We start from the raw sequence: 57671 nt of genomic DNA, 5'->3' as shown, positions 1-57671 counted from the left end.
GCGTCAAGTACGTCGGTGATGTCCTCCACATAGGAGTGACGTGCCATGGGGGTCCACACCTCATACCCAAGCACGAGGTCGGGTGGAGCGCATGGCGTCCCGGCCTCGGGAAAGAACCCGGAGCTCGCCATCCAGAGGGCGTCCATGGCCAGCTCGTGTACGAGCCGGTGTTCCCGGTCGGCCTCGCCGGCGTGCGGAAGGTAGACGATGTTGGGAGTGACCCGGCGGATCGCGGATGTCAGCGCCATCCGCCATCGCCGGGAGGGTGACAGGTCGCGTGAGGGTGCCCCCAGGTTGACGCACTCGAAGGCGCCCAGGCGTTCCCGCGCCACTTCGATCTCGGCCGCGTATTCCTCAGGCCCGATATCCGCGCCCAAGGTCGGCTCGCGTCCAACCACCTGAAGGAGCGAGACCTGACCTCCCGCTCCCGAGTGTTTGATGAGTGAGCCGCCGGCGCCTATCAACTCATCGTCGGGGTGTGGTGCGATGGCCAGGACCGTGGTCATCGGAGCAGCCCCGCCCAATGTGCCCACTCGGCTGTATGGGTCATGCCCTCGGCGAAACCGATGCGCGGGCGGAAGCCGAGGGAGGCGAGCCGGTCACAGTGAACCACCGCTTCGTCGGAATAAAGTCTCCTCTCCCAATCCGGCAATTCTCTGCCGTGATACCCCGTCGGCGGCGCCAAGTTCAGCATCTGCCGGTAGGCGTCGTAAAACTCACCCCACTTGACCGGCTCCGGCCCTGAAACGAGGAACCGCCGGCCGTCGACGTGCGGTGCCCGCGCGAGCGTCGTGACAGCCGCCGCCACGTCGTGAACGTGCACAGCGTTACAGAGTCCTGGCGTATCGCCGGTCGGCAGGTTCACCCGCCCCTCTACCAGCCGACGAATCGGACCGAGCGTCCAAGCCGGCGACCACGGCCCGTACACCACCGTCGGCTGGATCGAGACGACCTCCGGCTTCTTGGCGGCCGCCAGCACAAGCCGCTCGGCGGCGAGTTTCTGCTGGGCGTACTCGAGATCGTTGGCACGGGTGGGCAGCATCGGGGTGTCTTCGTTCAGGTCACGCACATCAGCTGTGTCGTAGGTCGCAACCGTACCGACATATACCAGTCGGCGGACTTTCGCGGCGGCCGCGGCGTCGAGCACGGCCTGGGTTCCCTCCACTGTCACGGACCATTGTTCCGTGGTGTCGCCGCTGCTGCCGTGCACCGTGTGGATCACTACGTCGCACCCCGTGAAAGCCTCGGTCAAGGCGGAGACATCCCGGATGTCCGTGCGTACGTGGGTCAGCTTGCGCGGATCAAGGTGGGAGAGCCGGGCCAGGCGAGCCAGATCACGGACGACGGCGACGCAGGACACGCCCTCGGCGACCAGCCGGTCCACCACATGCGCGCCGATGAAGCCGGTCGCACCCGTCACCGCTACGCGACCGGCGGGATCGGGATCGGGTCTTTGGCCGGGGCGGGCCTCCCATGGCCGGGACAGTTTTTCCGGGGAGGTGGTGCGGCACTCGTGAAGGAGGTTCACGGTGGTGACGGCGTCCTCGAAGGTGGCGTACTCGGTCGCGTCACCCTTCACGGCCCGGTGAAACTCCTCGAACTGACCGTGAAACAGGCCCTCCCATGAGTCTTTCGTGCGCGGCGACGTTGGGACCGGTCCCTGGCCGACCGCATGACCGGCCGCGTCGAGGTGGACGAAGGACGCGGAAAGGCCGGTTCCCACGGTCAATGAGCCCGCCGTGCCATGAATGACACATTCGTTGGGCAGCTCTCGCAGCCGGCTGATCTCGATTTCGGCCGTCACGGAGCCGAACCTCACGGTGGCGCGTGCCTCGCTGTCCGCCCCGCCGGCGCTGTTGTCCTCGAAACGGATGAGTTGTACGGGGCCCCCGAACCAGTGATAGAGCATGTCGAAGACATGCGGCCCGGTATCCGCCAGTACCCCTCCACCCGCCGACGGCGCGTCGAACATGAATCCGGTCAGTAATGGCCAGTCGTACGGCCGTCCCTCCCGCCAGGTCACGCGAACGACGTCACCCAGCTTGCCGGTGTCGAGCAGGTCCAGGACCCATTGGGCGGCGGGGAACAGACGACGGACATATGCCGGCACCACGGTCGCCGAACCCTGCTGCGCGGCGTAACGGATTCGCGTGCACTCGTCCGGGGTCAGCGCGAGCGGTTTCTCCACCAGTACGTGTTTTCCGGCTCGCAGCAGTTGCTCGGCCACGTCGGCATGAGTGGCGTGGGGAGTGGCGACCACGGCGGCGTCGATATACGGCAGGGCCGCCTCGACGGAGGTGAGGACCGCAACGGGGTGATCGGCGTCTCTCAACTCGCGATGGTGTTCAGCCGCCGTGACAGCGTGCGAGAGGACACGATCCACCAGCGCGGTCAGCAGAAACGGGCCGTCGTGGGTCAACCCCTGCAGATGGCAGAGCCGGGCTGCCGCGCCACAGCCCACGATGCCTATTTTCATGGGTTCTGACGGTGAAGTCACTGCCCCTCCTGTAGCTCGTATTCGGGTCTGTTCTCGTCCCGCTGTGGCTCGATGCGCCGCCCTTGCCGAAGATGGGCGGCGCGAAGCGCCTGACGATGCACGGAGTTGAGTTTCGTCGTGTGTCCGGGGACGCCGTGGTGTACTTTGACGCGGGCCGCGGTCGCGGGATAGCGAGTCCGGACCCGGTACGGGTCGGCCAGGGTGTGATAAAGGGTGCCGAGGTGATACGCGGTCAGCCACGCCACTCGATAAACGGCGGGTCCGATGCCTCGCCTGCGCGCTTTCTCCAGCACGGACCCGGCATCGTTGGCCAGTCGCCACCGCAGGGCCGGGGTTATGAACAGGCCCAGTTCCTGACCAATGCCCTCGCCGAGGCCGTAGCGGAAGCCACTGCGCAGGTCGCTGAAGCCCTGCTGCGGTGCGTGCCGGACGATCGCGTCGGGCAGGTAGGCCACCTGGATGCCCGCGAGCTGAAGCCGGAAGTCGAACTCGCGGTCTTCTTCCCAGTGGATGAGATCGGAGTAGTGATATCCGCCGATCCGGTGCACGATCTCACGGTCGTATATCAGCGGCGGCGAATAGGCATTCACATGGTCGGCGATTTGGAAGGATCGAGATTTCTCGATCCAGCGGCTGAGCCGACTTCCGGTGGAGGTGAACTGCACGCGCCCTTTGACCACGGGGTCTGTGAGCGCGCGGGTGGCGAGGGCCCGAATGGTGCCCGGCGCGAACACACAGTCGGAGTCCATGAAGAGGAGATATCGGCCGGTGGCCGCGTCGATCGCCGCGTTGTAGGCCGCGCCGAGATTTGCGTCCGGGATCTCGGTCACGACCGCTTTTCCCGGGAGCGCGCTTACGCTGTGGCGCACCTCCGGACTGGCGTCGTTGAGACAGATGACGATCTCCACGTCCTCGTCGACGCTCTCCACGCATGCGACGATGCGCGGGTCGTCGCGAACGGGGATGATCACGCTGGTGGCCGTGAGAGCATTCCGGACGGAACGGGAGTCGGCCTGCGCGCTCATGTCGTCTCCTTCAGGAGTGCGTCGGAGATCCAGGCGGCGACCCCGAGAGCGGCCGCGTCGTCGCCGTGCCCGCCGATTGTCTGGAGCCCCACCGGCATCGGCGGTTCGTCGCCGCAGTCGATCAGGCCGGCGGGCACGGTCACACAGGGCAATCCGGCCCACGACCAGAAGATGGTCATCTCCACGTCGCCCGTGTGCGACAGTCCGCGTGGCGCCGGCCCCAGCGCGGACGGACATATCCAGGCGTCCACATCGGCCGCAGCCGAGGCGATCAGAGAACGAAGATCTTCGATACGGCGGCGGGCCGCTGCCACGCGAGCCGCCGGTATGGACTGCCCGGCCCGGATCGCCGATGCCGTACGAGGGCGATATCGGTCGGCGTGCGTGCTGAACCACCGCTCGTGCACCGAGGCGAGTTCGGAGAGCAGCACCGCGTCGAAGTCTTCCAGCCACGGTCGGGGATCACCCCACGGGACGTCCCGCTCCTGGATGACGGCTCCGGCCGATCGCAGGGCCGCCACCTGGACGGCGAAGGCCCGGCGAGCGGGTTCAAGGAGCGTTCCGAGGAAGGCGCCTGCCGGGATGGCCAGTCGTGGTGGGCCGACGGGACGAGAGGCGGTGACGTCGAACAAGGCCGCCGCGGCCCACACCATGTCAGGCATGTTCGCGGTGAACAGTCCGGCCGTATCGATGCTGGGTGCCATCGGGACTCCGTCGAAGGGGACCAGGCCAGGTGTCGGCTTGTACCCGGCCACACCGCAGTAGGCGGCCGGAACGATCACGGACCGCTGCGTTTGCGATCCCAGCGCGACCGGGCACACACCGGCGGCCACGGCGGCGGCGGACCCGGCGCTGGACCCGCCCGGTGTACGGGCTCGGTCGTGGGGATTTCGCGTCGGACCGGGCTCACAGCAGGCGAACTCGTCCATGTGCGTCTTACCGAGCACCACGCCCCCGGCCATCCGGATCCGGCGCACCAGAGCCGACTCCGCGCCTGTGAGCAACGCGGGATCGACGGAACTGCCCGCGCGCGTCGGCAGGCCCGTCACGTGGAACACGTCCTTGACCGCCACGGGCACGCCCTGAAGCGGGGGCGGAGCACTCGCGCTTCGGCGGGCGACCGACGAACTCCGGCTCTCCGCGAGCACGCGGCTGCGGCGCCCAGGCTCCGGAACGAACGCGTGCAACTCGCCGTCCACCGCGTCCAGGCGGTCCAGGGCGGCGAGAACGGCGTCATGCTCGGCCCTCATAACCGAGGGCGTATCGTGACGCCGAAGCGCTGGGTGAGCGAGATCTTGCGGACGTCACCCTCGTTCAGTTCACGCGGACCACCCGCCCGTTGCAGTGCGTCCACCACTTCCTCGGAGTTGCCGATCAGCAGGGTGACCGGCTCTGACACCGCGATCGGGAAATCGTGCCAGGTCCCCAGATGGAGAAGCAGTGCGCTGGCGGCGGGGAAGCGCAGCGCGACGGTCTCGTTCAGGTCGGGCACCCCGTCGGGGTCCGCATCGTCGTTGGGCGGGGCGAGCACCATCACGTAAGGACCGCTTAGGCCGACGAAAAGCTGCGTCAGGTGCAGATGGCGCTCCAGCCAGTGCACCTCGGACGTCTGACCCGGGAGAACCTGGGCGGTGCGTAGCGCCGCTCGTCCGCGGTATCTGAACCCGATGTCACCGCCTTCGATGACACGGCCTCGGTAATACGGTATGTCGATGGCCTGCGTGACCGTGTCCGCCACCAGCTCGCCGAAGGGCGCCACGGTTCGCGCCGTGGCTTCGGTGACAGGCAGGTCGAGCAGAGTCTCGGGTGATGAGCCGGTCATACGACGTCCTCCTTCTTTATGAGCTCGCATATCTCCTCGCCCGTGACGAACCAGACCTCGTCAAGGGCGGCCAGGCGTTCCAGACAGGCACGCAGGAACCCGATGCGACTCGGCTGTCCGACCAGAAAGGGGTGCAGGCCGAGCGCCACCACGCGACCGCGGCTGGGTTCGCGGCACAATTGCCGAACGTGCTCCACCACCACATCGGCGTATTGCGCCGGTGTGTAATGCATTTTGAGGAACAGCGAGATGTCATTCGTCTCCAGGCTGTAGGGGATGGCCAGTAGCCGGTCTCCCGGTGTGTCCAGCCAGTAGGGCACGTCGTCGTCACAGAAATCCGCGGTGTATCCGAGGCCCAGTTCGGCGAGAATGCGATGGGTGTCGGCACTGACCGCGAAGCCGGGAGTGAGCCATCCGAGCACCTGTCGTCCCGTTTCCCGCCTCAGCGTGCTCAGCGCGTCGGCGATGTGCTCTTTCTCGGCCTCGGGCGTCAGGTCGTAATACCGGGTGCTGTTCTCCATGCCATGGCCGAGCACCTCCGCGCCGCGCACGACCACGGCTTCCACGACATCCGGATGGTGGCGGGACATCTCGGCGTTGAGCGCGGCGCTGAAGGGGATGCCCAGGTCGTCGAGGAGCCCGAGGACCCGCCATATTCCCACTCGGTTGCCGTACTCCCGCCACCCGGAGTTCGCGATGTCGTGTCCATGCGCGAGGTGTGGCTGAATAGCCGGCCCGGGGCGGCCGGGGAGATAGTGTTCGATATTGACGACCGGCCATACCGCTACTTTCCCACGCCTATTCCAAGAGGCCGGCGGCTTCGACGCCGGAGAACCTGAGTATCCGTTCATATGGATTTCCGATCACATCGACAAGTGTTCTCAAAGGAAAGTCCATGCGCTCTTGTTCTGGAATAACCGATCGGTGGCAGCGGATCCGGTGCTTTCGGGAAAAGTTCTCGCCGGTTCGCCCGGAGATGCTCTCTTCAGACACGCGTCTGACTGTTGGAGAACCAGTCGATGGTCTTCCTTATGCCATCTTCGAGGCGTACCCGGGGTGCCCAACCCAATATTGAGCCGGCCAGGGTGAGATCCGGACATCGCACTTGCGGGTCATCTTGCATGCGCGGTATGAATTTGATGGGAGAGGAAGAGTTCGCGAATCTCTTGATGGTCTCCGCAGTCTCCAGGACATTCATTTCGCGCCGTCCGCCGATGTTGACGGGAGAAAGGACTCGCTCTGGATGATCCAGAAGTCTCATGATGCCCTCGACGGTGTCGCTCACGTAACAGAGCGTCCGGGTCTGTTTACCGTCGCCGGCCACAGTCATGGGTTGCTGCGTGATGGCTTGATTGATAAAAGTGGGAATCATCCGACCGTCGTCACGGCGCATTCTCGGGCCGAAGGTGTTGAATATCCTCGCGATCCGGCAGTCTATTCCACGAGAATCCCGGTATGCGACCGTCAGTGCTTCGCTGAAGCGTTTCGACTCGTCATAGGACGATCGCGGTCCTATTGGGTTGACGTTGCCCCAGTACGTCTCCGGTTGTGGATGGACCAGTGGGTCTCCATAGACCTCGCTCGATGAGGTGAACAAAAATCTGGCCCCTTTCTCGTACGCGAGGTCAAGAGCCATCTGTGTGCCGACGGAACCCACGCGCAGGGTTTCCAGTGGCCATTTCATGTAGTCCATCGGGGAGGCGGGGCACGCTAGGTGAAGAACGGCGTCCACTGGTTCTTCGACCCGCAACGGGGCTGTGATGTCCTTTTCTAACAGTGTGAATCCCTCGAAAGAGCGGGAGGGCTCGAGGTTGGCCGGGCTGCCGGTCAGCATGTTGTCCACGCAGATCACCTCGTCGCCTCTGCGGAGAAAGCTTTCACACAGATGCGACCCAAGAAACCCGCTGCCACCTGTGATCACGACACGACTACGTCCAGGCATTCCTCGATCCACCTCTCGATACAGGCGATTCGTGCCTCATTGCAGAATATGTGCGGTAGAAAACCGGCTGCGGGCTGTAAAACCTGCCGTTTCCGCCCAGAGGTTCGCGAGGCTTTATCGCGCGGGCTCTTCGAGGCCCTCTTCTTTCTGCCGTTCTTTCTGTCGTGTCGACCGTTTGTGCTTGGCCTCCTCCATCACGCCGTAAGCCGTGATCGCCAGAAGAAGGACTATCGTCACGTGCGTGACCACGCTCGTTGTGATCAATGGCAGGGTCTCAAGGGTGAGTGGGTCGTACCCCGGTTGATCGGGAAGGACCCATTCGTTGACCCGCAGGGCGATGACTGTTATCGGGATGACGGCGCAGGCCCAGAGCAGCGTGCTCTTTCTGCGCCGGGCGGCATCGACCAGCAGAATCGTCGCCGGAATGCTCCACACCCAGTAGTGATGCCACGCGACAACGGACAACAGCAGGGCCGTCATCGACACGACCACTATTCCGAGATTTTCCTCACCGATTTTGTAGGCCGCGCGAATCGCGGCCGAGGCGACGATCAGGGTGAGCAGGCAGCCGACGAGCCATACCGGTCTGGACGCCGCATCGGAATGTAAGGTCCTGGCCAGCATCCCGCGAAGCGACTCGTTGGGAACCCAGCCCGCGGGCATATATCTGGCGGTGTTGAACATCTGGTGCAACCAGTAATCCGCGGAATAGCCGGGGAAGACGACCCAGGTGAACGCGACCGTTCCCACTGCGGTGCCTATCGTTGTTCCCGTGGCCCGAATCCTGCCCGTCAGCAGGTAGAAGAGGGCGAACACGCCAGGGAAGATCTTGAAGCCGGCCGCCAGGCCGATCAGAACCCCTTTGAATCTGGACGAGTCCGGCAGACAGAGGTCCACCAGCACAAGTGCCATGAGGACCAGGCTCACCTGTCCCCACTGCAGGTTCTGGTCGACGGGATTCAGCAGGAGACAGGCGACCGTGATGGGGATCGCCAGCCGCCAGACGTTGGCGACCCCTACGCGCTTGAGGCAGAGATATACGCTGAGCTGCAGCGCGGCAATGCTGATGGCGGTCCATATCAGCCCGGCGACGTCCAGGCTCAGAATTCCGAACGGGAAGAGGAAGAAGAGCGCGAACGGTGGATAGTTGAAAAGCAGCAGATCGGCGCCTTCAACGATGTCCTTCGAACCGACGACGTACGGGCTGACACCATCGAGAACCGCGTTGACAGCGGAACGGTACACCTTCATGTCGAGCATCCACGACCCGGGATGGTGATAGTACTGCTGCGTCGCCCACATTACGACCGCCAGTGCCGCGGGGACGAGAATCCACACGGTCGCCATCGCGATCAGCCGCTTGCTCGTCGTTCTCTCTGTCGAGGTTTCCTGAAATGCAGCGTTCATCGTGTTCCTTTTCGGACGCGATCGGTTCCCGCCGCTCTTCATCTGCCAGGCGAAACCGGTTGTGTGTATAAGGTAGCAAACTTAATTGAAGGCGTCACTACCATGACGTGTTCAATTGTATTTGCGATAGCGCCGACCATGCTTGACTCTATTATTCGCTTTCTCCTGTTGAGTCGAGTGTTCAATCGATCAGCGATAATTGACCTCCTGTAGTTGGTACAGCTCCGCGTAGAGGCCTCTGGCGGCGATCAGTTCCTCATGGCTCCCCGCCTCGGTGATACGTCCTCGCTCCAGGACGATGATCAGGTCGGCCATGCGAACCGTGGAGAAGCGATGGGAAACCAGTACGGTGATCGTCCCGGCGTCCGCCGCCGAGCGCCGGGCGGCGCGTGTCCACTGTTCGAAGAGCGTGTGCTCGGTTTCGGCATCCAGGGCGGCGGTGGGTTCGTCCAATATCAACAGCAGTGGTCGGCGACGCATCATCGCCCGGCCGATGGCCAGCTTCTGCCATTCACCGCCGGACAGATCCACTCCGTTGGGCCAGTTGGTGCCGAGCTGTGTGTTCAACTTCGAGGGCAGCCTGGCCGGAAGGTCCGAGGCACCCGCCCGCTCAAGCGCGGCCCGTACCGCTTCCCGATCTCCCTTCAGACTCAGGTCGCCGATGCCCACGGCCTCGTGGAGCAGGAGTTCGAATCGCGCGTGATCCTGGAAGGCGGCCGCGATCTGGAGCCGCCAGTGCTCAAGTTCGAGCTGTGACAGTTCGGCGCCGTCGATGAGGATGCGACCGCCCGTCGGTCGGCACATTCCGGTGAGAAGTTTGACGAACGTGCTCTTCCCGGCGCCGTTGTCCCCGACGATCGCGACGGTCTTTCCCGCGGGAAGGAGAATGTCGAGATTGTGCAGGACATCACGATCGCCCTGCTCCGTATAGCGGTAGGAGACACCGTCGAGCCGGATCCCCGCGCGCAGCCGGTCCGGCACGGAGAGCGGGGCGGCCGGGGTTCGCCGGTCGTCCCGCGCCACGTCCAGGAGATAGACGTAACGACTCGCGGAAGTAAGCGTGCGAAGGGCCCATTGCACCACTTCGGTGGTGCCGACGACCAGGCCGAGGATCTGGCCGGCCAGAATCGCGGTCACCAGCACGTCGCCGACACTCGCCGTGCCGCTGACCGCACGTGTCGCCATCATCGCGATGGCGCCCGCGTAGCCGAGCACGAAGACCAAGCGCGCGGCAAGGCTGATCGCCTGGCCGTACATGAGATGCCTGAGTTCGATGACTCGCCTCTCGCGGTACGCGGAGCGGAAGCGTCCGACGAACTCGTCCTGTAGGCGGGATACCCGGATCTCCTTGGCGGGGCCCGGCTTCATCACCATTTCGTACAGGTCTCTCGACTGCCGGTTCAGATCGGCGGCGGCCTCCACGCCCCGTTCGTAGAGACGGTTGACGCGGCCGCCAAGCGCCAGACTCGGCACGCCGAACAGCGGCACGAGGAGCAGGATCGGGTCGACCGACGCCAGTAGCGCGGCCGTCATCGCGATGCGCATGCCGATGTTGACGATGTTGAGTATCGCCGGGATCGTCTCCCCGAACTCCCAGGACTCTGAATCCAGGAGCTCCAGCTGAGTGAGATGCTGCGGGTTCTCGTGGATCTCGAGCGTGGGTGATCTTCCAACGACATCGAGAAGGCGACACTCCATGACGTGGTGCGCCTTCTCGTTCAGAGTCTGCCGCGTCCGCGCACCGGAGTAGTCGAGGGCCGCACTGCCCACGATCGCCAACGCCAAGCCCAGGGCGGGCCATGTGGCGGCCCACCTTTCCCCTTCGCCGACACCGTCGATGACCAGCTTCAGCCACAGGGCGAACGATGACACCAGGAGTGCCTGCGTCACGCTCACGCCCAGGGCGGCGATGGTCCGTACACGGTCGGTTTCCCAGGCGACCCTGAGGATGACCTTCGTCGCACGCACCCGGTCGGGGCGGAACGGGCGGAAGTGCACCTTGTCAGCCACCGAAGGAACCTCCCGCGGGGGTGCCCTTGGACGTGTAGCGAGCGGCCTGCCGGGCGAAGAGGCGCGCGTAGGTGCCGTCGAGTCTCATGAGTTCGTCGTGGGTGCCGTCCTCGACGAGCCGTCCCGCCTGCAGCACGACGATGCGATCGGCACGGCGTACCGCCGAGAAACGGTGGCTGATGATAACCGTGGTCAGCCCGCGGGTGAGGTCGAGGAACCGGTTGTACAGATCCGCCTCGGCGCGGACGTCGAGGTGCGCCGTGGGCTCGTCCATGACGATCAACTGGGCGCCGTTGTCCACCGCCAGCATGGCGCGGGCGAGAGCCAGCCGTTGCCACTGTCCGCCGGAGATGTCGACGCCGTCGGTGTAGCGACGAGAAAGCAGGGTGTCGAGGCCGAAGGGCATGTCGTCGATGATCTCGTCTGCGCCGGCCAGGCGAGCGGCGGCGCGGACGCGAGAATCGAAATCGTCCGCTCCGAGGCTCCGTAGCCGCTCGATCGCGCCGAAACCGATGTTCTCGCGAACGGGCATCGGATAGTGAACGAAGTCCTGGAAGACCACCGCGATACGTTTACGCCACTCGGTCGGATCGACGTCGTTCAGGTCGGTATCGCTTACCCTGATGACGCCCTTCTGAGGCCGGGCGAGCCTGGTGAGCAGTTTTATCAGGGTGGTCTTCCCCGCACCGTTGAGTCCTACGATGGCCAATGACTGGCCGGCTGGGATAGTGAGGTCGAAACCTTCGAGAACAGAGTGCTGTTGTCCTGGGTACGCGAAGTGCACGTTCTCAAAGCGAATGTCTCCCGTCGCGGAGGGAAGAATCGCGCGACGGCTTTCCAACGCGTCTCTCTCGCGACCTGCTACTTCCCGCTCCAGGGTGAGGACGTCGGGGATGGGGACGGCGCCGTTCTCGATCCAGATGTCGCCGTGCTGGCTGGCGAGCGCGGCCATCCCGATCAATCCCTGCAGCACCACGACCATGGAGTCCGCGCCGATGCCGGGTACGCCCTCCGCTGCGGGGACCAGAGAGAACAGGATGACCACGTGGCTCGCCAGCAACACGAGCGCGAGGAGGGCCAGCCGAGGTTGCCCGATACGGCGTGCCTTCAGGAGCTCGGCCATGACGGAGGCCCACTCCTTGCCGAACCGATCCGCCAGCCAGCCGGACAGGCCGTAGATTCGCAGCTCTTTCGCCCACTCCGGCATGAGGGAGATGTTCTTGAAGTAGGCGGAGCGCCGCAGCGGATCGGTCCAGAAGGGATTGGCCCGGTAGTAGCTGGCCCTGATGCCCCATCCGGCGATGATCCACAGTACGGCGAGAAGCACGCCGGCGAGCGGCCAATACCAGGCGACCAGCAGCGCGGAGGTCAGACCGCCCGCCTGTTTCGTCCACTTCGCGCTGATGCCGCTGACCAGCTCTCCCGGTCCGAAGCGTGCCGCCCGTGCGGCACGGTCCCGTTGGGCGGCCATGAGCGGGTCGTCGAACAGGTCCAGCTGGGACAGTGAGGTCGAGGCGCGTATCACCCGGGCGAGGAGGTGCTCGTCGAAGCGGCGATAGAGATCGGCGACCAGGAGCTCCTGCGCGCCGGCACACACTTCCTGGAGCAGCAGGCAAACGCCCATCCAGATGACGACGACCGTCACACGGCCGGGATCTGCCGCGGCGCCGTCCGACAGCGTGCTCACGAGCCGCCCCACCAGAACCGCGAAGACGCCGGGCAGCGCGCCGGCGATCACCACCAGGCCGACCAGGGCGCCGAATCGCCCGGGGAAAGCCCTGGCGAGCACCACGAGGGAGGTGCGGCGTGCCGCCCCGTGCCGCGCCGCGCGGCGTACGAGGGACACGCACCGTCGAATCACCCCCCCTCCGAGATGAATTCGACGAGTGTTCTCGTCGTCGGCTCTCATGTCTTCCTTCCCCGTGGCGATCGTGGCCTCGCTGTTTTCGTCGGGGCGTGCGATCTCCATTGCGTGCGGTCCGGTGGTACCGGGATCGGATGCCGTCCGCCTGATGTCTCTTTCATCCAACGCCGTAGTGGCTTTCCCGGGTCCAATGAAATACGGTGCTCACTCCATTCGCTCGGTTACGGGGCCTCCGGGAGCGGACGAACGTATGCGGCTTCCTCTCACCCGCACAATCCGAATAGGGGCGATCCGGGCGATGACTCGCGCGCTGCGCATCATCGCCGGGTCATAGTCGTGCCCTCTGTACTTCCGGCTCAATCGGTCGATGTGGTTTCGTGCGGCCGGCTCATGGTCGAAACCGACGACCCGGCCGCGAATCTCCGCGAAGTGGTGGGGGTCGTCTCGGTCGATCAGGGTGACGGTCACTTTGGGATTTATCCTCATGTTGAGGTACTTCTGGCGATGTATCTCGCTGTTCACGAGCAAATGCCGGCCGTCGTAATCGATCCAGACCACGTGCGTCTGTGGCTGATCGTCGGGCATCAAGGTGGTGAGGACGGCGAGGTTCTCATCCGACAGCAGGGCTGTGATCTCCTCGTCGCCAAGGTCGTGAGACATCGGCTCGTCGCCCCCGCGGTCTGCCGCGGAAGTGAAGAGCCGGGCATAGCGATCGAATCGGTGCTCGCCGAGAAGGGCGATCGTGGTGTCCGCGTCGACGCCCACCGGCAGCCGGAACGGGGGGCGTGGTGCCGTGATCAACCGATGCACGGCATCGGCGGTCATCCGCGGAGAAGGGACGTAGTCCGGGGGTTCGAGGGCCGCGAGGGCATCACGCATGGTCAGGGCATGCGAGTCGTAGGGATCACCGCAGCGGTCCCAGTCGGCGGCGTCCCGCCCGTTGAGAGAGAGCCGGCTGGGGAAGCGGCCTGGCTCGACCAGGCTGACGGTCACCCTGAAGGGTGACATCTCCAGGTAAAGCGCTTCGGCAAGTCCCTCCAGCGCGAACTTGCTCGCGCAGTAGGCACCGAGCAGAGGTCGAGCGGCCCTGCCCACGATGGAGGAGACGATGATGACATGCCCTCGTCGACGCGTCCGCATCGCGGGCAGGGCGGCCCTGACGACGCGGTGGGTTCCCACCACGTTGGTCTCCAGCTGCCAGGCGAGCTCATCCGCGCTCACGGCCTCCAGCGGACCACGAAGCTCCACCCCGGCGTTGGCCACGACGACGTCCACACCGCCGGCGAGATCGTCGATGGCCGCGTAGGCGGCTGCCACGGAGGAGTCGCTGCCCATGTCGAGCGACAGCACATGAACGAGTTCGTCGTCGCAGAAGAGATCTCCGGCCGCGGACACGTCCCGCATCGCGGCGAAGACCGTCATCCCCTGGGCGGCGAGATACTCCGCCGTCGCCCGCCCGAGTCCACTTGAGCAGCCGGTCACCAGCACGCGCACGGGGGGTTGTCCCGCCTCGTGGTCGCGGGGCATCAGAAAACCTCGCCGTGGGGTGGGAGTCCCATGAGGACCCGGCCCGACAGCGCGTAGTTCGGCTCTTGCAGCAATGTGTGCTGAGCGATGGCCGTCAGGTCGCGAAGCCGCCGCTGCAGGGGGTGGTGATCGAAGATCACGCTTCCGCCGCACGCGTCGAAGAGGGCCTGTATGGCCGAGCGGCAGGTCACCCCCGTGTGTACGATCATCAATCGGAATCGCGCCCGGAGGTCCAGGTCTGGTGGTTCACCCCGGAGCAGCCCCTCCCACAGCTCGCCGATCACGGCCTCCGCGTAGGACCGGGCAGCGGCCACCGCGGCTTCCGCCTTACCCAGTGCCAGCTGCACGTGCGTCGACTCCTTGCGCGCCGCGCCGGTGAGCGGGTCCCGGCGGTCGGCGATCCACTCCATGAATTCCCCCAGGGCCCCACGTGCCGCGCCCAGCGCGGCACCTGGCACGTTCGCCCGGTACATCAACGGGAACCGGTACAGCGGCTCGTCGCGTCGCGCCCCGGCGAGAAAACTGAAGGTGGTCTCGCTGGTCACGTAGTGGTCCCGGGTGCTGTAGTCGAAGCTTCCACTGGCGCGGAGGCCGATCGTGTGCCACGTGTCGTGAAGTTCGCAGGCGATCCGGGGGAGCATCGCCACGATCCACCGGCCGTCGGCCGGGTCGTCGCCGTTGTCGCTCTGCACACGGCAACCGCTGGCGATCCAGGTACTGTGATATGACGCGCTGCCGAAAGGCCAGCGGCCGGAGACAAGGTAACCGCCCTCGACAGGCCGGGCGACACCTGCGGGCTCGACGAAACCGGCGGTCACGACATTCGGATCCGCTCCGTACAGTCGTTTCGCCACCGAGGGATCCAGAAAAGAACAGTAGAAGCCGCCGTCGGAGCCGACCATGGCGTACCACCCCACGGACGCGTCCACTTCGGCGAGCCTTTCCACGGCACGTAACTGCAGCAGCGGGTCGGCTTCCCAGCCGCCCAGGTCCGCGGGTACGGCCATGCGAAAGACACCACTGCGCCGCAGACATTCCACGGCCGCGTCGGAAAGACAGCGCTGATCCCCCTCCTCTGCCATCAGGCGCTTCAAGGCGGGAATCTCACGATCGATGGCCGCGAGCAGGGGGTGAGACATCTCTCGCATCAGGTCGGCTCCTCGGGACAGGCCTTCAGGAATACCTGCCGGCATCGCGTCCTCGCCGGGGACGAACGGAAGTACTCCGCAGGACGATCTTTCCGTCCTGTCGCGATGATCCGGCGATGGCGAAGTGCCGGACGCGGGGTACGTATCGACATGCATGGCACGGGCACTACTCCGACCACATCGGTCGCAGCGTCACCGAAAGACGCCTTAGGTGATCGTCCGCCCATTTTTGAATGGTGTGGCGGTGATGGAGCGCTCGTGAATACGTCCACTCCATGACGAGACGGCGATTCACCAGCCGCGCCTGCACCTCGATGAGGTGGGGACGTTGCCAGGTGTCGTGGACATACGGGCCGAGGGGGGCGTCCAGCTCGCCGACCATCAGTTCTCCCGGGTAGAACAGGCCGGCGTCACCGCCGTAGTCGAAGGACACGTCGGCAGGCGGCAGGTCCAGCGGTGACGAGTGGGCGGGTGCTCCCAGGTAACGCAGCGCTCCGTAGGAGATCGCCCTGGCCTGCGTCCATCGGTTCGCGCGGACCGTGGCGGCCAACCGCTCCCGTGCCGTCCCGTTCGGGGGGAGGGGGACCGCGAGCGGTGTGACCGTGGTGAACCATCCTGTCGTACGCGACAGATCCACCTGGGAGGAGATGGACTCCGCACGTCCGTGTCCCAGTACGTCCAGCCGTACCGGGGCGGTCTCGGAGACGTCCGCCAGCACCTCCACCAGGGCGTGGAGAACCAGCTCGTCAGGTCGGTACGTGAGCTCGCGCGGCGCGCGGCGCAGCAGGACATCGGTCGCCTCCCGCCCGAGCTCCGCGTGTACGGTCGCCGCGGTCGCCGCAGTATTGGCGGCGGGGGGGTCGGCTACGGGGTGGTCGAGGGGAATCCGGGTGATCGCGTTCGCGTGTTCGCGCCAGCGGGACAGATCACCGATGGTGGCCGGATCGGCCGCATGACGGCGCAGTGCCTCCGTCCAAGAGAGATACGACGTCGTTTCTCCCAGCCGCGGAGCCCGGCCGGTCTCCCGCAGGCTCCGGTAGCAGTATTGAAGATCGTCCGTCAGAACGGGCCAGGACATCATGTCGATGGCCATCTGATGAGCCATCAGCAGCAAATGGCCGGCCGCGCCATCGGCACCGGGTACGTGAACGGCGCTCACCAGACGACCGGCCTCAAGATCGAGCGCGGCGTGCGCCGTCCGAAGCGCCCACGGCAACCATGCCAGAGGCGCACCGTCCGCCGTCCGTTCGGGGGCGGCCGACCACAACGGGGCAGGTGGGTCCGCCAGGACTTTCTGGCGCGGCCCCGACGGCGTCGGGACGACGGCGGTCCGAAGCGATGGATGCGCGTGGATGACAGCGGTCAAGGCGGCGCGCAAGGCTCCCACATCCACATCACCGGTGGTCTGGAAGCATCCGGCCTGGTACCAGTGGTTCCGGTCGTCGGTGGCCAGCCGCCACGCATACGCCTGACTCGGGGACAGCGGCCCGTCGTCGGGCTCACCTGAAGCGATCACGGTTCGGCCGGAGCCGTCCTCCGCGAGCCCGGCCATCCGCGCGGGGGTACGGAGGGTGAGCACATCGCCTGCTCGCAGAAAGATGCCATGCCGTCTGCAGAGGAGTGCCAGCGACATCGCCCGCAGGGAGTCGCCGCCCGCATCGTGGAAGTCGTCGTCCACCGACGGGAAGGTGCTGAGCACCGCGGCCCAGGCCCGTCGTATGACCTCCAGCGGAGAGCCGCCCGCGTCGTCGGGCGGAGCGGAGTGCTTCGCGGGACGCGGTGCCTCCCCTGCGGCGCTCGCCGACAACCGGGCGAAGTCGACCTTGCCGTTGGAGGTGAGGGGGAGCTTCTCCACCATGAAGATCCGAGCCGGGATCATGAAGGGTGGAAGGCGATGGGCCAACTCCCGCCGAAGGCTCGCCGCGGTTGTTTCCGGTGCGACGACGAACGCCGACAGCGCCTTGCCGTTCTCGGCGTCCACCGCGGCGACGGCGGCTTCTCGAACGTGCGTCAGAAGGGTGAGCTCGTGCTCCACCTCCGCCGGCTCGACGCGCTGGCCCCGGATCTTGACCTGGCCGTCCATCCGCCCGAGAAACTGAAGGTTCGCGTCAGCGTTCCATCGCACCAGGTCACCGGTCCGATAGAAACGGTTCTCAGGCCCCGGTAACGGGCCCTGGACGAATCTCCGCTCCGTGGTGTCCGGATCGCCCAGATAGCCGTGAGCCAGGCCGGCCCCCCCGATGTAGAGCTCTCCCGTTTCCCCGACGGCCACCGGCCGCCGCGTGTCGTCAAGCACAAGTAGCCTGGTGGCGCCACAGGGCCTTCCGACAGGCGGAAGGTCGTCCGCCTGGGACGGCCTGGCGGCGTACGCCGTCACCAGCTGTGTTTCGGTGGGGCCATAGTGGTTCTGCAGGATCGCGCCGGGAATTCTCCCGAACCAGTCACGGAGGGCGGGCGTGAGAACGAGCTGCTCGCCTCCGCTGGTCACATCGAGTAACCCGGATGGGACGAGCCCTCTGCGCAGGCTTCGCTCGGCGATCCGGGTGAGGGTATGCGGTGGGAGGATCACCCGCTGGACGTCCTGGTCACACAACGCCTTCAAGAGGACGTCCGGATCGTGGCGCGCCGCCGTGGAGGCGACGACCACCGTCCCGCCCGAGCACAGCACGGGGAATATCTCGGCCGTCGAAGTGTCCCATGCCAGGTCGGAGAAGTGCAGGCAGCGTCCTCGCAGAAACGCCTCCGAGTCGTTGAGATACCACCACACATGGTGGTTCAGCGAACGGCGGGGCATCGCGACGGCTTTCGCGGGCCCGGTGGAGCCCGAGGTGAACAGCACATAGGCCAGGGCTTCAGGAGGGACGACGTCCGGCAGGGTCCCGGTAGCGGTTTCGTCGATGTCGCGCCCGATCGTCGCCACGGAAATGCCGTCCGCCGAGAAGACGTCACGATTCGCCTCACCTGTGATCGCCATTCTGGCGCCCGAGACGGCGAGGTACCGACGGCGTCGCTCAGCCGGCACGTCCGGGCCGACGGGCAGATAGGCGGCACCTGCCCGCAGCACGGCGAGCAGCGCCACGATCGAGGTGAGTCCCCGGTCGGGCAGGCCGAGGGCGACCACGTCGCCAGGGCCCACTCCCGACGCGATCAGCCGAAGCGCCAAATGGCGCGTCCGCGTCTCAAGGGTCGCGTAGTCCAGTTCGCCGTCATCGGCCCGCACCGCGATCGAGTCGGGTACGGCGTCGACCTGGCCGAGAAAGAGGTCGCAGATGTCCGGCCAGTCTCGCGATGAGCCGGACCCCGTCCAGGGGGATGAAAGGAGGAGACGTGTTTCCCGGGCTCCGGGCGGCGGCCGGCCGTCACCGCCTTCGACCATGTCGAGAAGCCTCGCCGTGGCGAGTGCGGTATCAGGCACGATCCCGCCATCGGATCGCGCGATCAACGCACTCCGCCCGCACGTGCTGTCGGTCTCAAGCCGGCAGCGGGAAAGCACTGTGCGCGGTACCGGTCGCGAGCCGGTCCGGCCGGGGGAGTCCAGCTCGGCGGTCCAGCGGCCGTCGATCGCGGGGGTTCCTCCGGCCCATTGCACGGCGCGGCCGGTCCCGGTGCGCGCGGTCGCGACGCGTACGGTGCCGCTCCGGGACAACCGCACATCGATCTCCGGGACGCCCATCTCCCACAGGCACACCGCCGCATAAGCATCGAGTACGTCCGCCGGCGGCAAGGAGCCGGGCAGCCGGCCCTTGGACAGAGGGTGATCCGACAGCGGTGATGTGCTCATGTCTCTCTCGTCATCGAAAGTCAGGACAGATCGCGCCCCTGCGGCCGGTTCGCGGAATCCGGCGGCGGTGTACGGGACGGCGCTCGACACCCGCGGGCCTCCTGCCCGCGGAGAAGCCGCGTGTGCACGGAGGTGTGCCTGTCCGGATCTGCGGTGCCTTTCGCCCTCGCCAATGAGAGGCGGGCGAACTCTCCTCCGTCATGTCCGTTTCCGTATGACGAAAGGGCCCAGGACCAGGGCATCGAGGCCAAGTCTGGTGAACGTTCTCATCGCGTCGGCCGGTGTCCACACAATGGGCTCCTGCGGCCCGTTGAACGAGGTGTTGAGCACTGCCGCGAGGCCGGTCTCCCTCTCCACGTCCAGCAGCAACCGGTGATAAAGCGGTTCGTCCGCGCTGTTGACCGTCTGCGCCCGGGTGGTGCCGTCCACGTGGTTCACGGCCAGGAGCAGTTCCGTCTTCTCGGGGCGGAGTGGAGTGGTCACTATCATGTACGGCAGGGCCGAGGGCGAATCGATGATCTCGGCGTGGTGTTCAAGGCTGATGCTCGGAGCCAGCGGACGCCACCACTCCCGCTGTTTGATCCTCAGGTTGATCCGGTCGCGCGTCGCGACGTCGGCCGGGCAGGCGAGGATGCTGCGGTGCCCGAGGGCGCGCGGCCCCACCTCGCCGGCTCCCTGGAACCAACCGATCACCTCGTCGTTCGCGATGAACTCGGCGGCGGCGCCGGTCACGTCCGGTGGCTCCGCGTATCGGACGCCCGCGTCGTCGAGAAGCCTGCGGATCGTCTGCGCGGAGAACTCCGGACCCCACCCCAGCGAATCGGTCATGGGACGAATCACGTCACCGTGCTCAGCGGCGACATGGAGCGCGGCGCCCAGCGCCACCCCCGCGTCTCCGGCCAACGGTTGGACGAACAGGCGGTCGAGGTCGTGCCGCTTGATCAGGACTCCGTTGAGAGTGGCATTGAAACCCACGCCCCCCGCGACGTGCAGTGTCCGCGAATCCGTGATGGCGAACAGGCGGTCCACCAGTTTCGACACCGCCTGCTCCAGCAGAAACTGTGCCGTGGCCGCCAGGTCCCGGTAGTCGAACGGATCGCGTTCGGTAAGAGACAGGAATCGAGCGGTTTCAGGGTCGTATACGCGCCGCTGCCTGTTGGGTGGTTGAGGCCAAGTGGACTCCAAATAGGACAGCCAGGCCTCGGTTGATTCTTTGCTTTCGTCTATGTTCTCGGTAGAGCGCAGGCCGGGGCTGATGTGATCAACATGGTAACCGGAATCGTCCAGCCGAAAAGTGTTGAGGACGCCTTCGCGGACAGTGCCGTACGCGGCCAGTCCCATCAGCTTGCCGGCCTGGTCGGGCCCTAATCCGATATACCGTCCGACTGCGTCATAGAAATATCCGAGAGACCACGAGATCGGGAGCGTCTCCAGGAGTGTTATCTTTCCGGACCGGGCGAGTCCTAGGCTTGTGCTCTCGTTCTCTCCTTGGCCGTCGATCACCAGTAGCGCGGCATCCGCGTCGCCACTGGCGTGGTACGCGCTGGCCGCGTGCGACAGGTGGTGGGGGACGAACACGAGTTCAGGATCACGCCGCCGAGGAAAGAGGGTCGAGGGGAGCAGGCTCTCCAGTGCCTCGGCCGGGCTGAACGTCCAGCGGACATCGCGGTCACGGTGCAGCGTCGGAACGTCCCAGCCGAACGCCACGACGTCGATGTCGTCGAGTGTGATCTTCTCCCTGGCCAGAACGAACGCGGCCGCGTGAAGCGGAGCGAGGCCATAGGCATGTTTCCTGCGCACGAAACGCTCTTCCTCGGCGAACGCGGCGATCCGGCCGTCGGACACAACGCATGCCGCACCGTCGTGACCACGCCCCGGCCACCCGTTCAGGCCCAGTACTTTCACGCTGCTCCCTTCGACAAGTCGCCCATTTTCGCCGGACCCGAACAGAGGACAAAAGAGAATTCAGGCATCGTCAATGCCTGCCGATGTCAAGCGATCCCCGCGCGACTTCCGCACTGTGAGCATGCGCATGCGTGCGGGGAATTAGCGAGTCCACGGCAGGCGTGCGTTTGTATGAGAAGTCGGTGGGCCGAATGAGGTTTTTCGTGCGACTTGGGGACTCGTCAAGATCAGTCATAACTCTGTATGGTTCGGATGTCAACCCGTGATCGGCATCGCCGATCCTCTGCGGGAATGGGTTTTGTGTGGCGGGACGTGGGGGTATTCGGTTCACAAGAATGCGGCGCAAGAGGTTAAATTGACGGGGCCGAATAAGATGGTTTCGGTCGCCTTCAAGGTGATATCGATTGTCCTGGTTTAATCCCCGCGTGGCCGGAGACAAAGGGGCGTAACGGTCTCCTTTTGATCGCTCGGGGGATACTCGCGACGGCTTGACCGCCTGCCCGGAGGCCGCCGTGGTCCTCTGTTCCTCGCCGTCCGGCGGGACGATCACCTGCAGGGCGGGGCCGGCCGTGCCGTGAACCGTCGCGACGTCCGTGAGAGAGCCGAAGTCGGCTTTCGCCGTGCCCGCACGGCGTATTGGCACGAAGGCCGCGACCGCCCTCACGGTCACGGCCGGCTCGCCGGACAGTTATCGGACGGGACGGAAGACGCAGACCACTCGGGAGCACTTTGATGAGTGACACGAAGAAGGTCGCCGTCATCGGCGCGGGACCGGCGGGCGCGACCGCCGCATACGTGCTGGCGAAGAACGGGGTAGAGGTCGATCTCTATGAGGCCTCGGCGCACATGGGGGGGATGGCCCGATCCATGGAGCTGTGGGGTCAGGTCGTGGACATCGGTCCGCACCGTTTCTTCAGCACGGATCCACGCGTGAACGCTCTGTGGCTCGAGGTCGTCGGCGACGACTACGTCATGGTCGACAGATTGACCCGCATCCTCTTCCGGAACAAGTTCTTTCGCTACCCCATCAAAGCAGATGACGCTTTGCGGAATCTCGGTGTCACGGAGGGAGCGCTTTGTCTGGGTAGTTACCTGTGGCACCGGCTGCCGGCCCGCGGCGGCGACGGCGACGGCGACGGCGAGACATTCGAGTCATGGGTCGTGTCCCGTTTCGGGGGGCGGCTGTACCGCCATTTCTTCAAAACGTACACGGAGAAGTTGTGGGGCATCGCCGCAGCCGACCTTGATTCCGAGTTCGCGGCTCAGCGCATAAGAGGGCTGTCTCTCTGGGAAGTCGCGAAAGGAGCGCTTTCCGGCGGTTCCCGGCAGCGGCACAGAACCCTTGTCGACCAGTTCGCGTATCCGAACGAGGGAACCGGTCAGGTATACCAGCTGATGAGGTCTCGTATCGAGGATGAGGGTGGCAAGGTACACCTCAACTCTCCGGTGCACTCGGTGACCGTGTCGGGCGATGTCGTAACGGGCCTGCGACTGGCGGAGCAGGATGTGGCGTACGACCATGTGGTGAGCTCGATGCCGCTCACGACACTAATGAACAGGCTGAGCGGTGTGCCGGAGGATGTGGCGGCGGCTGTGAGGTCATTGAGATTCCGCAACACCGTGATCGTTTACCTGCTCGTCAACGCGGATGACGTGTTCCCCGACAACTGGATCTACGTGCACAGTGACGAACTGCGTATGGGCCGCATCACGAACTTTCGGAACTGGACTCCCACACTGACGCGCGGAAGGAAGGAGACCATCCTCGCGCTGGAGTACTGGTGCTTCGACGACGACGATTTCTGGAACTGGGAGGAGACGCTGCAGACGGAGCTGGCCGGAAAAGAGATCGTCATGACAGGGCTGGTAAGCCCGGAGCAGATCGTCGACGCGAAGGTCGTCCGAATCCCGAAATGCTATCCGGTCTACCGGAGAGGATACCGGGATGATCTGCAGAAGGTCGTGGACTTCTTATGTCGATACAGAGGCCTGCAGGTGATCGGGCGGTATGGGGCGTTCAAGTACAACAATCAGGATCACAGTATTCTTATGGGGATGCTGGCTGCCGAGAACATCATGGAAGGATTCGACAAGAATGACCTGTGGAGTATCAACAGCGACTACGAGTATCAGGAGTCGTCGCTCATAACGGAGACGGGACTCGTCTTGAAGTCAGACTGAATCATTTTCCGCTGATGACGTCGACCGTGAACGACGTGTACTGAAAAAGGCCGAACGCGCGCGAATGGGAGGTCCAGGCATGTCGGGCGGCAGAGGGAAGAGAGTGCTCGTCACGGGCGGCGCCGGGTATGTAGGGTCGGTCACAAGCGCGATCCTCCTGGAGCGGGGGTACCGGGTCACCGTGCTCGACGACCTTTCCACCGGCTTCGGCGCCGCCGTTCCCGAGGGCGTGACATTCGTCAAGGCGTCCCTGCTCGACAGCGGCAAGGTGCTCGACCCCTCCTACGAGGCCGTTCTGCACTTCGCCGCCAGCGCCGAAGTCGGGGAATCGTCCAGGGTTCCCGAGAAATACTGGCGGAACAATGTGATCGAAACTTTCGCCCTCCTTGAGGCGATGCGCGCAACGGGTGTCCGGCGTCTGATCTTCTCCTCGACGTGCGCCGTCTATGGGGAGGCCGCGCAGATTCCCATAGCCGAGGATTGTCACGTCAGGCCTATCAACGCCTACGGTGCTTCCAAGCTGGCGGTGGATCACATGATCAGGAGCGAATGTGAGGCGCACGGCCTGGCAGCCGTCTCCCTGCGGTACTTCAACGTCGCGGGTGCGTACACACGGTTCGGGGAGCGCCACGATCCAGAGTCCCACCTCATTCCTTTGGCACTGCAGGTCGCACAGGGCCGACGAAAAGCGCTGTCCGTACACGGAACCGATTACGCCACTCCTGACGGCACCTGTGTCCGTGATTACGTTCATGTCGCGGACCTGGCCGAAGCCCACCTCCTGGCGATGGGCAAGGCCATGCCGGGGGTGCACCAGGTCGTCAACCTGGGTGGCGGCAGGGGGCATTCCGTTCTGGACGTGATCGGGGCGGTTGAACAGGTCACCGGCAGATCGGTACCCGTCGTCCACGGCGAGCGACGCGGTGGTGATCCGGCCGTCCTCGTCGCCTCCAACGCCAGAGCCGCTGAGGAGTTGGGATGGCGTCCACGACGCACCTCGCTCCTGGAGATGATCTCAGACGCCTGGATGTTCACGGGCCGACTGTCCGCGCGTACTCCCCAGAGAGAGCTGTGACCGGAAAGGTTCGGCGGGTTGCTGCTCGTGGGGGGGCCGGGCCGGTTGGAGGTGATCAGTCAGATCCGGTCCGGCGCGTGGTGGCGTGGCGGCAGAAACCTGTCAGGGGCCGAAGGCTCACCGACCAAGAAGGGCAGAGGCTCCAGCAGATCGTGCGCCGGGGCAGTACCAACTCGGTGCGTTACCGGCGAGCGATGACGCTGCCTGCCTCGGCGTGGCCGGGCTGCCGCCGGAGTTCGAGGCGGATCTCGCGGCGGCGTGCTTCGCGGGCCGACTCGTCCTGGGCGGTGACCTGGCTCCCCTGTTGGCACGGTACGACCTCGCCGCGTCCGAGCTGCGCGACACGTGGACCGTCTGCTATCCGCGGCTGGTCTCGGACGGCACGCTCTTCGACGCGATGCGGGTCGCCACCGCACTCGGCACGGGCCCGGAAAGCCTTAGAGCTCTCCCCATGTGCCTATCGGACGGTGTTCCCGCCCAGGTAGGTCCGCAGGTGCCGGGCGGTGAGGGAGTCTCCTGTCGAGACGAGGTCGGCGGGGGTGCCGGTGAAGACGATCCGGCCGCCGTCGTGTCCGGCTCCGGGGCCGAGGTCGATGATCCAGTCGGCGTGGGCCATCACGGCCTGGTGGTGCTCGATGACGACGACCGTGTTGCCGTCGTCGACGAGCCGGTCCAGCAGGGCGAGGAGCTGGTCCACGTCCGCCAGGTGCAGGCCGGTGGTCGGCTCGTCCAGCACGTACGTGGTGGCCTTCTCCGCCATCCGGATGGCGAGCTTGAGCCGCTGTCGTTCGCCGCCGGACAGGGTGGTGAGCGGCTGGCCCAGGCCGAGGTAGCCCAGGCCCACGTCGGAGAGCCGGTCGAGGACGGCCCGCGCCGCGCCGAAGCTCGCCTTCGAGGCCGCAGGGGAAGAGGCTGCGGCGGAGGAGGTCGTGCCGGGAGCGAAGAAGTCGCGGGCCTCGGCCACCGACATGGCGAGCACCTCGCTGATGTCCTTGCCGCGCAGCTTGTGGGTGAGCACCTCGGGGGTGAACCGCTTGCCCTCGCACTGCTCGCACACCGACGCCACCCCGGCCATCATCGCCAGGTCGGTGTAGACCAGGCCGATGCCCTTGCAGTTGGGGCAGGCTCCCTCGGAGTTCGCGCTGAACAGGGCGGCCTTGACGCCGTTCGCCTTGGCGAAGGCGGTGCGGATCGCGTCGAGCAGCCCGCTGTAGGTGGCCGGGTTGCTGCGGCGCGAGCCTCGGATCGGGGTCTGGTCGACCACCGCGACGTCTTCCCTGCGGGGGAGCGAGCCGTGAATCAGCGAGCTCTTGCCCGAGCCGGCGACGCCGGTGACCACGGTGAGCACGCCCAGCGGGATGTCGACGTTCACATCTTTGAGGTTGTGCAGGCGGGCGCCGGTGATCGACAGTTGCCCGCTGGGCTGCCGTACCTTCTCGCGCAGGCGGGCCCGGTGGTCCAGGTGGCGGCCGGTGAGGGAGTCCGACGCGCGCAGCCCGGCCACGTCGCCGGTGAAGCAGATCCGCCCGCCGGAGGAGCCGGCCCCGGGGCCGAGGTCGACCACGTGGTCGGCGATCTCGATCGTCTCCGGCTTGTGCTCGACGACCAGGACCGTGTTGCCCTTGTCACGCAGGCGCAGCAGCAGGTTGTTCATCCGCTCGATGTCGTGCGGGTGCAGCCCGACCGTGGGCTCGTCGAAGACGTAGGTGACGTCGGTCAGGCTGGAGCCGAGGTGGCGGACCATCTTCACCCGCTGGGCCTCGCCCCCGGACAGGGTGGACGACTCGCGGTCCAGGCTCAGGTAGCCCAGGCCGATCTCGACGAGTGACTCCAGCGTGTTGCGCAGGGTGGCGACGAGCGGCCCCACCGACGGGTCCTCGATGCCCCGGACGAAGTCGGCCAGGTCGCTGATCTGCATCGCCGCGCAGTCGGCGATGTTGCGGCCGTCGATCTTCGAGGCGAGCGCGGCGGAGTTGAGCCTGCTGCCGCCGCACGCGCGGCAGCTCGTGAACGTCACGGCCCGGTCCACGAACGCCCGGATGTGGGGCTGCATCGACTCCCGGTCCTTGGCGAGATAGAGCCGCCGTACCTTGACCAGGAGCCCTTCGTAGGTGGTGTTCATCGTGCCGATTTTGATTTTGGTGGCGGGTTTGTGGAGGAAGTCCTCCCACTGGGCCGGGGTGTAGTCCCTCAGCTTGACGTCGGGGTCGAAGAACCCCGAGTGGGCCAGGCCCTGCCAGTACCACGAGTCCACGGTGAAGTTGGGGGCGGTGATCGCCCCCTCGTTGAGCGAGCGGTCGACGTCGACGAGCTGGGAGACGTCGACGTCGGAGACCCGGCCGAGTCCTTCGCACTCGGGGCACATGCCCTCGGCGCTGTTGAAGCTGAACGCGCTCGAGGTGCCGACGTGAGGGGTGCCGATCCGGCTGAAGACGATCCGCAGCATCGTCTGCGCGTCGGTCGCGGTGCCGACCGTGGAGCGGGAGTTGGCGCCCATCCGCTCCTGGTCGACGACGATCGCCGCGCTCAGGTTGCGCAGGCCGTCGACGTCGGGACGGCCGAGGCTCGGCATGAACGACTGGACGAAGGCCGTGTAGGTCTCGTTGATCAGGCGCTGCGACTCCGCCGCGATGGTGCCGAAGACGAGGGAGGACTTCCCGGAGCCGGAGACCCCGGTGAAGACGGTGAGCCGCCGCTTGGGAATGTCCAGCGAGACGTCGGCCAGGTTGTTCTCCCTGGCGCCGCGAACCTCGATCACGTCGTGGCTGTCCGCGGTGGCCGGGCGGCGCCGCGGGCCGACTGAGCCGACCGGTGTGGCGGGTGGGAACACGAACCTTCTCACGCGATATCCTTAGGGTGTAAAGAGTTAGCCCGGCAAAGTTAGTTTATGCCGTAAGGAGTTGCAAGTGGTCGTCTTCGCCGGACAGGGCGACGCGCGCCGTTCGATGGCGCTGCTGTGGCGTACCACCAGGTCGGACCAGGCGCGTCCCGGGCCCAAGCCCGCGCTGAGCGTGGACCTCATCGTGGACACGGCCGTCGCCGTCGCCGACTCCGAGGGGATGGCCGCGCTCTCCATGCGCGCGGTGGGCGAGCGGCTCGGACGCACGGCGATGGCCCTCTACACCTACGTCCCCAGCAAGAGCGAACTGGTCGACCTGATGTACGACCGGGCCCTCGCCGAACTGTCCACCCACCACGACCTGGAGGCGGGCTGGCGGGCGGCTGTGACCTCCTGGGCGCGGGAGGCGTGGGAGTTCTACATACGGCATCCGTGGATGCTGCAGGTGTCGCAGGCGCGTCCCGTGCTGGGCCCCAACGAGTACGTCATGATCGAGGGGGTGATGCGGATCCTCCGGGAGACCGGGCTGGACGCCGGGACGCTGCGGCGCGTCGCGGGGACGCTCTCCTGCTTCGTACGCGGGGCGGCGCAGACGGTCGCGGAGGCGCGTCAGGCCCCGGCGGCGACCGGGCTGTCCGACGAGGAGTGGTGGTACGCCCGCTCGGCCCTGCTGACGGAGGTCGCCCCCGATTTCGCCGAGCGGTTCCCCACGCTGACCTGGCTGGACGGCGAGGGCGCCTACCAGGCTCAGGACGAGACCGTCCCCTACCTGGAACAGGAGGGGAGAGACACCTTCGCCGCCGGGCTCGTCATCCTCCTGGACGGGATCGAGGCGGCCATGGGCGAAGCCGGAGGCTGAAGGCCCTGGCGGCAAGCCGCCGTCACGAGCTCGTAAGAAATCGCGGGGACGTCCGCTCCTACGCTGGACGCATGATCAAAATGCGAGCGGCGGTTGCCGTGGTCTCGGTGGCCTTGCTGGCCTGCGCGTGCGGCACCGAGGGGGGCGTGACCGCCGATCCAGCGCCGCCGGCCGCCGTGCCGTCCGGTCCGGCGTCCACCTCGGCATCCGCATCACCGGCGCCGACGGCCTCGCCCGACGCCGACGCCGACGCCGGCACCGACGCCCCGGCGGCGACGCCGGCCGCGCTGGCCTTCTCCGCCAAGACGCTGGACGGCGAGCCGTTCCAGGGCGCCAATCTGGCCGGCAAGCCGGTGGTCTTCTGGTTCTGGGCACCCTGGTGCCCCAAGTGCCGTTCCGAGGCGCCCGCCGTCAAGGCGGCCGCCGCCGCGTTCGGCGACGTCGAGTTCGTCGGTGTGGCGGGCCTGGACACCGAGGCGGCGATGAAGGAGTTCGTCCAGGGGACCGGCACCGGCGACATCGTGCAGCTCGCGGACACCAAGGGCGCGGTGTGGACCAAACTGGGCGTCAGCCAGCAGTCGACGTTCGTGTTCATGAAACCGGACGGCTCCACCACGAAGGCCTCGGGCCCGCTCGACAAGGACACGCTGGACGGCCACGTCCGGCGACTGCTCGGCCGGTAGCCGTCCCTCGTAGCCCTCGACAACCTGGAGAGACGAGCGTGAACGTCGCCGAGGTGCCGCTCGCCCTGGCGCTGGCCGCGGGCACGGTGGCCGCCTTCAACCCGTGCGGCTTCGCGATGCTGCCCGCCTACCTCACCCTGCTGATCGCCGACGGCGGGCCGGGCCGCGGTGGGCCGGTCGCCAGGGCGCTGATGCTGTCGGTCGCGATGACCGCGGGTTTCGTCACGGTCTTCGGCCTGTTCGGGGTGGCCGTCACCGCCCTGGCCGTCTCGGTCGGCCGCTACCTTCCGTGGGTGACGATCGTCATCGGCGTGCTGCTCGCGGGGCTCGGCGTGTGGCTGCTGACGGGTCGCGAGCTGCTGCTCCGGCTTCCCGGGCCGGCCGCGGGCCGTCCCGCCACCTCGGCGCTCTCGCTGTACGGCTACGGGGTGTCGTATGCGGTTGCCTCGCTGTCGTGCACGGTGGGACCGTTCCTCGCCGTCACCTCGGCCTCGCTGTCCGGCGCGGGCCTGCTCGGCGGCGCGGCGGCGTTCGTCGCCTACGCGCTCGGCATGGGCCTGGTCGTCGCCGTACTGTCCACGGCGGTGGTGCTCGCCCGGGGCGCCGCGGTGGCCAGACTGCGGCGGCTGTTGCCGTATGTTTCCAGAACCAGCGGTGCGTTGCTCCTGCCGGCCGGGCTGTATGTCATGTACTACGGCTGGTACGAGCTGCGGGTCTTCTCCGGAGGAACCGCCGACGACCCGATCGTGGGCGCCGCGACGGCCGTGCAGGGCGTTCTGGCGGGGTGGCTGGAGTCTCTCGGCGCGGGCTGGGTCGCCCTCGCGCTCGCCCTGCTCGTCCTCGGCGCGCTCGCGCTGCGTGTGGTCCGGCGGCGGCACGCTCGCTGAGGATCTTTCGCAGGGCGACGTTCCCGCACCGGACGTCGGGAAGGCCCTTACCCGAAGCCGGATGCGCCGCGCTCGTCTAATCGGGCCGCTGGGGGGCAGGGGACCCCTATGAAAAAGTTCTTCAAGGTCGTAGTGGCACGAAGGTTGTCTCGTACACCGATAGGTCTGGCGATCCTGGGGGCGGGCTGGTTCCTGGGACGGCGGCGCAGGCAGCGTGAGCAGGAGCAGGCGGGGCGAGGGCGGGAGTACGCGACGCGGGGTGGCGGGCGTCCGGCCCGCTCCGGCCGCCGCTGAAAACCGCCGACGCCGACGCCGACGCCCCGGCCCTCGCCCACGAGTACTGGCCGTCCCGGCAGGCGCCGGTCGGACGGGGCTCGGCAGGGCGTCGACCGGCTGCCGCGCCTTCCCGTCAAGACACCGGCAAGAAACCGTCAAGACATCGGCAGGACCGAGCGGACGCTCGATGCGGCGAGCGGCGAGAGGACAGCGGGGCGAGAGGACAGCGGGGAACGACGAGACGGCCCGGTCGATCATCGACCGGGCCGTCTCGTCGTTCCCGTGTTCCCCGTGCCGCTTCCGGATCTCCCAGGTGTCCCGGAGCCGCCGGAGCCGGGAGGCTCTAGTTGAACATCGCCTCCATGGTCTCGTGCGACTTCTCCTTCTTGGCGTCGGACTCGCTGCCCCAGCAGGTGTTGAGGATGATCCGGGTGCGGTCCTCCGAGAGCGGGACCGTGCGGTGCAGCGTCGTGTCGGAGCGCAGGAAGTAGATGTCGCCGGTCTCGTGGGCGTAGGTGCTGATCTGCTGCTTGATGAGGTGGTCGTGGACCCGGGGGTCCTCCTTCACCCAGTTGGTGTGGGGGACGCACTGGAGCATGCCGCCGTACTCGCTGCTCGGCGCCTCCATGATCCAGATGAGGGTGAAGCTGAAGTCGCCCCAGTGCCAGCCGTGGGTGTCGCCCTGCTTCTCCTGGCGGATGATGACGTACTTCTCCTCGTCCCAGGGGCAGCCGACGACCGGCTCGTTGGCCAGCCGGCCGAGGAAGTCCTTGAGGGTGGCGGAGTCGTAGAGCTCCGGGATCAGGGTGCTGTCCTGTGCGATGGACTGCTGGCTGACCGTGCTCATCTTCCTCGGCGAGTTGCTGGTCTCCTTGAGGTTGATGTCGATCCGGCGCGCGTGCAGGTCGAGCAGCCGGTCCACCTCGTCCGAGACAAGGTCCTTGATCTCGCCGGAGACCACGTTCCGTAGCTTCACATAGCCGTTCCTGCGGAAATCATGGGAAAGTTTGCGGATTTCCCAGGGGTCCTGAAAGGTCTTTTCGAGATGCTCCGCGATCCGATCGTCGAGTGAGAGCTTCCGGTGGCCGGTCTCGTAGTTGGGAGTCGGCATGCGTTTTCTCCTCCGTGGTTATCGAGTCCGTGGTCATCGAGGTTTTCAGAACCGTAACACGCGATTGGCGGACGCAAATGGTGCGCGTTGTTCGTCCACTCCCGCTGTGAAACCATAAGCGGATTCCAGCCGATCGGCTTCAGCGATTACTCAGACTACGCAGGGACGAGCGTCATGAACACCAAAGTCACATTCGTCGAGCTGTCTGCATTCGAGGCCATCCTGCCCCTCGCCTCCGGTTACATGCAGGCCTACGCACAGCATGACCCCGAGGTGGGGCCGCGATGTGAGTTCGAGATCTTCTCCGCACCCGTGTCCGCGAACCGGGAGGAAGTGATCGACGAACTCCTTGGCAGGCGCAGCGACGTGTACGCCATCAGCTGTTACATCTGGAACATCGGATTCGCGCGTGCCGTGCTGGCCGCGCTGCACGAGCGGCTCCCGAAGGCCCAGTTCATCCTCGGCGGCCCGCAGGTCATGCAGCACGCCCACGAGTACGTCCCCCCGGAGCAGGAGAACGTCGTCGTCTGCAACGGCGAGGGCGAGAAGACGATGGTGCAGTACCTACGGCAGGTCCTCAGCGAAGAACCCGACTTCGCCGCCGTCCACGGGATCAGCTTCTGGCGGTCGGGGGAGCTCGTCACCACCGAGGCCGCCGAGCGGGTGCGCGACCTCATGGAGGTGCCCTCGCCCTTCACCTCCGGCGTCTTCGAGGAGGGCAAGTACACCACCGCCATTCTGGAGACCAACCGCGGATGCCCGTTCAGCTGCGGTTTCTGCTTCTGGGGCGCGGCGACCAACGACAAGGTGCACAAGTTCGAGGACCAGCGGGTCCGCGACGACATCACCTGGATCAGCAAGAACAACTTCGTGTCGATCTTCATCGCCGACGCCAACTGGGGCATGGCCCCGCGCGACGTGGAGCTCACCCGCCACCTGGTGGAGTGCAGCGAGGAGAACGGCTACCCGGTGATGGTCTCGATGGCCGCGGCCAAGAACAAGCCGGACCGCATGGCCGAGATCACCGAGATCCTCGTGCAGGGCGGCCTGCTGACCAGTCAGCCCATCTCCCTGCAGTCGATGAGCTCCAAGACCCTCGAACTGGTCGACCGCTCGAACATCAAGCCCGCGACCTACACCGAGCTGCAGAGGACGCTCAGGGAGAAGCGCATCAGCTCCTACATCGAGCTGATCTGGCCGCTTCCCGGGGAAACCCTCGGCTCCTACAAGGAAGGGGTCGCGGAATTGTGCCGGCTGCGTGCCGACACTTTGATCGTCTATCCGCAGCTCCTTCTTCACAACACCTCGATCCACGCGAAGCGCGACCTTCTCGGAGTGCAGGTCGAACGCGTTCCCAGTGATGTCACGGAAGCCGATGTCGTGGTCGGCACCAACTGGGTCAGCCGCGAGGAGTGCGAGCGCGGCACGTGGTTCTACTACGCGGTCCACTCGCTCTACAACCTGCGCGGCCTGTATTATCTCGCCAATTATCTGGAGAGGTCGGGAACGAGAAGGTTCGAGGACTTCTTCACCGACGCCGCGACATATTTCGAGAGCCGTACGGACACCGAGGTCGCGACTTTCTTCCGCGATTCCGTGGAGAAACTCTGGAACTACGACTTCCACAATTTCGGGATGGTCGCGCATCTCGTCCTGCATTCGCACCGCGAGGAGTTCGACGCACTGCTCGTCGACTTCGCCCGCGGTCAGTCCTGGTGGCGGGACGCCGGGGCGCGGGCGGCGTTCGAGCTCGACCTGCTGGCTCGGCCCTACATCTACCTGGCCAAGCCGAAGCCGCCCCGCTACGACTTCACCGAGCTGGGCGTCGAGTCGCGCGCCGGGGCGCGTGGGAAGACGACCTCGGTCGTGGACATGCCCGCCGACCTGGCCGCCCTGCTCATCGACCTCGACGTGACCGGCCTGGAGGCGGGCCAGGAGCTTCTGACCCGCTTCGAGCTCGACCACCCGCGCGGGCGCAAGCTGCCGTTCATGCCGGAACGCAGCCTGGAGCACAACGCCTCCTACTGCCAGGGCATGGTGCTGCGGCTGCGGGAGTATCTCCCCACCTGGCGGCCCGAGTCCGAGACCGCCGCGCTTCCCGGCCGGCGCTGAGCACCTCCCGTCGCGTCGCCCGGCAGGGGCGCTGAACCGCCTGCCGGGCCGCCCGCGAGGGCACGGGGTCGCCGGGGCCGCCAAGGTCGCCGGGGTCACCGGACCGTACGCGATGAGGGGCGTGGCCGCAGGTGACGAAGAACCGAGGCCGCGCATGACGAGGGCCCGTGAGGATGATCCTCACGGGCCCTCGTCATGCGCGGGTCAGGGGGCCGGGCATCCCGCCGGGCGGGATGTCCCGCCGCCCGAGGCCCGGGCTCGGAGCCCGGGCCTCACGGCTCAGACCTTCGCCCCCGCCTTGGCTTCGGCCTTGGCGAGAGCGCCGTCCACCGCCTCGGCGAAGTCGGCGAGCACCGGGTTCTCGAACAGCACCCGGATCGGCACGTTCACCGCGAACCTCTCCCGCACCTGGGTGATCACCTGCGCGGCCACCAGGGAGTGACCGCCGATCTCCAGGAAGTCGTCCTCGCGGGCGATCCGCCTGAGCTTCAGCACCTCGGCCCAGATCTCGGCGATCGTCTGCTCCGTCGCGGTCTGCGGCGCGTCGAAGTCGTCGTCACCGCAGTCACCGCCGTCGCCGCCGGGCTCTGGCAGCGCCTGGCGGTCCACCTTGCCCGAGGAGGTCAGCGGCATCGCGTCCAGCGTCACGTACGAGGAGGGCAGCATGTACGCGGGCAGCGAGCCCTGCAGGAACCGGTGCAGCTCGCCGGTGAGGCCGCTGCGGTCGGCGATGATCCTGGAGGCGTCGTCGAGCACGACGTAGCCGACGAGCCGGTCGTCGCGCACGCTGACCACGGCCTCGCGCACCCCCGGATAACGGGTGATCGCGGCCTCGATCTCGGCGGGCTCCACCCGGAAACCACGGATTTTCACCTGGTGGTCCACCCGGCCCACGTACTGCAGCCGGCCGTCGGGCAGGTAGCGGACCAGATCGCCGGTCCGGTAGAGCCGGGCACCGGGAGGGCCGTACGGGTCGGGCATGAACGACTGCGCGGTCAGGCCGGGCTTGCCCCGGTAGCCGTGCGCCAGGCCGGTGCCGCCGACGTACAGCTCGCCGGGCACGCCCGCGGGGAGCGGATTGAGCCAGCGGTCCATCACGTAGGCCCTGAAGTTGGCGAGCGGCCGGCCGATCGGCGGTGCGTACGCGGCGGCGGGGTCGCACGTCCCCATCGTGGCGCACACGGTCGTCTCCGTCGGCCCGTAGGCGTTGACGAAGACACGGCCGGGGGCCCAGGTCCGCACCAGCCCGGTCGGGCAGTGCTCGCCCGCGACGACCATGAGCCGCACCGTGTCCAGCTCGTCGCCCTTGAGCGTGCTGAGGAACGTCGGCGGGAACGTGGCCGCGGTCACCCCCTGCTCGCAGATGGCCTTCGCCGTCTCCTGCGGGGTCATGGCCGACGGGTCCAGCACGCACAGTGCCGACCCGTTCAGCAGCGCCATCGTGATCTCCCAGATCGAGGCGTCGAAGCTGAGCGAGGCGAACAGCGCCACCCGGTCGTCGGACGTCAGGGAGAACTCCCGGGACAGGGCCGAGGCGAGGTTGCCGACGCCGCGGTGCGGCACCTCCACGCCCTTGGGCCGTCCGGTCGAGCCCGAGGTGTAGATGAGGTAGGCGGGGGCGTCGGGCGCGGGCGTCAGGCCGGGGCTCGTGCCCGGCTCCTCCGCCTCGATCGTGCGCCACTCGGCGTCCAGTTCGATCGTGCGCACCCGGTCGTCGCGCACCCGGCCCGCGTGCTCGGCACCGGTGAGGACGAGCCGTGCCCCGCTGTCGTCGAGGATGTAGCCCAGCCTGTCGGGCGGCAGCGCCGGATCCAGCGGCAGGTAGACCCCGCCGGACTTGACGATGCCGAGGAAGGCGACGAGCGCCTCGGCCGAGCGGCCGGTCATCGAGCCGACGATGTGGCCTGGCCGCACCCCGTCGCGGATCAGCCGGTGGGCGACCCGGTTGGCGCGCTCGTCCAGCTCCCCGTAGGTCAGCCGCCGCTCACCGGCGAGCACCGCGAGCGCGTCGGGGGCGGCGGCGGCGCGCGCCTCGAACAGGGCGCCGATGCCGGCCTCCTCGTCGAAGGGGGTCTCGGTGCGGTTCCACTCCTCGACCACCAGCCGCAGCTGCTCGGCGTCCAGCAGCGAGAGCGAGGAGATGGGCCGCGCGGGGTCGCGCACGGCGTCGGACAGCAGGGTGACGTACTGCTCGGCCCTGGTTCGGGCGCCCGGCGCGTCGAACAGGTCGAGCCCGTAGCGCATCTCCCCGTCGAGCGAGCCGGGCACCAGGACCAGCGCGAGGTCCGAGGCGAGCGGGAAACGGCCCGCCACCAGGGGCGAGACCTGGACACCGGGCAGCCGCAGCGTGCTCCAGGCAGGGGGTGCCTGGTCGAACTCCGCCTGGTAGAGCGGCTGCACGCCACTGGAGGCGTCCAGCTCCAGCTCCTCGGCCAGCCGGTGCGCGGGGTAGGAGCCGTGCGCGGCCGCCTCGTCCAATGCGTCGCGCACCTGGGCGACGACGGCGGTGAACGAGGGGTCGCCCCCGCAGCCGATCCGGATCGGGAACACCGGGGCGCGCCCTCCGGCGGGCACGGGTACGCCGACCACGACCTCGTCCTGGCCCGACCAGCGGCACAGCGCGACCGCCCACGCGGCCAGCGTGACGGCCCGGGTGTCGGTACCGCCGGCCGGGAGGGTCTCCGCCTGCCCCGACCAGCGGGACAGCGTCATCGCCCGCGCGGCCCGGGTGGCGCTCTCCGTATCGGCCTCGCGCGCCATGGTCTCGACCAGCGCGGCCGTCTCCGGCGGGACGGTGAAGGTCACCCTGGCACCCGTGAAACCGGGTACGGCGGGACGGCTCCTGTCGGAGGGCAGGTCCAGGGCGGGGGGCGTTCCGTCGAGCCGCTCACGCCAGTAGGCGAGGTCTGCGGCCTCCCGGCCGGCGCCGTCGACGGAGGGGTGGCCGTCGGCCGGGTCGGCGGGGGACGCGGCGGCGGTGAACGGGTCGGCGGGGGAGCGGCGGTCACCGGGGACGTGCCCGCCTGCGGACGCGTGGTCGGCGGGGGAGCCGTTCGAGGAGCCGCCGGGGGAGGCGTGGCCGGCGGGAGAACCGTTGGAGGAGGCATCGAAGGCGGCGGAGCCGTTGGAGGAGCCATGGAGCGTGGCGCCCGAGGCGTCCTCGTACGCCAGGGAGATCTCCCGCGCGAGGTCCGCCAGAACGCGTTCGTCGGCCACGAGCCGGTGCGCCGTCACGACGAGCGCGTGGTCGTCGTCGGCCATCCGTGCCAGGGCGATCCGCACCGGCGGGCCGTTCTCCAGGTCGAGGCCCCGGTTGGCCTGCTCGGAGACGAGCCGCGCGAGCGCCTCCTCGCGGCGGCTCGCGTCGTGCCTGCCCAGTTCCACCGGCGAAGGGACGGTGACGCGCCGGGGCGCGGCCCCGGAGTCGCCGGGCAACGCCGGCCGCAGGTCCTCGCGCGCCTCCAGCACGTGTTCCAGCGCGGTGATGAGGGCCTTCTCGTCCACGGGGCCGCGCAACCGCGCCGCGAGCGTGACCTGGTCGGTGTGGTCACCTGAGGGTTTGGCCCGGTAGGACCTCCACCCGCTCTCCTGGATCGGCGACAGCGAAGTCTTACTGTCCGGCATGGGGTGCTCCAATCAGTGCCCGGCGTGGTCGAGTTCGAGATGGACGGGGACGCGGTCGACGCCCCACATGAGGTTCGAGCGCAGTCGCTTCACCGGCCCGGTGAGCTCCATGCGGGCCACCCGGCGGGTCAGCTCCTCCAGCAGCACGCGCAGTTCGAACCTGGCGAGCGCCGCGCCGATGCACAGGTGCTTGCCGAGGCCGAACGTGAGGTGCCTGTTGGGGGTGCGCCCGACGTCGAAGCGGCGCGCGTCGGGGAAGGCGTCCTCGTCGCGGTTGACGGCCGGGTGCCACACGCTGACCCGCTCACCGGCCCGGATGGTCTGATCTCCGATCTTCGTGTCGCGCAGTGCGGTGCGCATGACGTTGAGGCTGGGGGCGGTCCAGCGCAGCACCTCCTCCACGGCGGTCGGGATGAGCGAGGGGTCCTCGCGCAGCCGCCGCCACTCGTCGGGGTTCTCCACCAGGGCGATGACGGCCCCCGCCGAGGCGTGCCTGGTCGTCTCGTTGCCTCCGGTGATGAGGCCGTTGATGTTGAGCAGGATCTCTTCGTCGGTGAGGGGAGTCCCGTCGATCCGGCCGCGGATCAGCACGCTGATCACGTCGTCGCCGAGGTCGTCGCGCCGTTCGGCCAGCAGGTCGGCGTAGTAGGCGAAGATGTTGGCGTTGGCCTCGGCCTTCTCGGCGTCGGAGATGACGTCGTCGGAGGAGGCGGAGCCGAACGCGGTGCGCGTCCACTGGATCATCAGGTCCCAGTCGGCGCGGGGCACGCCCAGCAGCTCGCAGATGACCGAGAGCGGGAGCCTGCCCGCCACCGTGTCGACGAAGTCGAAGGAGTCCTTCTGGGCGTTCTCCTGGAGCATCCCGCCCACCGTCTCGCGCATCGCGCCCTCCAGGCGGCGTACCACCCGGGGGGTGAGCGCGGGGTTCATCACGTCGCGCAGCTGGCTGTGGCGGCCGTCGGTGACGATGAGCATCTTGCCGGCGGCGGCGCGGGCGGCGGACTCGGTCTGCCCCACCTGCATGCCCCGCTCGGAGGTGAAATTCGTCTTGTCGAGATAGACGGCGACGCCGTCCGCGTATTTGGTGAAAGCCCAGAAACTCGGCCCGTCCGACCTTGAGTTCCAGAACATCGGCCGGTGCTCCTGCAGGTAGTGCAGGACGCCGAGGCCGGAGTCGGGGGCCGTGTAGATGTCCGGATCCGCCAGATCCAGATTGTTCAGATTAACGGTCGTGTCCACTGTCATAGGGAATTCCTCCGTGCGTACACGTCGAAGATGTCCGTGTCCTTCAGCAGGGGATCCTGGCCGATGTCGACCTGGAATCCACGACCGGTGAGATCGTCGCGCACGGACGCGAGCCTGCCGTCGATGTCGTGGACCTGCATGACGATTTGGTCGACCGCCTCCCAGTCACCGGGAGCGATTCCGTCCAGGACATCGCATTCGGCTTTCTCGACGTTGATTTTCAACAGTCCTATGCGGTCCACGCCCTCGGTGGCCATCACCTCGGAGATCGTCCGCACCTGGCACTCCTGCTTCTCCGTGATGTGCCTGCCCTCGGCCATGTCGGTCACGTCCTCGGGGGCGAAACCGCTGTTGGCGAGGAATGTCCTGGTCACCTCGGCGTCGTGGTCGACGTCGGTGTACATCCCCGACATCGCGGTGGTCTCCGGGTAGACGGTGATGACCGCCGTTCCCGGGGCGCGGGAGAGCGCGCAGTCGAACGCCTTGGCGTTCAGGCCGTGGGCGGACAGATTCGCGCACAACGCGTCGTAAAGCGGCCTGGCGGGCTCGAACGCGAGAATCCGGGTGCCCGGACATTCCCAATGAAACGCCAGTGCGGCGATTCCGATGTTGGCTCCCACGTCGAACACCGTCATTCCAGGCTCAAGACGAACATCATGCCTGAAGTAGCTTCTGTCGCCCACGATACTGCGATACTGCAGGCTGGTCTCGGCGGGATTGAGCTGGAATACCACATGACCGTCGGGGAGTGTCATCTGGCGTACTCGCTGATTGTTTTCCAGTGTGCCTCTCCGGTGATTTCGCATATCATCACCATTAACAAAAACCTTATTACAGTCAACCAGAGGTGAAACCCGACAAGGACGGAACGATCTCATGGACACTCAGGGAACAGAAGTCAGGGCGCCGGAGGAAAAGCCGCCCTCTCTCTGGCGAAACCCCGACTTCAACCGGCTCTGGGCCGGCCAGTCGGTCTCGGTCCTCGGCTCCGAGTTGACCACCCTGGCACTTCCGCTGACCGCGATCCTCATGCTCCAGGCCACCTCCTTCGAGGTCGGGCTGCTCAACACCATGCGCACGATCGCCGCGCTCCTGCTGACGCTGGTCGCCGGCGTGCTCATCGACCGCTACCGCCGCAGGCCGCTGATGGTCGCCTCCAACCTCGGGCGGGCCGGCATCGTGATGCTGATCCCGATCGCGGCCTTCGTCGGCTTCCTCGACATGTGGGTGCTCTACGTGGTCGCGGTCGTGGTCGGCGGCCTGTCGGTGGTCTTCGGGATCGCCTACGCCGCCTACATGCCGACCCTGCTGAGCGAGGAGCACCTGGTCGCCGGCAACAGCCGGATGGCCGCGACCGAGTCGGTGGGCGCCATCGCGGGATCCAGCGCAGGCGGCGTGCTCATCGACCTGTTCCGGCCCGCGTACGTGATGCTGGGCGACGCGATCGCCTTTCTCATCTCCGCCTTCGCCCTGTCGCGCATCCGTCACGTCGAGCCGCCCGTCGTGCGCCAGGACAGCGGCGGGCGCGGCGCCGTCGCGGCGATGCTCCACGACATCAAGCACGGCCTGAAGGTCACCTACCGCAACGACTACGCCCGGCCGCTCATCATCAACTCCGCCGGGGCGAACTTCGGGTCGATGATGATCCTGACCCTGTTCCTGCTGTACGCGGCGAGGGAACTGCAGCTGTCGGGCACCTGGATCGGCTTCATCTACGCGATGGGCAGCATCGGCGGCGTCGTCGGCGCCGTCTTCGCGAGCAAGCTGTTCGAGAAGCTCGGCTACGGCCGAGGCATCATGGCCGCCCTGATCGCGTTCCGGGTGCTGTGCTTCACGCCGTTCGTGGCCGGCCCGCAGTGGCTGCAGATCACCCTGTTCTCGGTGATCTGGTTCGTCACCGTGTTCGGCGTGGTGGCCGGCAACATCGGCCAGCTCACGCTCTTCCAGTACGTGATCCCCAACCACCTGCGGGGCCGGGTCATCGGCGCGAGCCGCGCGGTCTACCTCGGCATCCTGCCGCTGTCCGCGATGCTGGCCGGCGTGCTGGGCGAGCTGATCGGCATCAAGCCCGCCATCTACGCCGGGGCCGCGTTCCTGCTGCCCTGGATCATCCTGCTGTTCCGCTCCCCGGTGCCGCACCTGCGCAGGCTTGAGGACGCCGAGCTCCTGCAGGACGACAAGGAGCCCGCCGAGGCCGAAGGACCCGGCGGGCGCGAGGACGGCAAGGGCGTCTGAGGTCAACGGCTCGGCTCGTTCAGCCGGGGACACGCGCGGACATGCTCCGCGAGATCTCGTCCAGCAGGGCGGCGGGCGCCTGGAGGTAACTCCAGTGCCCGCCGTCCAGCACCGTGTACCGGGCCTCGCCGTAGGACTCCCAGCCGGCCATCTGCTCCGGGGGGATCTGCGTGTCGCCCGACCAGCCGATCGCGGTGATCGGGCACGGCAGCTGCACCGGGTCGGTCTTGTCGAAGCGGCCGTAGGCGGCCACGTCGGCGCGCATGACGCCCGCGGCCATCTCCACCAGCTCGGGCATCGGCTCGGCGCCACGCGCCCGCATGAGGTCCGACACCAGCGCGCCGACCTGCTCCTCGTCGAGTTTGAGGATGCTCGGCCACGACGCCCGGTGCGGCGGGACCATCGAGGAGGCGAACAGGTGGCCGGGCAGCGGGCCGCCGCGCTCCATGAGCAGCAACGTCGCCTCATAGCCGATGAAGACCGTGCCGCAGTGGCTGATGAAGCCGAACGGCCGGTCCAGGTAGGGCTCCAGGCCTTCCAGCATCTCGGCGGCGACGGCCGCGTAGCTCTCGAACAACGGCTCGCGCAGCCGGTTCTCCCTGCCGGGCAGCTGGACGGGGCACAGCTCGATCCCGTCCACCTCGGCGGGCCAGCCGTGGTACATCGACGCCCCCGCCCCCGGATAGGGCAGGCACCACAGCCTCGCCCTCGCCTCGGGGTCGGGGGTGCGCAACAGCCACGTGGGGCGGCTCCTCCTCCGCTTCCTCTCGGTCATCTCGTCCTTCCTTCCGCCTTGATGTTCCTGATGAGGGTCTCGGGGGTCGGCGCCCGCAGAAAGTCGCGCAGCCGGATCCGCACGCCGTAGCGCGTCCCGATCCGGTCGACGAGACGGGTGGCCGAGAGGGAGTCGCCGCCTGAGCGGATGAAGTGGTCACCCAGCGCGCCGCGCGCCCCGAGCTCCTGCTCCCACAGCTCCAGCACCCCCGCCGTCACGGGGTCGGTGTCCCTGCCGCGCCCGCCGTCTCCGGGGGGAGCGGCTCCCCTCGGGGCGCCTGCTTCCGAAGGGCCACCGGCTCCCGGGTGATCGGTCGCGCGGGAATCGCCCCAGGAGGGCGCGGGCAGCGCGCGCCGGTCCACCTTGTTGCCGGAGTTCAGCGGCAGCCGCTCCATCGCGGTCCAGGCGACCGGCACCATCGGTGCGGGCAGACGCGCCGAGGTAAAGGCGCGCAGCTCCCCGGCCCAGGTCTCGCGCACGGCGCCGTCCCGGACGACGTAGGCGCACAGTCTCAGGTCACCCCCGGGACCGGGCACGCCCGTCACGACGCACTCGCGCACCGCGGGGTGTTCGAGCAGTACGGCCTCCACCTCCGCGGGCTCCACCCGATGGCCACGGATCTTGACCTGCTGGTCGACGCGGCCGTGGTGCTCAAGCCGCCCGTCCGGCCGCTCCCGCACGAGGTCACCGGTCCGGTAGACGCGGCCTCCGCCGCCCGACGGGTCGGGCAGGAAGCGTTCCGCGGTGCGGGCGGGCTCGCCCAGGTAGCCCCGGGCGAGCTCGGGCCCGGACACGAACAGCTCACCGACCTCGCCGGCCGCGACCGGAGTCAGGCCGGAGGTGAGGACGGGCACGCCGACATCGGGCCAGGCACGCCCGATGGGGGGCCGGGCGCGCCTGGCGGCCTCGTCGGCCGTGATCGAGGTGCAGCGGTCCTCCAGTGGGACCAGACAGCTCGTCACGCCGTTGGCCTCGGCGGAGCCGTACTCCACCGCGACCTCGAACGGCAGGTCGGGCGAGGGCCACACGCGCACCGCGTCACTGCCGACCGTCATGAGCCGCAGCGCCGTCCGCTCGGGCCACGGCAGGCGGTACAGCAGCTCGGCGAGCGGCATGTTCACGTACGCGCGGGTGATGCCCGAGGCGACCATCCAGTCGCGCAGTTCCGGTGGCGAGCCCGCGGTCGCCGCGTCGGCGACGTGCACGCTCGCGCCGGAGCACAGGTAGGGCCACAACTCCACCACCGAGACCGACGAGGCCGGGGGAGCCAGCCAGCTGGAGCGGTCGGCGGGGGTGATGCGGTACGCCTCGGCGTGGGTGGCGACCCGGTGGGCGATCGCCCGGTGGGTCACCCCGACGAGCTTGGGCCGCCCCGTCGACCCGGAGGTGTGCACCGCGTACGCGAGCTGATCCGCGTGCACGGGGACGCCGGGACCCTCGCCGGAGGGTTCGGCGTCGAGGGGGCCGTCGATCACCACGGGGCAGTCGTCGAGGATCGCGGCGACGCGGTCCTCGGGCCAGCCGGGGTCGAGCAGCACCGCCGCGCCGCCCGCCTTGCAGACGGCGAGCAGCGCGACGAGCAGGTCGGGGGAGCGGTCAAGCCGCAGGGGGACCAGGGTCTCGGGGCCGACGCCGCGTCGCAGGAGCGACCTGGCGAGGCCGTTGGCACGGGCGTCGAGGTCTCGATACGTGAACAGGACGGCCCCGGAGACCAGGGCCGTCCTGTTCGGTGCCTCGGACGCCTTCTTCTCGAACAGCGTGTGGACGGCGTCCACCTGTCCTCCGTTCCTCACCCGGCCTTGGCGTCGCGGATCCCGCGCGCCGGGATCTCGCGAGCGGGGATCTCGCCGGTGGCGACCTGGTTGAGGATGAGCCTCGCCCACTCCTCCACGCTGCGGTTCATCCGGCGGGCCGCGTCACGCCACGACTGCTCCTGGTCGACCGGTACGTCGATATGGATGACGGCCTTCTCCTTGGCGGCCTGCGCGGCCCGGTCCGACGCGGAAAGGGCCGCGGTGCGGTGGGCCTTGATCTGGCTGCGGAGACGATTTCTGGACCAGTTGAAGCGTTCTGCGCGATCCAGCCAGAGCATCTGCTCGTGATCGGGGAGCGCGGCCACTTCCGCGTGGTGCTGAAGGCTGAGCTTGTCTCGCCGGCGGGATACCGGGAATCGCCGTGCGACCCAGGCGTAATTACGCAGGGTCTGGATATCCAGGGAGCTCTCCTCGACCGCTCTCTTGTAACGGTCGGTGTATTCGGTTTCGCCGTAGACCAGCCAGTCGCCGAGCCACCAGGCGGAGGAGTCGGCGATGAGGGAGATCTGGTGACCGATTCGCCGCCAGGTGTCGAAGGGGAGGCTCGACGGGAGCTGTAACCCGGTCCTCCGGGGCTTGGCGGACGCGTCCAGGGCCAGTTTGGAGCCCTGTGGGGTACTGCGGCGCGGTGCCGGGACGGGAGGCCTCTCATCAGAGGATGGGGGGACTTGGCGGTTCGCCTCTCGGTTGGGGGAGAGCACCTGCATGCGACTGTTCCTCCGGATTTCTGTGCACTTGGAGTGAGTCAGGTCTGTCCCTTACCCGCCGTTCCGGAAAGCGCACTTTCGATCATGAGTAATTTCGAGACGGCCCTCCTGAGGTACAACGGAAATACGAAAACATGCCGTTGACCAGCTGAGTCTCCAATCAGCTTGGCAATTTTTTTTGCTCTGTGATATAGGCGCCGGTTCAGAATTCAACCTCTCGGAAATGGAATCGATCATGCCGTATCCAAGGTTTCGGTCCGTGAATACGCGCACTTTGCGTCACTCCCTGGTCGCGTACGGTCTCGCGATCGTGCTGCCGTCCGTGCTGGCGCTGCTGATGCTGAGGCTCGACCCGGGGACGGCCACCGGTCCCGTCCCCGTGCCCTCTGCGGAGCCGGGGCGGGAGCAGGAGGTGCCGGCCACACCGCTGCTGCTGCTGTCCATCACGGTGGTCGTCGCGCTGGCCCACTTCGGCGGGGCCGTCTTCCGCGGGCTGGGCCAGCCCCGGGTGATCGGGGAGATGGCCGCGGGCATCGTGCTCGGCCCCTCCCTGCTCGGTGCCGTGTGGCCCGAGGCCTACCGCGCGCTGTTCCCCAGCGCCGTGATGCCGTATCTGAACCTGCTGGCCCAGTTCGGGCTGGCCTTCTTCATGTTCCTGGTCGGGCTGGAGCTGCGCGGCGACCTGTTGCGCGGCCGGGGCCGTGTCGCGGCGCTCTGCGGCCAGGCGAGCGTGGCGATCCCGTTCGCGCTCGGGGTCGCGCTCGCCCTGCTGATCTACACGCCGCTGGCGACCGCCTCCGTCGACTTCCCGGTCTTCGCGCTGTTCATCGGGGCCGCGCTGAGTGTCACCGCGTTTCCCGTACTGGCGAGGATCCTGCTGGAACGCGGGCTCTTCCACACCCCGACCGGGGCACTGACCGTCACCTGCGCCGCCATCGCCGACGTCACCGCGTGGCTGCTGCTGGCCGTGGCGGTCACGATGGCGAAGGGCTCCTCACCCGCCGAGGCGCTGCGCACGCTCGGCCTCACCGTCGCCTTCGCCGCCGTCATGGCCGGGGTGGTACGGCCACTGCTGACCAGGCTGCTGCGCCGGGGACTCTCCCAGGAGGCGACGCTGCCCGTCGTCATCGTGGGCCTGCTCGTCTCGGGGCTGCTGACCGAGCTGATCGGCATCCACCTGATCTTCGGAGCCTTCCTGTTCGGCGTCCTGTTCCCGCGCGACGGCGACGTACGGCTGCGGCGGGTCCGCGAACGCACCCAGGACTTCACCACCTCCTTCCTGCTGCCGCCCTTCTTCGCCTTCGTCGGGCTCAACACCCAGATCGGGCTGCTCAGCCAGGACCTGGCCATGTGGGGATGGTGCCTGCTGATCCTCGCCGTCGCCGTGGTGGGCAAGGTCGGCGGCGTGGTGGTCATCGCCAGGCCGATGGGTGTGCCGGGGCGAGAGGCCGTGCGGCTCGGGGTGCTGATGAACTGCCGGGGGGTGACCGAGCTGGTGATCCTGAGCATCGGCCTTGGCCTCGGCATCATCACCCAGGTGCTGTTCACGATGCTGGTGATCGTCGCGCTGGTCTCCACGGCCGCGACCGCGCCCCTGCTCGGGCTGCTCGACCGGTGGGACGCGCGGCGCGACGGGAGGACGTCGGACGGAGGGGCAGGGGGGCCGGAGAAGGCGGGAGCGGTACCCCGATCCGCCTGAACCGAGATCCGGGCATCGGGGAGACGGGGGATCAGGAAGCCGGCGAGGCGAGAGCAGGAGAGGCGGAGGGCCATAAGCCGGGGAGGCGGGGCGGGGAGGTGAAGAAGCGGGGGAGCAGGGGCGGGGTCAGGAGGCGCGGGGCAGTACCCGGGGCTCCGTGCCCAGCTCGCGCAGCTTGGCGCGGACCTCCTGCGGGCTCTCCCCGGCGACGGTGAGCCGGGAGGTGGCGAACACCTCGCCGTCGGCATCGGCGATCGGGTCGCCGTTGTAGGGGATCTCGCCGCTGAAGCGGGCGGCGTACAAATGGTCGCGCAGCTCGGGCCGGGCGTGCAGGGAAAAGATCGGCAGCCGGGTCGCCATCGCGGCCAGCCGCATGGTGCCCGACACCCGGGGGTTGATCTCCAGCAGGTGCACCTCCCCGGTCCTGGTCAGCAGGAACTCCACCTCCAGGTAGCCGTGCGCTTCGGCCAGGTCGGCCAGCCGCTTGCCGACGGCCCGCAGCTTGCGCTCCCAGGTGCCGCCGAGCATCGGGCCGGGGCACAGCCGCAGCCGCTGCCACGGCGGGACCAGGTCCGGCGAGGTCGCCCCCTTCCACACCGGCGGGAACGTCGCCGTGCCGTGCTCGTCGCGGTAGACCAGCACCGAGTACTCGATCCCGTCGACATACAACTCGCCCAGCTCGTTGGGGGCGAGGTGGCACTCGTCCGCCCGGGCCAGCCGGGTGCCGACACTCTGCGTGCCGTGCCGGTCCTTGATCACCACGGGGGTGTCGGGGCCCGCCTCGGGCAGCGGCTCACCGGCCCGCGCCCACGGCGGGGAGACCAGGCGGTAGCGGTCGAAGAACTCCTTCATCAGGATCTTGTCGCTGCCCAGCGAGGCGCACAGCCGCGACTGGCACTCGGCCCTGTGGCCGAGCTCGCGGAGCCGGAAGGCGAGCAGCTGGTCGCGGCCGAGTGTCGTGTGGCTGGAGTGGAAGACCACCGTCGCCCGTGGCGTCTCGCCGATCGCGTCGAGCAGCGGGGCCACGTCGACGCGGTGGTCCTCGCCGGTGAAGACGGTCCGGTCCCGCGGACCGAGGTCGACGAAGTGGCCGAACCAGCTCTCCAGGCTGGTGGGGGCGACGGCATGGATGACGGGAGACATTTGTCGGCTCATGTGGATTACTCCGGAATCGACGCTGGAAACAGGAATGACGTTACGCGGTACGCGCCATCGAGAATGCGTCGTCGAACGCTTCGAGATACGCACCGACCAGCGGTGAGTTGGGTTCCCAGAGAAAGTTCACCGGCAATTTCATCCACCTGGCGAACAATTCCGTGGAACGCGGGAACGGCCGGTCGTTCACCGCCGCGGCGGCCCGCACGGCGGCGGCGACCGCCGGTGACCAGTCGGGCGCGGTGCCCTGGAAGAGCGGGAAGACGTGCAGCGGCCGGGTGGCCGGGGCGCGCACCTTCAGGCCGCGCTCCTGACCGGCCCTCACCAGCTCGTCCCGGCTGAACGGGCACTCCGGCGTCACCTCGACGACCCCGTCGTACCACGCTCCCATCGTGACGCCCTCGGCGACGGGGGAAGGGCGCACGCCCGGCAGCGCGCCGAGCCCCGCGGACAGGGCGGACATGTTGGCCCCCCTGCGTTCCACCAGCTCGTCCAGGCGGTCGAGGTGGCTCTGGGCGAGCACGGCCCCCGGCGTGGAGATGCGGAAGTTGCCGCCGAGCCCGGTGAGCAGGAACGGCTGGTAGCGGGCGGCGTCGATGGTGAGGTCGGTGCGGTGCCGGAAGTTGGTCAGCAGGCAGGCGCGGGCGAAGACGTCCTCGGAGTCGGTGAGGAGCATGCCGCCCATGCCCCCCGAGATCAGCTTCCTACCGCCCACGCTGAAGACCGAGACGTCGCCCATGGAGCCCACGGGCCGGGAGCGGAAGGTGGAGCCGTGGGCGTGCGAGCAGTCCTCGACCAGCGCGAGCCCGCGCCGGTCGGCCACCGCGCGCAGGGCGTCCATGTCGCAGCTGTGGCCCCACAGATGGGTGACGACGATCGCGACCGTACGGGGCGTGACCAGCGCCTCCACATCCGCCGCGGCCACGTTCCCGTCGGCGTCGCCCGCGTCGCAGAGCACCGGCACCGCGCCCAGCAGGAACAGCGGCGAGGCGGTGCTGAAGAACGTGAGGTTCGGGACGATCACCTCGTCGCCGGGGCCGATGCCCAGCGCGAAGTAGGCGGCGAGCAGTCCCGCCGTGCCGGAGGTGAGCGCGAGGGCGTGGGCACGGCCGTGCCGCTCGGCGAACGACCGCTCCAGCTCGGCCAGTTCGGGGCCGTAGTCGTAGTCGAACGTGCGCCCCAGCGTCACCAGCTCGGCGACCCTGGCCGCCACGCCGTCGTCGTAGACCGGCCACTCGAGCGGGTGCGGCGGGCTCACGCGACCGCCCCCTTGCGGACCACGAGCCTGGTCACCGCGTGGGTGTGCGGTTCCTCGTGGCCCTTGTGCGTGTGCGTGGAGTCGGTGTCGGTGGCGCTCAGCACGGTCCACCCGGCGTACCTGGCGAGGTACCAGTCGTGGGGCAGCAGGACCGGCATGCGCATCTCGCCGGCGGGAGGTACGTAGGCGTGGCCGCGGTTGAACATCAACAGGGCGTTGACCCCTCCCGGCCTGGTCGCGGCCTGGAGCCTGGCGACGACGTCGGCGACCTGTTCCTCGTCCTCCAGCCAGTGCAGGACGCTGCACGCCAGCACCCCGTCGAACGCGGCGGCCTCCAGATCGGCGGTGCGCGCGTCCCCCCGCCGCCACTCGATCCCCCCGGCGTCACCCCACGCCCGCGCGCCGTTCTCCAGCGCGGCGGCCGACACGTCCATCGCGAGCACCTGAGCGCCCCGCTGGGCGAGCCGCACCGCGTTGCGCCCCTCACCGCACCCCACGTCGAGGACGACGGGCGCGCCCGCGCCGGGTGGCGAGGCGGGCGGGCCGATCTCCTCGGGGGCGCCTGGCAGGGAGAGCGCGTCTCCCAGGACGTCGGAGATCCGGTCAGGCCTGCGTCCCCACAGGCAGGCGGTCCTGGTGTACCGGGCGTCGCATCCACCGTCGTCGTCGTACCCGGTCGGCCGTGTGTGCTGTGTGTTAGGTCCCATTTGGCGGAGGCTAGGCGCGGCCTTGATCACCGTCAACGGGGGTGGACGGCCGCCGGAGGCGCCGCGTGCCGCGGGGCCTGTGCGGGTACGAGCTTCAACTTGTCGCGTCCCGGACTCACCGGGGTGGGGTACTCGCCGGTGATGCAGCCCTCGCACAATCCCTCGCCCGACGCGCTGCCGACCGTGTGACGCATGCCCGCCACCGACAGGTACGCCAGGCTCGTCGCGCCGATGATCCGGCACACCTCCCCGGTCTCGCGGCCGGTCGCGACCAGCTCGCCGGTGTCGACGATGTCCACCCCGTAGTGGCAGGGCGCGATCAGCGCCGGAGCGGCGATCCGCACGTGCACCTCGCTCGCCCCCGACTCGCGCAGCAGCGTGACGATGCGCCGCATGGTGGACCCGCGCACGATCGAGTCGTCGACCACCACGACCCTGGCCCCGTCCACCGGCGAGCCGATGGAGAACTTGCGCCGCAGCTTGCGCTCGCGCCGCCGCTGGTCGGGCTCGATGAACGTCCTGCCCACCTGCTCGTCGCGGACCAGCGCCCCGGCCAGCGGGAGCCCGGCCGCCCGCGCGTACCCCCTGGCGGCGGGCACACCGGAGGCGGGAACGGCCACGACGAGGTCGGCGTCCGCCGGGGACTCCAGCGCCAGCCGCTCACCGAACGCCATCCGCGTCGCGCCGGTCCTGGCGCCGCCGATCCTGGAGTCCTGCCTGGTCAGATAGAGGTGTTCGAACACGCAGAAGCTGCGCGGGGCGGGGGCCGCCACGTGGTACGTCCCGATCGGGCGGCCGTCGCGCAGGACGAGCAGTTCGCCCGGCTCCACCTCCCGCTGCCCGGAGCAGCCGAGCGCGTCGAGCGTGCAGGTCTCCGAGGCGACGACCGCCCTGCCCTCGGCGAACCCGGCGACCAGAGGGCGTATGCCGTGCGGGTCCCTGAATGCCACGAGCCGGTCGCCGACGGCGCACACCACCGAGTACGCGCCGCGCAGCACCCGCATGGCCCGCGCGACCGCCGCCACGATCGGGTCGGAGTCGGGGCAGTCACTTTCCTGAGGGGCCGGGCCATCGATGGCGTCCAGGCCGTTCGGACGATCCTGAGCGGCCGCGCCGTGCAGGCCGTTCGAACCGTCTGGCCTGTTCAGGCCGTCGGCGAGGAGGGCGAGGATGACCTCGGAGTCGCTGGTCGAGCGGAACCCGTAGCCCTCGCGGCCGAGCCGGGCGCGCAGCTCGGCGGCGTTGGTGAGATCCCCGTTGTGCGCCAGCGCGATGCGCCGCGCCTCGTGCACGAAGGGCTGGGAGTTCTCCAGCAGCGTGGCGCCCGTGGTGGAGTAACGGGTGTGGGCGACCGCGAGCCTCCCGGCGGGCCAGTCGTCGCGGGCGGAGTCACCGCAGTCCGAGCGCGAGGCGAATCCCAGCGACCGCCGGACCTGCACGCCCCCCGGCCCGGCCACCGCGATGCCCCACGACTCCTGGCCACGGTGCTGCAGGGTGACGAGCCCGTCGAAGGCCGACCGCCCGGCGGCCCCTTCGAGAACGGATACACCGGCTATTCCACACATAGCTCCCCTTCAAAACCCTAACATTTCGCGGAAAGTGCGTTAAATCGCTTCTGCTTGACCATGGCATTGTTTGATTGCAACGTCGTGTCGAATGGCGAATGAGGCAAAGGAGACCCGAATGGCAGAGTCAGTGGATACGACCGAGTACACGGTGGTGCGCAATCACGAGGAGCAGTACTCCATATGGTGGGCCGACCGTGACATTCCCGAGGGCTGGCGCAGCGTCGGCCACAACGGCACCCGTGAGCAGTGCCTGGCCCACATCGAGGAGGTCTGGACGGACATGCGTCCGTTGAGCCTGCGCCGCTGGATGGACGGCGAGCGCCCCTGACCCGCGCGCCCGCCGCCGACGCGCCCGCCGACGAACGGTCCCCCGAGGACGGTCCCCTAAGGAGGAGCCGATGGACACGATCCAGGAGCACGACGCGCGCCTGGTCGTCGAGGAATGGAACCGCACCGAGCTGGCCGACGAGCCGGCGACCGTCATCGAACGGTTCGCCGCCCAGGTCGCCAGGTCGCCCGACGCCACGGCGCTGACGGACGAGGAGGGCACGACCCTCACCTACGACGAGGTACGCCGCGCCGCCAACCGCCTCGCCGGACACCTGCTCGCCCTCGGCCTGCGCCCCGAGGACCGCTGCGCCGTCTACCAGCGCCGCTCGGCCGCCATGGTCGTGTCCATGTTCGGGACACTGGCCGCCGGTGGCGCGTACGTGCCGATCGACGAGGGCAACCCGCCCGAGCGGGTCGAGGCGATCCTGCGCGACGCCGGCACCGCCGTGGTGCTGGCCGACTCCACCACCGAGGCCGAGGTGCCGCCCGGCCCGTGGTGCGTGGTCAACGTCGACGACCACCCCGGCAACGACGAGAGCGACCCCGAGGTTCGGCCGCACCCGGCCAACCTCGCCTACGTCATGTACACCTCGGGCAGCACGGGGACCCCCAAGGGCGTCCTCATCGAGCACCGCGCGGTCACCGCGTTCGTCAGGGGCGCCCAGCACCTGTACGGGCTCTCTCCCCAGGACCGCTTCGTGCAGTTCTCCTCGATCGCCTTCGACGTCTCCACCTTCGACGCCTTCGGAGCACTGCTGTCGGGCGCGGCCCTGCACGTCGCCTCCACCGAGACCCGCACCTCCTCGACACGCTTGCGCGACCTGCTGCGCGAGCGCCGCATCTCCGTCTACATGGGCACCCCCGGAGTGCTGAGACTGCTGGAGCCCGGCGACTTCCCCGACCTGCGGGTCATCGCCGTCGGAGGCGAGAGCTACTCGGGCGAGTTCACCACCCGCTGGGCGGCCGGACGCAGGTTCGTCAACAGCTACGGCCCCACCGAGACCACCGTCGGCGTCATCACCCAGGAGTGCGAGGGACACTGGGACGCCTCGCCGCCCATCGGACGCGCCATGCCCAACCACCGGGCCTACGCCCTGGACGAGTCGATGCGCCCCGTCCCGATCGGCACGGTCGGCGAGCTGTACGTCGGAGGCCCCGGCCTCGGACGCGGCTACCTGGGCCGCCCCGGCACGAGCGCGGCCTCCTTCGTCCCCGACCCGTTCGCCACCACGCCCGGCGAGAGGCTCTACCGCACCGGCGACCTGGTGCGCTGGACGCCCGAGGGTGAGCTGGTCTTCGCCGGGCGGGCCGACCGCCAGGTCAAGGTCCGCGGCGTCCGCGTCGAGCTGGAGGAGATCGAGGCGACCCTGTGCAGGCACCCCGACATCGCGCACGCCGTGGTCGAGGCGGAGGCGAGTGACGACGGCGACGCCCGCCTGATCGCCTACGTCGTCTCCACCGCCCCCGAACCCCCCGGCGTAACCGAGCTGCGCGAGACCGCGGCCAGGTGGCTGACGGCCCCGCTGGTGCCCAACGAGTTCGTCCACGTGCCCGAGATCCCGCTCACCCCGGCCGGCAAGGTCGACCGCGACGCCCTGGCCGAGGCGAGGGGGCGGCGCGCGGCCGCCGTGGAGACCGGCGGCGACACCAAGAACGCCGAGGACGCCGAGGACGCCGAGTGGACGCCGACCCGGCGCAGGGTGGCGGAGGAGATAGTGAAACCGCTGCTCGGCGTCGACTCCCTCGGCCCGCACGACCACTTCTTCGAGCTGGGCGGCACCAGCATCCAGGTCATCCAGCTCCTCGGCAAGGTACGCACGATCTTCGGCATCGAGGTGCCGGTCGTCGAGTTCTTCGACCGGCCCACCATCGCCGGGGTCGCCGACGCCGTCGACTCCGAGGTCCGTTCCGACATCAAGGACATCGTCCGCGAGGGCTGGGACGACATCGCCGACCGCTACGCCGCCTTCCAGTCGGAGTTCTCCGACGGCCCCCGCATGACCTGGACCGGCCACCTGCTCGGCATGCTGCCCGACGAGGACGCGGCCGTGCTGGAGCTGGGCGTCGGCGGCGGCCACGAGTCGTCGCGCCGCCTGGCCGAGGCACACGACCTCACCGCCGTGGACATCTCCGCCGAACAGCTCAGGCTCGCCGCCAAGACCCTGCCCGGTGCGACGCTCGTCCAGGCCGACATGGCCGAGGCGGAGTTCCCCGACGCCTCCTTCGACGCGGTGGTGTCCATCTACACCCTCACCCACCTGCCGAGGGAGGAGCTTCCCAGCCTGCTGAAGGGCATCGCCCGCTGGCTCAAGCCGGGCGGCCTGCTGCTGGCCACGCTCATGACCGAGGACATCCCCGGCGCGGTGGAGGAGTGGTTCGGCTCGACCATGTTCTTCTCCGGCTTCCCCACCGAGGAGAACCTGCGCCTGCTGCGCGAGGCGGGCCTGGCCCCCGAGCGCGACGAGGTCGTGGCGCAACGGACACCGCTCGGGGAGTCGCGCTTCCTCTGGGTGATCGCGAGAAAGACGGAGGGGCCCTCGTGACCGGCCTGCCCGTCCGCACCGCCCCGCTGTCCTACCTTCAGGAGCAGCTCTGGTTCGTCGAGCAGGACGATCCGGGCAACGGCTCGTACAACGAGCTGAAGGTGCTCGTCCTGGACGGCACGCTGCAGGCCGCCAGGCTCGGGCGGGCGCTGGAGCAGGTGGTCGCGCGGCACGACGTGCTGCGCACCACCTTCGTCTACCAGGGCGCGGAACCGGTGCAGGCGGTCTGGGAGCGGGGGCCCGTGCTGCGCGAGGCGACCGTCGGCGGCGAGCAGGCGCTCATGGAGTACGCCCGCGAGGTCGCCGAGGCCCCCTACGACCTCGCCTCGGGACCGCTGCTGCGCGCCTCGCTCGTCACGCTCGGCGCGGACCGGCAGGCGCTGGTGCTCGGGGTCCACCACATCATCAGCGACGGGTTCTCGATGAACCTGCTGCTCGACGAGCTGGACGCCGCCTACCGGGGAGAACTCCCCGGTGGATCCCGGAGCGGATCACACGATGATCCGCCCGGCGAATCGCGGAACGGGCCGCCCGGTGAGTCGCGGAACGGTTCGCGGGACGAGCCGCCCGGCGAGTCATCGGACGGGACGCGAGGCAGGTCACCGGATGAGCCGCCCGCCCAGTACGGCGACTTCGCCCGCTGGCAGCGCGAGCAGTTCGCCGGGGGTCGCCTCGCCGCCGACGTCGACCACTGGCGGCGGGAACTCGACGGAGCGCCCACCGTGCTCGAACTGCCCGCCGACCGGCCCCGGCCGCGCCGCCGTGCCGGCGCGGGCAGGCGCGAGCGCTTCCGGCTCGACCCCGCCCTGACGGGCCCGCTCGGCGAGGTCGCCGAACGGGTCGGCGGCACCGTCTTCACCGTGCTGCTCGCCGCCTTCGCCGCCACCGTCTACCGCTACACGGGACGCGGCGACATGGTGCTGGGCACCGGCGCCCCCGGCCGCCCCGGGCGCGAGTTCGACGGCGCGCTCGGCTTCTTCGCCAACATCGTGCCCGTACGGCTGCGCCCGGCGGGCGAGATGCCCTTCACCGAGCTGGCCGACGCGGTCAGCGAGGCCGCCTTCGACGCCTTCGACCACCAGTACGTGCCCTTCGAGAAGCTCGTGGAGTTCCTGCAGCCCGAGCGAGACGCCGGGCACACCCCGCTCGTGCAGGTCGTCTTCACCATGTGGGACGCCGGGGCGACCGAGCGTTCCATCGGCGGCGTGCCGGCGGCGGAGGTCGAGGTGACACGCGGCCGGTCCCGCTTCGACGTCGCGGTCGAGGCGGTGCGCCGGGGCGACCGGGTCGACCTCTTCGTCGAGTACGACGACACCCTCTTCGACGAGGCCACGATCGCCCGGGTGATGCGCCACTACGACCGGGTGCTGCGGGCCGTCGCCGAGGACCCCGCCCAGACCCTGGCCGACATCCCGATGATCGGCCCGGAGGAGCTGGTAACCCTCATCCAGGGCGACGTGACCGTGCTCGACCACGACGGCAACGTGCTGCCCGCCGGGGCCGTCGGCCGGCTGGTCCACCGCTCAGGCGGCGAGGGTGTGGCCGATCCCAGCGGACGCCTCGCCATCCGCAGGCCCGACGGGCGGGTGGTCGAACGCGGGCGCGAGGACCGCCTGGTCGGCATCGGCCCCTTCCAGGTGCAGCTGGAGGACGTCGAGGAGGCACTGCGCGCGCATCCCGCCGTACGCGACGCCGCCGTCGTGGCGGTCGAGGGCGGCGCGGGTCGCGAACTGGTCGCCTACGCCGTCGCCGAGCCGCCGCCCGACGAGCTGCGCGCCACCCTCGTCGAGCGGCTGCCGCAGTACATGGTGCCCGCCGTCATCGTGCCGGTGGACCACATCCCGCGCACCGAGGACGGCCGCGTCGAGACCGGCAGCCTGCCCGACGCCGGCGAGCGCGCGGAGCGGACCGAGCTGCCCGCCCTGGAGGCCGCGCTCTGCGTCATCTGGGCGCGCGTCATGAACCTCGACGAGGTGGAGCCCGACGACGACTTCTTCGCCCTGGGCGGCCACTCCATGCTCGCGGCCCGCCTGGTGCGTGAGATCGCCTCCGTGCTCGCCGTGCGCGTACCGCTCATGGCCCTCTTCGAGAACTGCACCCCCGCCGACCTGGCCGACTACATGGCGGCGAGGCATCCCACGCTGGAACACACCCTCGGCGACGCGGGCCGCGCGAGCCGTACGACCCCCGCGGGGAAGGCCGGGGAGATCGAGCGGGACGGCGAGGAGCCCGACACCAGCGCGCTGTCCACCGCGCAGCTGCAGATCTGGATCAACGAGCAGCTCGCGGGCGGCGACGCCCGCGACTTCATCGCCGCCGTCACCTACCGGGTGCGCGGCCCGCTCGACGTGGACGCCCTGCGCGGCGCGTTCGACGCGCTGGTCGCACGGCACGAGAACCTGCGCGCCCGCGTGGCGCTCGTCGGCGACGTGCCGGTGCTGCGCTTCGATCCCCGCGTACGCGTCGAGTTGCCCGTCGAGGACCTCACCGGCCTGCCGGAGCAGGAACGCGCGCGGGAGGCGGCCCGCCGCACCGCGAGCGACGCCGACCGCGGCTTCGACCTGTCCACCGCGCCCCTGGTGAGGGCCACCCTCTACCGGCTCGGCGAGAACGACCACGTCCTCGCGCTCGTCCAGCACCACCTGGTCACCGACGGCGTGTCCATCGGGCTGCTCGTGGGCGAGCTGGGCCGCCTGTACTCCGAGCGGGACGCCACCCCCGCCGCCCCGCACCTGCGCTTCGCCGACTACGTCGCCTGGGAACAGGCCTGGCTCGGCGGCCCCGAGGCCGCGGCCTCGGAACGCTTCTGGCGCGAGCGGCTGCGCGAGGCGCCGGAACTGGTCCTGCCCAGGACCCGCGGCGGGCGGCGCGAGAGCCGCGACACCGAGATGATCGCCCACCGCCTGCCGCACGCGGAGTCACGGCGGCTGCTCGCGCTGGCCAGACAGAGCAGGGCCACCCCCTACATGCTGGTCACGGCGGCGTTCGCGGCGATGCTCGCCCAGTGGAGCGGCCAGGACGACGTGGTGATCGGCACCACCGCCGACAACCGGCCGCTGCCCGGCCTGGAGGGCGTGGTCGGCTGCTTCGTCAACATGGTGGCGCTACGCGTCGACTGCGGCGGCGACCCCACCTTCACCGAGCTGGCCGGACGGGTGCGCAGGACCGTGCTGGAGGCGTACGCCCACCAGAGCACCCCGTTCAACGAGGTGGTGCGGGCCTTGAAGATCCACCCCGACCCACGCAGGATGCCACTGTTCCAGGTGACGTCCGACTGGGCCGGCGACGGGCCGGCGATCCCGGAGCTGGCCGGGTGTGAGGTGGGGTTCGACTACGTACACACCAGGGCGAACCGCTACGAGTTGGAGATGTACGCCGGGATGGCGGGAGAGCAGGTGGTGCTCGACCTGGAGTACGCCGTCGAGCTGTGGGACCGCAAGGAGGTCGAGGAGCGCCTGTCGCGGGTGGCGGCGCTGCTGTCCCGCGCCGTCGCGGAACCGGACACCAGGCTCTTGGAGCTGCTCAGCTGACCGACCCCCTTGGTGAGGCGACCTTCCTTCGCGGGGGTCGCCTCATCGGGTCGTGTTTCCCGCCGTTGGGTTGTCGGGAAACGCGCCGCCGCGAGCCGCGCGTCGTCGGTGGTCACCGTGACACCGAGACCACTTTGGGGTTGGGGTCAGCTTCGGGAGCGGAGAGCTGCAAGGGACAATCCGGGCGAGGGCCTCGCCCGCCTGCAGGCCTTCCGAGCGGGCCCGACCGGCGCCGCCTCGCCCCCTGGCCCGTGACACGTGGCACGGCGCGCATGTCGTAGAGGAAGCGCTCGTCCTGGAGGAAGGCGATCAGTGGGTGCGGCCCCTCGTCCGGCTCGACGCCGACGAAGCGGTTGTCGCCGACGTGGACGTAGCGGGCGGTCGTGCCACCCTCCCCGAACTGCGTCACGAGGTCGTGCGGGGTGTCGGTGATCTCCAGTCCGGTGGTTATGTCAACAGGCAGGGTGTCGCAGACACAAAGCTGTCGCACCACGGCTTGCTGCACAGGGTCAGACCAGTCCCACCTTCGGCGACGCAGTCGGATTTCGACAAGCGTCAGAACTGGCAGAGCCGCGCTCTCATCGCTCTCGCACGCATCCTGAAACTTCACAGGCGTAGCCGGCATCAGCCGGGTGACCACCCCGGACCGCATCTTCGCCGCCGTACCACTAACCGGATCCTTCGCTCGCGGCATGCGACCTCGTGTCGCACCTTGTCATAGCGGGCGGCGCAGCCCGTCCAGCACGAGGGTGATGACCCCGTCGGCCTCGGCCCGCCAACCGGGGCGGTCGTGGGCCGCGCCGATGCCGTGCAGCGCCATCATGACGGCGCCGGCATTCACGTCGTCGCGGACGGCGCCGTCCCGCGCGGCGGCGGCCACCAGGTCGGTGACGGCCTGCTCCAGCGCCCGGCTGCCTTCGGCGAGTACGCCCGAACCGGTGGCCATGAGTGTGGCCAGCGTCCGGGCGAGGCCCTGGTGGGCATCTATGTGGTCGACCATGCCGCGTAGGAAGGTCGCCAAGGCCTCCGCCGCGGGCAGCGTGGCCTGCAGCCGGCGGGCGCGGTCGCACAGCGCGGCGACCTCTCCGTGGTAGACCGCCTCGGCCAGTGCCTGCCGGGTGGGGAAGTGGCGGTACAGCGTGCCGGTGCCCACCCCGGCCAGGCGGGCGAAGTCATCGAAGCGCAGGTCGAAGAAGTCGCCGGCGTCGAAGACCTCCCGGGCCTTGGCGATCAGGGCCTCACGGTTGCGCCGGGCGTCGGCGCGCAGCGGTTTGGCGGCGGTCATGCGATACCTCGCGTTGACAAATGGAGATTACCTCCATATTTTGAAAGTGGAGATGATCTCCGATTTGATTGTATCCCACGAGGTGCAGCTTGAAGATCCTGATGTTCGGCCGAGGCACGATCGCCACCATCTACGGCTGGGCCCTGGAAAGGGCCGGTCACGACGTCGAGTTCTACGTCCGGCCCGGACGCGCGGCGACGTACGGCGAAGCGATAGACCTCGACCTGCTCGACGCGCGACGAAGG

General features: G+C 68.4%; 40 protein-coding genes (1 of these 40 running past the window's edge). 12 read left to right on the top strand and 28 right to left on the bottom strand.

What is annotated here, in order from left to right; translation table 11 throughout:
* The 14 genes from ACIBH4_RS27785 to ACIBH4_RS27720 all read right to left on the bottom strand — a co-directional run.
* Positions 1 to 506 carry the 5' portion of a PIG-L deacetylase family protein gene (locus ACIBH4_RS27785; protein WP_362520802.1) on the bottom strand. The gene continues 181 nt to the left of window position 1, outside the view, so only the first 506 of its 687 coding nucleotides appear in the window; its start codon is at positions 504 to 506; the stop codon falls past the left edge of the window.
* Positions 503 to 2476: an NAD-dependent epimerase/dehydratase family protein gene (locus ACIBH4_RS27780; RefSeq protein ID WP_362769867.1), complete on the bottom strand. Its 1974-nt coding sequence runs from the start codon at positions 2474 to 2476 to the stop codon at positions 503 to 505. Before ACIBH4_RS27780 ends, ACIBH4_RS27785 begins: the two co-directional genes overlap by 4 nt.
* A gap of 17 nt (positions 2477 to 2493) precedes the next feature.
* Positions 2494 to 3522, bottom strand: a complete 1029-nt coding sequence (locus tag ACIBH4_RS27775; RefSeq protein ID WP_362520797.1) for a glycosyltransferase — start codon at positions 3520 to 3522, stop codon at positions 2494 to 2496.
* On the bottom strand, positions 3519 to 4772 hold the full coding sequence (locus ACIBH4_RS27770) for an amidase (protein WP_362520794.1): 1254 nt from the start codon (positions 4770 to 4772) through the stop codon (positions 3519 to 3521). Before ACIBH4_RS27770 ends, ACIBH4_RS27775 begins: the two co-directional genes overlap by 4 nt.
* Positions 4769 to 5344, bottom strand: coding sequence for an ureidoglycolate lyase (locus ACIBH4_RS27765; protein WP_362520791.1), 576 nt, complete (start codon positions 5342 to 5344; stop codon positions 4769 to 4771). The genes ACIBH4_RS27770 and ACIBH4_RS27765 overlap by 4 nt, the downstream gene beginning before the upstream one ends.
* Positions 5341 to 6195 (bottom strand): polysaccharide deacetylase family protein, encoded by an 855-nt coding sequence (locus tag ACIBH4_RS27760; protein ID WP_362769865.1) that lies wholly within the window; start codon positions 6193 to 6195, stop codon positions 5341 to 5343. The genes ACIBH4_RS27765 and ACIBH4_RS27760 overlap by 4 nt, the downstream gene beginning before the upstream one ends.
* A gap of 134 nt (positions 6196 to 6329) precedes the next feature.
* On the bottom strand, positions 6330 to 7286 hold the full coding sequence (locus ACIBH4_RS27755) for a UDP-glucuronic acid decarboxylase family protein (RefSeq protein WP_362520785.1): 957 nt from the start codon (positions 7284 to 7286) through the stop codon (positions 6330 to 6332).
* Between the two features lie 114 nt (positions 7287 to 7400).
* A complete protein-coding gene (locus tag ACIBH4_RS27750) occupies positions 7401 to 8693 on the bottom strand; it encodes a glycosyltransferase 87 family protein (protein ID WP_362520782.1) in 1293 nt (430 codons plus the stop codon).
* Between the two features lie 189 nt (positions 8694 to 8882).
* Positions 8883 to 10703, bottom strand: coding sequence for an ABC transporter ATP-binding protein (locus tag ACIBH4_RS27745; RefSeq protein WP_362520779.1), 1821 nt, complete (start codon positions 10701 to 10703; stop codon positions 8883 to 8885).
* Positions 10696 to 12549 carry an ABC transporter ATP-binding protein gene (locus tag ACIBH4_RS27740; protein WP_362520775.1) on the bottom strand — a complete coding sequence of 618 codons (1854 nt, stop codon included), beginning with the start codon at positions 12547 to 12549 and terminating at the stop codon, positions 10696 to 10698. Before ACIBH4_RS27740 ends, ACIBH4_RS27745 begins: the two co-directional genes overlap by 8 nt.
* A 222-nt stretch (positions 12550 to 12771) precedes the next feature.
* A complete protein-coding gene (locus ACIBH4_RS27735; protein ID WP_362769863.1) occupies positions 12772 to 14094 on the bottom strand; it encodes an SDR family NAD(P)-dependent oxidoreductase in 1323 nt (440 codons plus the stop codon).
* Positions 14094 to 15242 (bottom strand): acyl-CoA dehydrogenase family protein, encoded by a 1149-nt coding sequence (locus ACIBH4_RS27730; RefSeq protein ID WP_362520765.1) that lies wholly within the window; start codon positions 15240 to 15242, stop codon positions 14094 to 14096. The genes ACIBH4_RS27735 and ACIBH4_RS27730 overlap by 1 nt, the downstream gene beginning before the upstream one ends.
* A gap of 166 nt (positions 15243 to 15408) precedes the next feature.
* Complete coding sequence (locus ACIBH4_RS27725; protein ID WP_362769861.1) at positions 15409 to 19023, bottom strand: amino acid adenylation domain-containing protein; 3615 nt, start codon at positions 19021 to 19023, stop codon at positions 15409 to 15411.
* A gap of 198 nt (positions 19024 to 19221) precedes the next feature.
* On the bottom strand, positions 19222 to 20928 hold the full coding sequence (locus ACIBH4_RS27720; RefSeq protein ID WP_362520755.1) for a carbamoyltransferase C-terminal domain-containing protein: 1707 nt from the start codon (positions 20926 to 20928) through the stop codon (positions 19222 to 19224).
* 732 nt (positions 20929 to 21660) lie between these two features.
* Between ACIBH4_RS27720 and ACIBH4_RS27715 the strand changes: the two genes are divergently transcribed.
* Together ACIBH4_RS27715 and galE are read left to right on the top strand one after the other, a co-directional pair.
* Entirely contained in the window at positions 21661 to 23109 is a 1449-nt protein-coding gene (locus tag ACIBH4_RS27715) for an FAD-dependent oxidoreductase (RefSeq protein ID WP_362769859.1), read from the top strand.
* A gap of 79 nt (positions 23110 to 23188) precedes the next feature.
* A complete protein-coding gene (gene galE, locus ACIBH4_RS27710; protein ID WP_362520745.1) occupies positions 23189 to 24184 on the top strand; it encodes a UDP-glucose 4-epimerase GalE in 996 nt (331 codons plus the stop codon).
* Positions 24185 to 24641: 457 nt separating this feature from the next.
* On the opposite strand, the gene ACIBH4_RS27705 is transcribed toward galE, so the two are convergent.
* Positions 24642 to 27014, bottom strand: a complete 2373-nt coding sequence (locus tag ACIBH4_RS27705) for an excinuclease ABC subunit UvrA (protein WP_362769873.1) — start codon at positions 27012 to 27014, stop codon at positions 24642 to 24644.
* Between the two features lie 76 nt (positions 27015 to 27090).
* Between ACIBH4_RS27705 and ACIBH4_RS27700 the strand changes: the two genes are divergently transcribed.
* The 4 genes from ACIBH4_RS27700 (at position 27091) to ACIBH4_RS27685 (ending at position 29746) form a co-directional block, all read left to right on the top strand.
* Complete coding sequence (locus ACIBH4_RS27700; protein WP_362520741.1) at positions 27091 to 27882, top strand: TetR/AcrR family transcriptional regulator; 792 nt, start codon at positions 27091 to 27093, stop codon at positions 27880 to 27882.
* Positions 27883 to 27953: 71 nt separating this feature from the next.
* Positions 27954 to 28565, top strand: coding sequence for a redoxin domain-containing protein (locus ACIBH4_RS27695; protein ID WP_362520735.1), 612 nt, complete (start codon positions 27954 to 27956; stop codon positions 28563 to 28565).
* 38 nt (positions 28566 to 28603) lie between these two features.
* Positions 28604 to 29452 (top strand): cytochrome c biogenesis CcdA family protein, encoded by an 849-nt coding sequence (locus tag ACIBH4_RS27690; protein WP_362520732.1) that lies wholly within the window; start codon positions 28604 to 28606, stop codon positions 29450 to 29452.
* A 108-nt stretch (positions 29453 to 29560) separates the two neighbouring features.
* Positions 29561 to 29746, top strand: coding sequence for a DUF6203 family protein (locus tag ACIBH4_RS27685; protein WP_362520729.1), 186 nt, complete (start codon positions 29561 to 29563; stop codon positions 29744 to 29746).
* Positions 29747 to 30071: 325 nt separating this feature from the next.
* Here ACIBH4_RS27685 and ACIBH4_RS27680 read toward each other — a convergent pair whose 3' ends face one another.
* Positions 30072 to 30839, bottom strand: coding sequence for a hypothetical protein (locus ACIBH4_RS27680; protein WP_362520726.1), 768 nt, complete (start codon positions 30837 to 30839; stop codon positions 30072 to 30074).
* A 174-nt stretch (positions 30840 to 31013) separates the two neighbouring features.
* Between ACIBH4_RS27680 and ACIBH4_RS27675 the strand changes: the two genes are divergently transcribed.
* Positions 31014 to 32951, top strand: coding sequence for a cobalamin-dependent protein (locus ACIBH4_RS27675; RefSeq protein ID WP_362520723.1), 1938 nt, complete (start codon positions 31014 to 31016; stop codon positions 32949 to 32951).
* A 279-nt stretch (positions 32952 to 33230) separates the two neighbouring features.
* On the opposite strand, the gene ACIBH4_RS27670 is transcribed toward ACIBH4_RS27675, so the two are convergent.
* Genes ACIBH4_RS27670 through ACIBH4_RS27660 form a run of 3 tightly spaced genes read right to left on the bottom strand, consistent with a single transcriptional unit; the run spans position 33231 to position 38575 of the window.
* Positions 33231 to 36575 (bottom strand): amino acid adenylation domain-containing protein, encoded by a 3345-nt coding sequence (locus tag ACIBH4_RS27670; protein WP_362770171.1) that lies wholly within the window; start codon positions 36573 to 36575, stop codon positions 33231 to 33233.
* Positions 36576 to 36587: 12 nt separating this feature from the next.
* Positions 36588 to 37820 carry a cytochrome P450 gene (locus ACIBH4_RS27665; RefSeq protein ID WP_362520717.1) on the bottom strand — a complete coding sequence of 411 codons (1233 nt, stop codon included), beginning with the start codon at positions 37818 to 37820 and terminating at the stop codon, positions 36588 to 36590.
* Entirely contained in the window at positions 37817 to 38575 is a 759-nt protein-coding gene (locus tag ACIBH4_RS27660; RefSeq protein WP_362520714.1) for an FkbM family methyltransferase, read from the bottom strand. Before ACIBH4_RS27660 ends, ACIBH4_RS27665 begins: the two co-directional genes overlap by 4 nt.
* Before the next feature lie 121 nt (positions 38576 to 38696).
* Here ACIBH4_RS27660 and ACIBH4_RS27655 point away from each other — a divergent pair, with 121 nt between their 5' ends.
* The gene (locus tag ACIBH4_RS27655; RefSeq protein ID WP_362520711.1) at positions 38697 to 40055 is read left to right on the top strand and encodes an MFS transporter; all 1359 of its coding nucleotides are present in this window, start codon (positions 38697 to 38699) and stop codon (positions 40053 to 40055) included.
* A gap of 19 nt (positions 40056 to 40074) precedes the next feature.
* Here the strand turns inward: ACIBH4_RS27655 and ACIBH4_RS27650 are convergent, their stop codons facing one another.
* The 3 genes from ACIBH4_RS27650 to ACIBH4_RS27640 are packed head-to-tail and all read right to left on the bottom strand — an operon-like array spanning position 40075 to position 43351.
* Positions 40075 to 40830, bottom strand: coding sequence for a thioesterase domain-containing protein (locus ACIBH4_RS27650; protein ID WP_362520708.1), 756 nt, complete (start codon positions 40828 to 40830; stop codon positions 40075 to 40077).
* Entirely contained in the window at positions 40827 to 42605 is a 1779-nt protein-coding gene (locus ACIBH4_RS27645; RefSeq protein ID WP_362520705.1) for a non-ribosomal peptide synthetase, read from the bottom strand. Before ACIBH4_RS27645 ends, ACIBH4_RS27650 begins: the two co-directional genes overlap by 4 nt.
* Positions 42606 to 42619: 14 nt before the next feature.
* Complete coding sequence (locus ACIBH4_RS27640) at positions 42620 to 43351, bottom strand: LmbU family transcriptional regulator (protein ID WP_362520703.1); 732 nt, start codon at positions 43349 to 43351, stop codon at positions 42620 to 42622.
* Between the two features lie 259 nt (positions 43352 to 43610).
* Between ACIBH4_RS27640 and ACIBH4_RS27635 the strand changes: the two genes are divergently transcribed.
* A complete protein-coding gene (locus ACIBH4_RS27635; RefSeq protein WP_362770169.1) occupies positions 43611 to 45050 on the top strand; it encodes a cation:proton antiporter in 1440 nt (479 codons plus the stop codon).
* A gap of 126 nt (positions 45051 to 45176) precedes the next feature.
* Here ACIBH4_RS27635 and ACIBH4_RS27630 read toward each other — a convergent pair whose 3' ends face one another.
* The 4 genes from ACIBH4_RS27630 to purF are packed head-to-tail and all read right to left on the bottom strand — an operon-like array spanning position 45177 to position 49735.
* Positions 45177 to 46193, bottom strand: coding sequence for a hypothetical protein (locus ACIBH4_RS27630; RefSeq protein ID WP_362520697.1), 1017 nt, complete (start codon positions 46191 to 46193; stop codon positions 45177 to 45179).
* Between the two features lie 52 nt (positions 46194 to 46245).
* Positions 46246 to 47463, bottom strand: a complete 1218-nt coding sequence (locus ACIBH4_RS27625; protein ID WP_362520694.1) for a DegT/DnrJ/EryC1/StrS family aminotransferase — start codon at positions 47461 to 47463, stop codon at positions 46246 to 46248.
* The gene (locus ACIBH4_RS27620) at positions 47460 to 48170 is read right to left on the bottom strand and encodes a class I SAM-dependent methyltransferase (RefSeq protein ID WP_362520691.1); all 711 of its coding nucleotides are present in this window, start codon (positions 48168 to 48170) and stop codon (positions 47460 to 47462) included. The genes ACIBH4_RS27625 and ACIBH4_RS27620 overlap by 4 nt, the downstream gene beginning before the upstream one ends.
* A gap of 32 nt (positions 48171 to 48202) precedes the next feature.
* Entirely contained in the window at positions 48203 to 49735 is a 1533-nt protein-coding gene (gene purF, locus ACIBH4_RS27615; protein ID WP_362520688.1) for an amidophosphoribosyltransferase, read from the bottom strand.
* 118 nt (positions 49736 to 49853) lie between these two features.
* On the opposite strand from purF, the gene ACIBH4_RS27610 reads away from it, so the two are divergent.
* From ACIBH4_RS27610 to ACIBH4_RS27600, 3 genes are all read left to right on the top strand, one after another.
* On the top strand, positions 49854 to 50066 hold the full coding sequence (locus ACIBH4_RS27610) for an MbtH family NRPS accessory protein (RefSeq protein ID WP_362520685.1): 213 nt from the start codon (positions 49854 to 49856) through the stop codon (positions 50064 to 50066).
* A 70-nt stretch (positions 50067 to 50136) separates the two neighbouring features.
* Positions 50137 to 52611 carry an amino acid adenylation domain-containing protein gene (locus ACIBH4_RS27605; protein WP_362770167.1) on the top strand — a complete coding sequence of 825 codons (2475 nt, stop codon included), beginning with the start codon at positions 50137 to 50139 and terminating at the stop codon, positions 52609 to 52611.
* Positions 52608 to 56141 (top strand): condensation domain-containing protein, encoded by a 3534-nt coding sequence (locus ACIBH4_RS27600; protein ID WP_362770165.1) that lies wholly within the window; start codon positions 52608 to 52610, stop codon positions 56139 to 56141. The genes ACIBH4_RS27605 and ACIBH4_RS27600 overlap by 4 nt, the downstream gene beginning before the upstream one ends.
* 112 nt (positions 56142 to 56253) lie before the next feature.
* Here the strand turns inward: ACIBH4_RS27600 and ACIBH4_RS27595 are convergent, their stop codons facing one another.
* Entirely contained in the window at positions 56254 to 56634 is a 381-nt protein-coding gene (locus ACIBH4_RS27595; protein ID WP_362520676.1) for a hypothetical protein, read from the bottom strand.
* Between the two features lie 222 nt (positions 56635 to 56856).
* Positions 56857 to 57426, bottom strand: coding sequence for a TetR/AcrR family transcriptional regulator (locus ACIBH4_RS27590; RefSeq protein WP_399173087.1), 570 nt, complete (start codon positions 57424 to 57426; stop codon positions 56857 to 56859).
* Between the last annotated feature and the right edge of the window lie 245 nt (positions 57427 to 57671).

It is taken from the genome of Streptosporangium sp. NPDC050284 (assembly GCF_044459525.1).
Lineage (GTDB): Bacteria > Actinomycetota > Actinomycetes > Streptosporangiales > Streptosporangiaceae > Streptosporangium.
The sequence above is the reverse complement of the archived record's forward strand: the minus strand, read 5'-3'. Positions and strand labels throughout refer to the sequence as shown.

Bases quoted from the DNA above. Each gene is read 5' to 3' on its own strand.
- ACIBH4_RS27780 (WP_362769867.1), bottom strand. From the start codon at position 2,476: ATGAAAATAGGCATCGTGGGCTGTGGCGCGGCAGCCCGGCTCTGCCAT.
- ACIBH4_RS27775 (WP_362520797.1), bottom strand. From the start codon at position 3,522: ATGAGCGCGCAGGCCGACTCCCGTTCCGTCCGGAATGCTCTCACGGCC.
- ACIBH4_RS27770 (WP_362520794.1), bottom strand. From the start codon at position 4,772: ATGAGGGCCGAGCATGACGCCGTTCTCGCCGCCCTGGACCGCCTGGAC.
- ACIBH4_RS27765 (WP_362520791.1), bottom strand. From the start codon at position 5,344: ATGACCGGCTCATCACCCGAGACTCTGCTCGACCTGCCTGTCACCGAA.
- ACIBH4_RS27760 (WP_362769865.1), bottom strand. From the start codon at position 6,195: ATGAACGGATACTCAGGTTCTCCGGCGTCGAAGCCGCCGGCCTCTTGG.
- ACIBH4_RS27755 (WP_362520785.1), bottom strand. From the start codon at position 7,286: ATGCCTGGACGTAGTCGTGTCGTGATCACAGGTGGCAGCGGGTTTCTT.
- ACIBH4_RS27750 (WP_362520782.1), bottom strand. From the start codon at position 8,693: ATGAACGCTGCATTTCAGGAAACCTCGACAGAGAGAACGACGAGCAAG.
- ACIBH4_RS27735 (WP_362769863.1), bottom strand. From the start codon at position 14,094: ATGCCCCGCGACCACGAGGCGGGACAACCCCCCGTGCGCGTGCTGGTG.
- ACIBH4_RS27730 (WP_362520765.1), bottom strand. From the start codon at position 15,242: ATGCGAGAGATGTCTCACCCCCTGCTCGCGGCCATCGATCGTGAGATT.
- ACIBH4_RS27725 (WP_362769861.1), bottom strand. From the start codon at position 19,023: ATGAGCACATCACCGCTGTCGGATCACCCTCTGTCCAAGGGCCGGCTG.
- ACIBH4_RS27715 (WP_362769859.1), top strand. From the start codon at position 21,661: ATGAGTGACACGAAGAAGGTCGCCGTCATCGGCGCGGGACCGGCGGGC.
- galE (WP_362520745.1), top strand. From the start codon at position 23,189: ATGTCGGGCGGCAGAGGGAAGAGAGTGCTCGTCACGGGCGGCGCCGGG.
- ACIBH4_RS27695 (WP_362520735.1), top strand. From the start codon at position 27,954: ATGATCAAAATGCGAGCGGCGGTTGCCGTGGTCTCGGTGGCCTTGCTG.
- ACIBH4_RS27685 (WP_362520729.1), top strand. From the start codon at position 29,561: ATGAAAAAGTTCTTCAAGGTCGTAGTGGCACGAAGGTTGTCTCGTACA.
- ACIBH4_RS27680 (WP_362520726.1), bottom strand. From the start codon at position 30,839: ATGCCGACTCCCAACTACGAGACCGGCCACCGGAAGCTCTCACTCGAC.
- ACIBH4_RS27675 (WP_362520723.1), top strand. From the start codon at position 31,014: ATGAACACCAAAGTCACATTCGTCGAGCTGTCTGCATTCGAGGCCATC.
- ACIBH4_RS27670 (WP_362770171.1), bottom strand. From the start codon at position 36,575: ATGCCGGACAGTAAGACTTCGCTGTCGCCGATCCAGGAGAGCGGGTGG.
- ACIBH4_RS27665 (WP_362520717.1), bottom strand. From the start codon at position 37,820: ATGACAGTGGACACGACCGTTAATCTGAACAATCTGGATCTGGCGGAT.
- ACIBH4_RS27660 (WP_362520714.1), bottom strand. From the start codon at position 38,575: ATGACACTCCCCGACGGTCATGTGGTATTCCAGCTCAATCCCGCCGAG.
- ACIBH4_RS27655 (WP_362520711.1), top strand. From the start codon at position 38,697: ATGGACACTCAGGGAACAGAAGTCAGGGCGCCGGAGGAAAAGCCGCCC.
- ACIBH4_RS27650 (WP_362520708.1), bottom strand. From the start codon at position 40,830: ATGACCGAGAGGAAGCGGAGGAGGAGCCGCCCCACGTGGCTGTTGCGC.
- ACIBH4_RS27640 (WP_362520703.1), bottom strand. From the start codon at position 43,351: ATGCAGGTGCTCTCCCCCAACCGAGAGGCGAACCGCCAAGTCCCCCCA.
- ACIBH4_RS27630 (WP_362520697.1), bottom strand. From the start codon at position 46,193: ATGTCTCCCGTCATCCATGCCGTCGCCCCCACCAGCCTGGAGAGCTGG.
- ACIBH4_RS27620 (WP_362520691.1), bottom strand. From the start codon at position 48,170: ATGGGACCTAACACACAGCACACACGGCCGACCGGGTACGACGACGAC.
- purF (WP_362520688.1), bottom strand. From the start codon at position 49,735: ATGTGTGGAATAGCCGGTGTATCCGTTCTCGAAGGGGCCGCCGGGCGG.
- ACIBH4_RS27610 (WP_362520685.1), top strand. From the start codon at position 49,854: ATGGCAGAGTCAGTGGATACGACCGAGTACACGGTGGTGCGCAATCAC.
- ACIBH4_RS27605 (WP_362770167.1), top strand. From the start codon at position 50,137: ATGGACACGATCCAGGAGCACGACGCGCGCCTGGTCGTCGAGGAATGG.
- ACIBH4_RS27590 (WP_399173087.1), bottom strand. From the start codon at position 57,426: ATGACCGCCGCCAAACCGCTGCGCGCCGACGCCCGGCGCAACCGTGAG.